Genomic DNA, 54,540 nt, shown 5'->3' with positions numbered 1-54,540 from the left:
CAATGCGGATGGCAGCACTTCAGTGTTTTCCCAAAATAGTGGGTTTGTGCCTTACACCGTCTACCTCCGCGCCGACCTGCGCCACGTGACCAGTAGCGTGCCCCTGCCAGCCCGCATCGTGGTTTTTCCAGGCAAGAAGCCCCAACTGTTGACCACGTTCACGCCCGAGCCCGACCAACCCTTCTACTTCCGCTATTACGCTCCCAACCAGCTTGGTATCTACACCGGACAGCTGCCCGATACGGCCTACGTGTACAGGCTCCCGTACCAGTCCGCTGTCCCGGCTGAACCGCCGCACATCATTACCCGCAAAGGAAATGGGCCCGAGCCCTGGTACCCATATTTCTTTCCGCTCCCGGGCGGCACCGCCCTCTGCGCCGCCCGGGAAGGTATCGTGGCTACCCTGCGACAAGACGCGCGGCGCAACCGAGGCTCCGATGGCAACTTCGTTATTATCATCCACGAGGACGGCAGCTACGCGTGGTACCAGAATCTGCGGCAGCAGAGTGCCACGGTTCGTATCGGGCAGCGCGTTGCCCAGGGCGACGTTATTGGCTACTCCTGCGCCAACGATGACAATCCGGTCCTTTATTTCACCGTCAACTACCCCGGGGCCACCGCCGAGAAGATAGAAACGGCCCCGGTTGTCTTCGGAAACGGCACGCAGCTGCTGCGGCCGCGCTAGTCGGACATTACGCAAACAGCCCCCGGAGCGCAGCCGTTGATGCTGCACTCCGGGGGCTGTTTGGGTTGATTCGCGGTTACTTCACCATAAAATCGGCCTGGGAATTTTCCCACATCAGGCTCACCTTGCCGGCTTTATCCGCCGTGATGGTGAACTGCTCGACGGGGGCGGCGGTCTTTTTGGCCTTCACTTTTACCCGCAGCGCGTCCTGCTTGGGGTCGTACTTAAAGGCGCCCCACTGATTAGCGGTCTTGTTGAAGATGATGGTCCACTCCGTGGCCGTCGGGATGGTGAACAGGGCGTATTTGCCGGCGGGCAGGGTCTGGCCCTCGATTTTGACGGGCTTGTCGACGGTAAAAGTGGTGGCCTCGTTGGCCCCAGTGCGCCACACGGCGTTGTAGGGCACCAGCTCGCCAAACACCTTGCGGCCCTTCATGGCCGGGCGGCTGTAGTCGATAGTGACCGTGGCCGCGCCCACGGTGGTCGTCACGGTGGCCGGCGGGCTGGGGCGCTTCGACTTGTCCTCGGGCATCTTGTTGTCCTGGGCGTAGGCATGGCCGCTGAGCAGCAGGGCGGCGGCGAACAGGAATCGGGGGGCAGTGCTTCGCATGGTCATGGAAAATGGGGCGTGAGAGTGAATGAGAGAACTGAAAATACGCAGATGCGGCTTTTGTTTCAACTCCGCAGCCTATCTGACGCCAGCCGGCCGGCTGCGTTGCACGCGCCGCGGCCCTAGCTTGGCTCGTCGTCGAGGCGGGAGGTTTGCTTCGTGTCGGACATACGCAGGTAGACGAGCAACGACAGGGCGGCGCACCCGGTCACGTACCAGTAGTACCAGCTTTCCACGCCCATATCCTTGGCCTGCAGGGCTACGTACTCGGCCGAGCCGCCGAAGATGGCCACCGTCAGGGCGTAGGGCAGCCCCACGCCCAGGGCCCGGATTTCGGTCGGAAACAGCTCGGCTTTCACAATGGCATTGATGGCCGTGTAGCCGCTGACAATAACCAGCCCGATGAGCAGCAGGCCGAAGGCCGTCCAGGCGTCGTGGGTGCGGCTCAGCAGCGTGAGCAGCGGCACGGTGAAGAGCGTGGCGCCCACCCCGAAAAACAGCAGCACCGGCCGCCGCCCCACCCTATCCGACAGCGCCCCCATCAGCGGCTGCAGCCCGATGGTGACGGCCAGGGCCCCGAATGAAATCAGCGTGGCCTCGTCCTTGCTGAAGCCCGAGGTGTTGACCAAGAACTTCTGGGCGTAGTTGGTGAACGTGTAAAAGGCAATGGTCCCGCCCAGCGTCATGCCCACCACCGTGAGCACTGGGCCGGGGTAGCGCAGCAGCACGGCCAGCTTGCTTTCCCGCTTAACCGCCGGGGCGGGAGCCGTTTCCTGCTGGGCAAAGGCCTCAGTTTCGGCCATGCTGCGGCGCAGGTACAGGGCCGTGACGGCCGCGGCGGCGCCCACCACAAACGGCACCCGCCAGCCCCAGGCGTACATCTGGGGCTCGGTCAGCACTTGGCGCAGCCCCAGCTGCACGAGCAGGGCCAGCAGCTGCCCGGCAATGAGGGTCACGTACTGAAAGCTCGAGTAGAAGCCCCGGTGGCGCCGGTCGGCCATTTCGCTGAGGTAAGTGGCCGAGGTGCCGTATTCGCCGCCCACGCTCAGCCCCTGGGCCAGCCGGGCCACCACCAGCAGTACCGGGGCCGCCACGCCGATGGTGGCGTAGCCCGGGGTGAGGGCAATGAGCAGGGAGCCGGCGCACATCAGCAGCACCGACAGCAGCAGGGCGGCCTTGCGGCCGCGGCGGTCGGCGTATTCGCCCATCAGCCAGCCCCCGAGCGGGCGCATCAGAAAGCCCACGGCGAAAATAGCGGCCGTGTTGAGCAGCTGGGCCGTAAGGTTGCCCTTGGGGAAAAGGCCGGGGCGAAGTACAGGGAAAACGCCGAGTACACGTACCAGTCGTACCACTCCACCAGGTTGCCCACCGACCCGCTGAAGATGGAGCGCAGGCGGGCCGCGGCGGATACGGAGGCGGAAGGGGCAGCGGATGGCAGCATAAGAAAACGGCTCGAAAAGGCGGACAGGGCGCGCGAGGCAGACAAGTAGGTGGGCAAGGCTAAACGGATTCCAGCCCCGGTGGCGAACAGACAATGAGCGAGTCTCGTATAATCCGACTCCTGCACTGGGCCCGTACATGGGGCAAATTAGATAGAATATTGCCCGGGTTTGTGAACTTTTTAATCCGCTGGGCAGGTTCAGGCCACCGACACCGTAACCTTCTCTTTCGACAATGGATCAGAAGTCCACCTCTTCAATCAACGCCCGTTTGGAACAATCATTCAAAGAAGCCGACCAGGCTCGTGAAGACCTGGCCGACTCTATCACCAACTCCGTGGCGACCAACTGCGACCTGCTCCACCACGGCCTGGTAAGTGCCAAAGGGCTGGAGGTTACCACCGAAATGTACCGGGCCATGCTGGGCACGCTGCTCCGCCACTCCTCGGGCGAAGTGCGGGCGCAGGTGCTCAACTGCTTCAACCAATCGATGGAGGAGTTCTGGCCCCGCAAGAATGGCTCGAGCACTGCCAAAGGCACGGACGGCCGCGAGGTGCGCCGGCCGGAGGTGGCCGAATAAATCCGCGCCTTAAGTCAAGCGGGCTCCTTCCCCACCGCGGGAAGGAGCTTTTTTTGTTTGGGCCCACCCTGGTAAAACCGCTACCTTCGCCGCCGTTATTCTTGGTTTGATTTCCATCAGACGACGAGAGGTGGGCGGGTAATACCGCCCCTAACAGGGAACCGGGTGCAAATCCCGGACAGACGCGCTACTGTAAGTAACCACGCCGTTTTCCCCCGCAAGCAGCCCATTGGGCCGGCCCCGGCCGGCCTGAGAAGGGCGGGGAAAATGTTACAAGTCAGGAGACCTGCCTTTCGTCTTAGTGATAAGGTTGCCTTCGCGCCACAAGGCCTTTATCGGGAGCTGATGCCCTTACTGGCCCCGCCGCGCCCTTGCCCGGCGGCCGGCCCGGGCTGGTGGCACCTTCCCGATTGAGTGCTCTGCGACGAGTGGGCGGCCCGGAAACCGGCCAAGGAATTTTTCCGCCCTTCTCCCCTGTACCCTAGCGCCATGAGCCTCGCCGAGAAAATTGCCCGCGCCGAAACCCGCATCTTCAAGGCGGTATTTCCCAACACCACCAACCACTACGACACGCTCTTCGGCGGCGCCACGCTGCATATGATGGACGAGGTGGCCTTTATCTGCGCCACCCGCTTCAGCCGCCTCAAGATGGTCACCGTTTCCTCCGACAAGGTCGACTTCACCCACCCCAGTCCCGGCGGCACGCTCGTCGAGCTGATCGGCAACGTGGTGCGCGTGGGCAACACCAGCCTGCAGGTGCGCGTGGATTTATTCGTGGAGCAGATGTACTCCGAGGAGCGCACCAAGGCCGTGTCGGGCCTATTTACCTTCGTGGCCATCGACGCCGACAAGCGCCCGGTTTCGATCCTGGCCGGGGCCCGGGCCGAGCAGCACTAGCTGAGGGCAGCCCCGGGTCGGATGCGGAGGATGGGGCTTCGTACGGGGCTCCGCCGTATCTTTGCCGGGTCACGTCCCCTTTCGGTTTAAAGGCTCGACACCTTTCGCCCTATGTCCAAGAGAGAAATTGAAGTGCTGCTTCCGCCCGAAGTGGCTTACGACGAATTTGCCCGCTACCGGGCCCTGCTCGCCGCGGCCGGCCTGGTGCCCGGTCAGGCCGACTTCGTGCACCTGCGCAAGCGCAGCATCGACGCCCGCGGCCGGCAGCCCCTGGTGCGCCTGCGGGCCGATATCTGGCTGACCCCGCCCCCGGCCGACACCTTCGGGCCCTGGTTTCAGTACCCCGACGTGAGCCGGGCCCACCGCTCGGTGCTTATCGTGGGCGCCGGGCCGGCGGGGCTCTTTGCCGCCCTGCGCTGCATCGAGCTCGGCCTGAAACCCATCGTGCTGGAGCGCGGCAAGGACGTGCGCACCCGCCGCCGCGACCTGGCCGCCCTCAACAAGGAGCACGTGGTGAACCCCGACTCCAACTACTGCTTCGGCGAGGGCGGCGCAGGCACCTACTCCGACGGCAAGCTCTACACCCGGGCCACCAAGCGAGGCGACATTCAGCGCATCCTGCGCCTGCTCGTGCAGCACGGGGCCACTCCCGACATTCTCGTTGATGCCCACCCCCACATCGGCACCAATAAGCTACCTTATGTGGTAGCGGCCCTGCGGGACAGCGTGCGGGCCGCCGGCGGCGAGGTGCGCTTCGACACCCGGGTCGACGACCTGATTCTGGAGCAAAACCACCTACGCGGCGTGGTTACGGCCACCGGCGAAACCCTGGAAGCCGACGCCGTGATTCTGGCCACCGGCCACTCGGCCCGCGACATCTACGAGCTGCTGCACCGCCGCGGGGTCCGCATCGAAGCCAAGCCTTTCGCCTTAGGCGTGCGCGTGGAGCACCCCCAGCAGCTTATCGACCAGGCCCAGTACCGACTCCGGGACCGGGGGCCGCTGCCGGCGGCTTCCTACGCCCTGGTGCACCAAACCCAGTGGCAGGGCAAGCAGCGGGGCGTGTTTTCGTTCTGCATGTGCCCCGGCGGCTTTATCGTGCCCGCGGCCACGGCCTCCGGGGAAGTGGTGGTAAACGGCATGAGCCCCAGCCGCCGCGACTCCCGCTTCGCCAACTCGGGCATCGTGACGGCCATTGAGCTTGAAGACATGGACCTGGCCCAGCACGGCGAGCTGGCGGGCCTGCGCCTGCAGCAGGAAATCGAGCAGCGGGCCTGCGCCCTGGCCGGCCACACCCAGCGGGCTCCGGCCCAGCGCCTGGGCGACTTCCTCCAGGGCAAGGTGTCGACGGAGCTGCTCGAAACCTCCTACCAGCCCGGCCTCGTGTCGGTGGATATGGAGCAGGTGCTGGGCCCGGCCCTCGCCGACCGCCTCCGCCAGGGTTTCCGCGACTTTGGCCGCAAGATTCCCGGCTACGCCACCAATGCGGCCCAGATTGTGGGCGTGGAAAGCCGCACGTCGGCCCCCGTGCGCATTCCCCGCGACCGGGACACGCTCCAGCACCCCGAAATTACGGGGCTGTTTCCCTGCGGCGAAGGCGCGGGCTACGCCGGCGGCATCGTGTCGGCGGCCATGGACGGGGAGCGGTGCGCCGAAGCCGCCGCGCTGATGGCCCGGTAAGGCTGGTTATTGCGCGCAACTGGGCCGGCTTGCGCTGCTTCGGGCGCTGAGTGGCTGCTTTCTGGGTCCGGCGTAATCTTGGCCCCGGAGCCGGGGAGTCAGGGCCGCCTGGTCCGACCGGGCGCCGCCAGGTTTCGTACAAGGACCTAAAGCGCATCCTCTTTTTATCCGTAGTAATGACACAGAAGAAAACCCTCGTACTCGGCGCCAGCGACAATCCGGCCCGTTACTCGTTTCGCGCCGTGCACCAACTCAAGCAGCACGGTCACGAAGTAGTGCCCGTGGGCATCCGCAAAGGCCAGGTGGCCGGCCTCGACATTCACACCGACCGGCCCGCGGAATCGGGCATCGACACGGTCACGCTCTACGTGGGCCCGCAAAACCAGCCCGCCTGGTACGACTACATTCTCGACCTGAACCCGAAGCGCATCATCTTCAACCCCGGCACCGAAAACGCGGAGCTGGAAAAGCTGGCCCAGCAGCGCGGCATCCGCACTGAGGAAGCCTGCACGCTGGTGATGCTCAGCATCGGCAACTATTAGCCGCCCCGCTACTGCGGCCGGGCAAACGGCCTGCTACACTTCGCCGGTCCCGATTCGAACAGCTGCTTTTATACCCCCAGGCCCCAGCGTATTTCTGCGTCGGGGCCTGGTGCTTTTACAGGACCTAGTTCGCTGCCAGGCCGGTTTGACGCCCTGGCGCCAGCCCCAAGGATCCAGACCACGGCGGTTGTTTATAAATTTTTAGATTCTTCGGGCAACCTACCCGTGGACTTTGGCATCTAGCCTTCCAAACCGCTTTTTACCGTTTGCTACTACCCTTACTTCCGTGACCGAAGCCGAACTTATCGCCGCGTGCCGCCAAGGCAGTGTCCGGGCCCAAAAGCAGCTCTACGAGCAGTTTGCGGGCATGATGTTCGGCGTGTGCCTGCGCTATCTGCGCCACCGCGAAGATGCCGAGGAAGTGATGCTGGGCGGTTTTGCCAAAGTGTTCCGGGCCCTGGACTCCTACCGGCACGAGGGCAGCTTTGAGGGCTGGATTCGCCGCATCATGGTGAACGAGGCCCTGGGCCAGCTGCGCCGCAAAGAGCCCATGCACCTGGCCATCGACGACTCCCACGTGGAGCTGGCCGTGACGCCGGCCGAGGCCGAAAGCCAGCTCAACGCGGCCGATATGCTGGCCGTACTGGCTCAGCTGCCGGCCGGCTACCGCACCGTGTTTAACCTCTACGCCCTGGAGGGCTTTTCCCACGCCGAAATTGCCGAGATGCTGGGCATTTCGGAAGGCACTTCCAAATCCCAGCTCAGTAAAGCCCGCGCCATGCTGCAGCGCCGCCTAGCGGTAGCCAACCTGAGCGCCTCCTCCACCTCCGAACCGAAAGAATACTATGCAACCGGAAGATATTGATAAGCTGTTTCGCGACCAACTGCGCGACCATGCCCCGGCCCCGCCGGCCTACCTCTGGAACCAGCTCGAAGCGGAGCTCAAGCCGGCTAAAAAGCGCCCCGCCATGTGGCTCTACGCCGCGGCCGCCGTAGTGGCGCTGCTGCTCGTGGCCGGGGGCGGCTGGCTCTGGCAGACGCCCGGCGCCGGCACGCTGGCAGGCTCAGCAGTTAAGAGCACCGCTCCTGCTCCCGCCGCTCCGGTCGCCGCCGAAAAAACTTCGGTAGCCCAGGCAACCCCACCCCGGCAGACTCCATCTACCCTCCCAGAAGCCAATCGGGCCGAAACCCTGACCGCAGCAACTCCGGCCCCGGCCGCGCCCCAGGCAGCCATTGCGCAGCGGTCAAAAATCCCGGTCCGCTTTGCGGCCACGCTTACCAAACCAGCCAAGGCCGCCCGCGCGGGTCGCAGCCTGCCGCCGGCTCAGGAAGCTCCCGCCGCCTTTGCCACCGCTACCACGGCGCGTCCGGAACGCCCGGTAGAGGAAGAAAAAGCTTTGTCGGGGCTGGCTAAGGCCGAAACGGTGGCCCCTGATGCGCCGGCTCCCGCGGCCGGGACCATTGAAGTGGAAGTACGCCGGGGTCGTCCCGAGCAAGCCCTCGCCCTGGCGGACGCGCCACAGGAGCGCCGGCTGGTGGGCCGTCTGCTGCGCAAAGCCGGCTCGGTGGCCCTGCGGGAAGTCCGCGAAAAAGTAGACGTGCCCGTGGTGACGCTCAACGTGCTCAACCACTCGCTTTCTACCAAAGACATTCAACTCTAAGCTCTTACAACCCCTTTCGTCATGAAACGTCTCTCCTCGCTGCTGGCAGCCGTGCTGCTGACAGTTCTGGCCGCGCCTTGCCGTACCCAGGCCGCCAACCGCCCCCTCAACGACGACACCATCATGGTCAAGCTGCCTAATCAGGCGACCATGACGCTCATCACCAAAAACAAAGCCCAGCTTAAGGAGCTGCGCACTTATCACCTCGACTCGCTGATGATTCTGCTCGACAGCTACATCAGCCAGGCCGATGCGGCCAGCAAGAACGCCGGCAACAAGGCCGTCACGATGGAGTTTTACCCCGCCAAGGACAAGCCCGGCACCAATGCCCCCGAGGAAGTGCGCATCACGGTGCGGGCCGAAGACACCAAGTCGACCAAAACCACGACCAAGGTGGGCCGCTTCATCAGCGTGACCGTGGACGACGACGATGACAACAAGGGCAAGGACGGCAAGAAGGACGAGGTGAACATCACCTTCGGCAAGGGCGGCAGCGACTCGCTGCGCACGGCCGAGAACAAGCGCAAGAAAGAGGAGCGCGCCAACCGGGCCGTGAAAAATGATTTTAGCGTGGACCTGGGCCTGAATGCGCTGACCAACGTGTCGACGCCCGCCGGCCAGCTCTCCCCCGAGCTGAAGCCCATCGGCTCGCGCTACATCAGCCTGAACTGGCACTACGACATCCGCCTGGGCGCCAAAGGCTCGCCGCTGTATCTGCGCACCGGCCCCGAATTGGCCTTCAACAACTACATGCTCGACAACAACACCCGCTTCGACAACAGCACCGGCACGACGCGCATCGTGTCGTCCACCGACCGGAGCCTGGAGAAAAGCAAGCTGGCCGTAACCACGATTAACCTGCCGCTGATGGCCATGCTCAACTTCCAGAACAAGAAAGGCCACGACGCCTTCCGCCTGGGAGCCGGCGGCTACGTGGGCTACCGCGTGGGCTCGCACACCAAAATCAAGTACAACGAAGGCGGCCGCGACCACAAAGACAAGGACAAGGGCGGCTACAACCTGGAGGACTTCCAGTACGGCCTGCAGGGCACCATCGGCGTGCGCGGCATCGACCTGTTCGTCAAGTACGGGATGAGCGACCTGTTCAAGAACAACCGCGGCCCCCAGGCCCAGACCCTGAGCTTCGGCTTCTCGATTTAGCTCAAGCAATAATTAGGCTTGCATAACGCACCAAAAGGCCCGGCGGAAACACTTCTGCCGGGCCTTTTTCTGTTGACCGTCCTTACGCCTGCTATTCTTACAGCGCCCGGTGGAAGTTGTCGAGCAGAATAGCGGCCGACACGGCCACGTTCAGGCTTTCGGCCCCGCCGGCGCCGGGACTGTAGAGCCGCTGGGTGAGGCGGGCCAGCACCTCGGGCCGGGGCCCGTGCGATTCGCTGCCCATGATGAGCACGCCGCCGGGCTGCAGCGTGAGCCGGTGCACGTTGTCGCCCTCGAGGTGGGCGCCGTAGCGGGGCAGCGCGGCGGGCAGCGAGTCGAGCCACTCGGGCAGTTCGCGCTGCCAGATGGCCACGCGGGTGAAGGAGCCCATGGTGGCGGCAATGGTTTTGGGTGCCCACGGGTCGGCGCAGGTGTCGGAGCACACCACGCCCTGCAGGCCGTACCAGTCGGCCAGCCGGATCAGGGTGCCCAGGTTGCCGGGGTCGCGCACCTGGTCGAGGGCCAGCAGCAGCTGGTTCGGGGCCGGATGGAGCGGGGTTTCCGCGGGCAGGTGGGCAATGGCCAGGGCCGTGGTGTTGTTGGCCAGCGTGCCCAGGTGGGTTAAATCGGCTTCCGTTACGATTTCAACGGGTACCTTCGCGGGCAGCGGCGGGATTTTTGCCGCAAACTCGGCCGTCAGGAACACCCGTTCCGTTAGAAGTCCGGAACTTAGCAGCTCCTGAACGCTTTTGCCGCCTTCCACCAGGAATGCGCCGTGCCGAAGCCGGTATTTCTTCAGGTGCAGCGCGTGCACATATTTCGCTACTGCTTTTGAAACCATATTCGCTGTTGCCTGCTACCCTGCATCGGGCTATGTCTACTGTAAGAATGTCTGCGGCCCTGGCCGGGGTGCTGGTGCTGGCGGGGGTGGTGAGCTGCTCGCCGCTGCGGCTGCTCGAGCCCAAGCAGAAACTGCTCAGCCGCGTGCGGCTCGAGGGCGTCAAGCAAGCCGATGCCGAGCGGATTGCGGCCCTCTACCAGCAAAAGCCAAATACGAGCTTTCCGCTGCCAAAGCTAGCAATCTACCAGCTGGGACGCACGATTTACAACCAGGAGCGCCTCAAAGCCAAGCTGACCCGCATTCAGCAGGAGTTTGATGAGCGCCTGCAGGCCGCCCGCCCCGACTCTGTGAAGGTGGGCCGGCTGCTGGCCCGGCGCGAGAAGCGCACCAGCCGCCTGCAGCGCACCATCGACAAGGGCAACGCCATCATGCGCATCGGCGAGCCGCCGGTGGTCTACGACTCGGCCCTGACCCGCAAGACCGTGGAGCAGATTGGCATCTTCCTCAAGTCGAAGGGCTTTTCCGCAGCCGGGTGACGGCCACCGACACCGTGGCCGACCGGCGCTTTTCGCTGGGCCGCCTGCTGGGCGGGCCCGACACGGTGCATAACCGCCGGGTGACGGTCACGTACCGCGTGACCGAAAACCAACCGTTTAAGTACACCCAGCTCGATTACGACATTGCTGACTCGGCCATTGCCCGCCGGGTTATTGCCAGCCAGCCGGCCTCGCTGCTGCACGTGGGCGACCAGTACGACGAGGAAGCCATCGGCAACGAGCGGAACCGGCTGGAAACCCTGCTCAAAAACCAGGGCTACTACGATTTTCGCCAGCAGTACGTGACCCTGGAGGCCGATACCAGCTTTGCGCCCGGCACCGTGCGCCTGCGCACGATTATCTCCGACCCCGGCCCCGGGCGCCGCCACTACCAGTACACCATCCGCCGGGTGCGCGTCATCACCGACGCCGGCGTGACCCGCTTCGGCCAGGCCCGTGACACGCTCGTGCAGGACTCCATCTACTACCTGGCCTACAAGCACCAGATCAGTCCCAAGACGCTGGACCGCAAGCTCACCGTGCGCCCCGGCGACACCTACAGCCTGACCAGCACCCAGCTCACCCAGCGCCAGCTCAGCAACCTGGACGTGTTCCGCTTCAACACCGTGAACTACTTCCGGGTGCGCAACGCCCCGGCTGGCGGCGACACCACCCGCCGCCAGCTCGACGCGGTGGTGAATGCCTCGCCGGCCAAGAAATTCCAGGAAACCACCGAGGCCGGCGCGACTTACGTAGCGTATCTGGTCGGGCCCTTCGCCAACGAGAAAGTGAAAATCCGGAACGTGTTCGGCGGGGCGGAAGTGCTCGAAATCGGGGTGCGGGCGGGCTTCGAAGGCCAGTACACCAGCACCGGCCAGGTCGATAACAAGTCCCGAACGAGCGTGTACACGACCCAGCTCGGGGCCAACGCCAACCTGGTGCTGCCGCAGTTCTTGGTGCCCTGGCGCACCAACCACTTCCTGACCCAGTACAACCCGCGCACCCGCATCAACGCGGCCTACACCTACGTGCTGCGGCCCGAGTACACGCGCACCAACCTGGAGGCCACCTACGACTACATCTGGCAGCGGTCCACGTTTCACCAGTACGTGTTTACGCCTATCTCCCTGAGCTTGGTGAATACGCCCAACCTGTCGCCCAACTTCCGGGCCAAGCTCCAGCAGCTCGAAGCTGAGCAGGGCTCCCCGCTGCTGCGCAGCTTCGGCAACCTGTTTGTGCCCAGCATCAACTTCACCTCCCTCTACAACTCCAACGACTTCAACCAGACCCGCAACGCCCACTACCTGCGCCTGTTTGCCGAAGTCGGCGGCCTCACCCGTGATTTATACCAGGACGCCATCGGGCTGACGGTCTACAACTTTGCCCGCTTCAGCGCCGACTACCGCCGCTACGCCAAGATCGGGACCAGCTCCTACTTCGTGTATCGTCTCAACGGCGGCATTGCCCACGCCCTGACCACCACCGACGGGCTGTCGGTGATTCCCTACGACAAGTATTTCTTCGCCGGCGGCAGCTCCAGCCTGCGGGCCTGGAAGCCGCGGCGCCTGGGTCCGGGCTCCTACACCTCGCTCAAGCTGGCCGACTCGAATGACCCCAACAGCGAAAAAGTGCGCGACTATGACCTGGAGCAGCCCGGCGAAGTGCTGCTGGAAGGCAACGTGGAGTACCGCTTCCCGGTCTACGACTTCATCAACGGAGCCGTGTTCACCGACTTCGGCAACGTGTGGTCCTTGCAGTCGGACGCGAAAACCAACCGGCCCGGCGCCCAGTTTCGGGCCGACCGGTTCTACCGGCAGTTTGCCGTGGGCTCGGGCATCGGCGTCCGCTTCGACTTCACCTTCCTGATTCTGCGCCTCGACATTGCCACCAAGGTGTACGACCCGGCCGCCCTGGGCCGCAAGTTTGTGCTGCCCAACTTCCGCCTGACCAACTCCCGGGACCAGACCGCCTTCAACATCGGCATCGGATACCCATTCTAAGGGTGAAATGGTGAGTTGTCGTTTGGGCGGCGTGGCTGGCACCGACGGCGCACAAAAAATGGGGAGTTGACGTTCGCGCGGATGGAACGTCAACTCCCCATTTCACAACCTCACAAGTTCACCACCTAGTACCCCAGCAGCTCAGCTAACGCGGTGGCTACTTTGTCGGCGCTGGGCAGCATCTGCTTTTCCAGCTCCACGTTCAGGGCAATGGCGGGCAGGTTGGCGGCGCCCAGGGTGAAGACTGGGGCGTCGAGCTGGCGGAAGCAGGTACGCTGGATGCGCCCGGCCAGGCTCTCGGCGAAGGAATTCAGCAGGGGCTCCTCGGTCAGGACCAACGCCTTGCCGTGGCGGCGCACGGCGGCCTGCACGGCCTCGAAGTCCAGGGGATTCAGGGTGCGCAAATCCAGGATTTCCACTTGGCCGGCAAACTGCTTGCTGGCCGTTTTGGCCCAGTGCACGCCCATGCCGTAGGTGATAACGACGCAGGTTTCACCCTGGCGCAGCTTTTCCGGGTCGGCCTGCTGGGCAATGGCCGCCTGGCCGAGCGGAATAACGTAGCCGGCAGCCGGCTCGGTGGTTTTGGCATCCTCGGTGCCGGGCACCTTGCTCCAGTACAGGCCTTTGTGCTCGAGCATAATAACCGGGTTGGGGTCAAGGAAAGCCGCGCGCATGAGGCCCTTCATGTCGGCCGCGTTGCTCGGATACACCACCTTGATGCCGCGGATGGTGAGCAGGGTGCTTTCGATGGAGCCCGAGTGGTAGGGTCCGCCGCCGCCGTAGGCCCCGATGGGCACCCGGATCAGGGCCTGCACCGGAAACTTGCCCATGCTCAGGTAGCAGGATTTCGACAGCTCTTCCACCAGCTGGTTCAGGGCCGGCCAGATATAGTCGGCAAACTGAATTTCGACGATGGGCTTGGCCCCCACGGCGCTCATCCCGGCGGTGCTGCCCACGATGTAGGCCTCCTGAATCGGGGTGTTGAACACGCGGGTATCGCCGTACTTTTTGGCCAGCAGAGCCGCCTCGCGAAACACGCCGCCCAGCTCCCCGCCCACGTCCTGCCCATAGAACAAGGCCTCGGGAAACTCGGCCAGAATATCGTCCACGGCGTGCAGGGCGGCGTCCACCATCAGGGCCTTGTCGGCGCCGGCGGGAGTCCGTTCCCCGGCTTCCTCAGTCACGGCCGGCGGGGCAAACTCGTGGTCGGCAAAGGTGGCCGGATCGGGGTTGGCAGCGGCCAGGGCGCGCTGGTAATCAGCTTCGACTAGGGCGCAGGCCTGGGCGCCGAGCTGCTGGAGCTCGGCTTCGGCCACGCCCAGGTCCAGCAGCTGCCCGTGCAGGCGGGGCAGCGGGTCGTTGGTGGTGTGCTCGGCCAGGTTGTCGCCGCGGTACCACTCCCGGCGCACCCCGCTGGTGTGGTGGCCCAGCAGCGGGCACTTGGCGTGCACCAGAATCGGGCCCCGGGTGCGGCGCACGTAGTCGAAGGCCGCGGCCAGGCCGGCGTAGGAGTCGCCAAAATCGGCTCCGTTGACGCGCAGGCGCTGCAAGCCCTTGAAGCCGGCAGCAAACTCGTAGGCATCCATGGCGCGCATCTCCCGGCCGGTGGCCGAAATACCCCAGTCATTGTCCTGGACCAGGTAAATAATGGGCAGCTGGTGCAGCACGGCCATTTGCAGGGCCTCGGCCACTTCGCCCTCGGTCATGGCCCCGTCGCCGATGGAACACACCACCACGGGCGTCTCCGCGGCGTCTTGCAGCAAACCCTGACTTTCGAGGTAGTGCAGACCGTGGGCCAGGCCGGTGGCCGGAATGGCCTGCATGCCCGTGGCCGAGCTTTGGTGGGGAATCACGGGGAAGCCCTCCCGGCGCAGCGAAGGGTGGCAGTAGTAGGTGCGGCCGCCGGAAAACGGGTCGTCGCGCTTGGCCATGAGCTGCAGCATCAGCTCGTAGGGCGTCAGGCCCAGGCCCAGCAGCATGGCGTCGTCGCGGTAGTAGGGCGCAGCGTAATCGGTGGCGCGCAGGTGAAAGGCGGTGGCCAGCTGAATGGCCTCGTGGCCCCGGGCCGTCGCGTGCACGTATTTGGCCGTCACGGCCTTGTTTTCTTCGTAGAGGCGGGCCAGCTCGTCGGCCGTGCGCATGAGCTCGTAGGCCCGCAGCTGGGTGCCCAGGTCGGGCTCAACGGCCGCGTGCGAATCAATAAAGGAAGGTTCCAGGGCGGGGGTGGTTTGCGTGGGCATGAAGGAGCGGGAGTTGAGACGGCGAAATTACGGTTTCGCAACGATAGCAACATGCTTCGCCGTTCGCGCCGGCGCCATTCTTTGCCAACCGCGCCCCGGCCCCTACCTTCGCGCCATGATGCACACCTTTACCCCGGCCACGGCCGCCGACGCGCCCGCCCTGGCCGAGCTGGTCAACAGCGCCTACCGGGGCGCCGAGTCGGAGAAGGGCTGGACCACGGAAGCCCACCTGCTGGGCGGGCAGCGCACCGACGCGGCGGCCCTGCGCGAGATGCTGGCCGCCGACAATGCCGTGATCCTGCTCGGCCGCGACGAAAACGGCGTTTTGCTGGGTTCCGTGTATTTGCAGCAGCAGCCCGACGCGTTGTATCTGGGCATGCTCACGGTGCGGCCTACCCGGCAGGGACAAGGGCTCGGCAAGCAGCTGCTGGCGGCGGCCGAAGACTACGCCCGCCGGCGGCAATTGCCCCGGATGCGCATCACCGTTATTTCGGTGCGGCACGAACTGCTGGCCTGGTACGAACGGCACGGCTACCACCGCACCGGCGCCACCGAGGACTTTCCCACCGACCCGCGTTTCGGCCTGCCCCGGCAGCCGCTGGTGCTGCTGGTACTGGAAAAGCCGCTGGCGGCGGAAGTCTAGACGACGCAGAGCCACTCTTTTTCTCCTCCCCGGCCAGCCGCCGGGCCAGCCCCGGCCGGACGACGCCTCCCGTTTATGCGCCGGCAAAACACGTATCTTTGTCATCCGGCTCTCGGAACCCACTCCCGCGTCAACCTGTTTTGAGTGGTTGAGATACTGCGGTATTCCCGACTGCATTTTCCGGCAATTGCCTGCTTTATGCCTACCTCCACTCCGCTTTCCCCGTCTGGTCCCGTCGTTTCCCCACCCTTCCGGGCGCAGGTGGAAGCCTGGATGCGCGACTTTCAGGACCGCCTGTGCCAGCAGCTCGAAGCCGCCGACGGCCGGGGCCGCTTTCACGAAGATGCCTGGCAGCACCACGGCACCGGTGGGGGCCGCAGCCGGGTTTTGACGGAGGGCAACGTGCTGGAAAAAGGCGGCGTCAACTTTTCGGCCGTGGCGGGCACCATGAGTGAGCAGGCCGCCAAGGTGCTGCTCATGCCCAACCCGCACTACTTCGCCACCGGCGTGAGCGTGGTGCAGCACCCGCGCAGCCCCCGCGTGCCCATTGCCCATATGAACGTGCGCTACTTCGAGGCCGGCAACGGCGAGGCCTGGTTTGGCGGGGGCATCGACCTGACCCCGATTTACGTCGACGAAGCCCAGGCCCGCTGGTTTCACGCCACGCTCAAGGCCGTCTGCGACCAGCACAACCCGGCTTACTACGCCCGCTTCCACGCCTGGGCCGACGATTATTTCTTTATTACCCACCGCCAGGAAACCCGGGGCGTGGGCGGCATTTTCTTCGACCGCCTCACCGTGGGCAAAGACGGCTCGGCCGAGGCCCTGTTTGCCTTCGTGCGGGCCGTCGGCGACGCTTTCGGGCCCATCTACACCACCCTGATGCAGCAAAACCGCGACCTGCCCTACGGGGAGGCCGAGGAAAAATGGCAGCTCGTGCGCCGGGGCCGCTACGCCGAGTTCAACCTGGCCATCGACCGGGGCACCCGCTTCGGCCTCGAAACCGGCGGCCGCACCGAAAGCATCCTGATGAGCTTGCCGCCCCGCTGCGAGTGGCACTACAACCTGGTTCCCGCCCCCGGCTCCCCCGAGGCCGTCACCCAGCAGTGGCTGCGCAAAGGGGTCAACTGGCTTGAAACGCCCGCTACCACTTGATTGAGGCGCTGCAGACCCTGGACCGCTGGCTGCTGCTGGCGGCCAACAATCATCACTCGCCGGTGCGCGACAAGTGGATGATCTTTTTCTCGGAGCGCTTCGTGTGGTTTCCGGCTTACCTGGTGCTGCTGCTGGCGCTGGTCTACCTGTTTGAGCAGCGGGCCAAGCTGCTCATTCCGCTGCTGCTGCTGAGCGTGGCCCTGGCCGACAGCGTGTCGAGCCGCTTCTTCAAGCCGTACTTTGCCCGCCTGCGCCCCTGCCACGACCCGGACCTGTCGGCCGTGCTGAACCTGGCCCACGGCTGCGGGGGGCAGTTTGGGTTTATGTCGTCGCACGCGGCCAACAGCTTCGCCATGACTGTGTTTCTGTGGCAGGTGCTACCCCGGCGGTTCTGGCTGGCCAAGTGGCTGACGCTGATCTGGGCCTGCCTGCTAAGCTACAGCCGCATTTACCTCGGCGCTCACTACCCCACCGACGTACTGGCCGGCGCCCTGCTGGGCAGCTTGATGGCCTGGGGTTGCGCCAAACTGTACCGGCGCGGGGTGGCGCGCTGGTGGCCGGAAGCGGCACCCACCTACGCGGAAGACGCCGCGCCCCGTGTGAAAAACCTGGTGCCCTAGCTTTCCGCATCGCCCCCGTTTCGGCACCCTCTCAGGAAAAAGCGTTCTTTGCGGCCGACCGGGCGTTATTCTCTCCGGCCCATGCCCATGCGAAACGGCTTACTGGCCCTGTTCTTCTGTCTCGCCGGCGGCGCTACGCCCGGCACGGCGCAATCATCCCGGCCCCGCGCCGCCCAGGATTCGCTGACGGCGGAGCTCACCGCCCTGCTGGGACGAGGACATTTCAACGGGTTTGGGGTGGCCATTGTCAGCGCCCGCGGGGTGCTCTACCAGCATGGTTTCGGCGTGGCCGACGCCCAAACCCGGCGGGCCTACGACGTGCATACCGCGCAAAGCATTGCGTCGGTATCCAAAACGGTGGTAGGCTTAGCCCTGCTCAAAGCCCAGGAACTGGGTAAGCTCCAGCTCGACGACCCAATCAGCAAGTACCTGCCGTTTCCGGTGGTGAACCCGGCATTTCCCGACGTGCCGATTACGCTCCGGCAGCTGGCTACCCACACGTCCAGCATCCGCGACAACGACTTCTACCTTACTAAAAACTACTACCTCAAGCCCGGCCAGGACCTGCGCGGCCTGCCCCTGGCCTTCGAAGACGTGCAAGTTTTTGTTCCGGCCGATTCGGCCGTAGCCCTGCCCGAGTTTCTGCAGAACGTGCTGACTCCGCGGGGAAAATGGTACCAGCCCAAGGGGTTTCTGGCAAGCCGCCCGGGCGCCCTCTACGAGTATTCCAACGTGGGCACGGCCCTGGCCGCCTACGTGGTGGAGCGGGCCTGCGGGATGCCGTTCCGGGAGTTTACGGCCCGCCACCTTACCCGGCCCCTGCGCCTGCGGGACTCGGGCTGGAGCTTTGCCGAGGTCAACTTCGCGCGCTGCTCCCGGCTCTACCAGTCCCCGGCGGTGGCGCTGCCCTACTACAGCCTGACCACCTATCCCGACGGCAACTTTATTTCGTCCGTCGCCGACCTGGGCCGGTACCTGCGGGAGCTGATCCGGGGCTACCAGGGCCAGGGCACCCTGCTGCGCCCGGACAGCTACCGGGAGCTGTTTCGCCCCCAGTTGGCGGCGGCCAACTTCACCGACCGCAACGAGCGGAATCCCTACAGTGAATCCTACAACGTGGGCATTTTCATGGGCTTCGGCTACACCGGTTTTATTGGCCACACCGGCGGTGACCCCGGCGTGGTGTCGCTGCTGTTTTTCGACCCTAAGTCCGGCATCGGCCGGGTTCTGCTGCTCAATACCAACCTGGCGGACCGGGCCGGGGAGGCTACGATGTATAAAATCTGGGACACCCTGCAGAAATATCAGCTCCGGGTGGGCCGCTAAGCATAGACCTTTGGTGCTAAAGCACTGCAGCAGTACAGGTCTTCCACTAGTGAATGTAAAAAAGCCCCGTTGCGCGAGCACAGCGGGGCTTTTTTAAAAGATTCCAGGTCTTACTGGCCGGGCTTGCGGTTGCCGGTGTGGCCGTCGCCTTTGTCGCCCTGGCCGGGCGTGGTGGTTTTCTTGGAATTATGCTGGTCGTCCTGCGACAGGGACCGGTTCAGGTCCACGGACTGCTCAATCTGACCATCTTCGTTGCGGCGCACGTAGCGTTTGTCGTCCTCGTGGGGCTCCATCAATTCGCGTTTGGACATAGCTCTGAGTGGGTTAGGGTATGAACCTTTTACGCAGGCCGGACGCGAAAGTCTAATTACTGAGCCGGCCGCGTCACGCCCACCAGCACGCCGAAGTCGCCGTCGGTCTGGCGCCAGTGCCGGGCGGGCAGGTAGGTGCGCGACACGTAGCCGTCAAGGTACAGGGCTTGGCGGCAGCCGTGGCCGCGGAAGTAGGCGGCAAAGGCGTACAGGCTCACCTCCCCCTTCGACATGGCAAACAGCACCCGCCCGTCGGGCAGCAGGCCAACCCCGTTGCGCACGTTCAGATTGCGCGAATCCGGCCGGAAGGCGGGGTGAATCTGCCCGTCCAGCACCAGCATGGGCCCCGACTGGGTGGCGTAGCGAATCCGGCGCGAATACCGGAAGCGAGTCGAGCGGCAAATGCCCGCGCGCTGGTCGGTGGTGGTGTAGAACACGCCGTTGGGCTGCAGGTAGAAGTTGCCGCGGCCCCAGCCGGTATCCAGTGGGGCCACGAGGCGGCCAGCCTCGACAAACAAGCCCACGGGCGCGTGGTCCGGGTGAAACATACCCGCATTCGTGGCAAACACCAGCTCCTGCCCCTGGCCGCCGACCCAGTCGCGCAGGCGGTGCAGGCTCCGCAGCCGCCGGCCCCGGTCGTCTTTCCAGTACAGCTTCAGCTTCTGCCGCCGCAGGTCGACCCAGTAGCTGACCACGTCCTGGTCGGCCAGCTCGGCCGGGGCCGGCCGGCAGCCTGCGGCGGCTAGCCCAAGCAGCCCGCCCAGCATGAATCCGCGCCCAAGCCGGCAAGCGGCCCCGCTCAGGGCGCTGCCGCGCCCCAACCACCGCTGGCCAACGCTCGGGGAAGCCGACACCGGTTTACTTGCCCAGCAGCTTCGCCACGTACTTGCCCACGATGTCGAACTCCAGATTGACCAGGTCGCCGGGGCGCAGGTGCTGGAAGGTGGTGTGCTCGTAGGTGTAGGGAATAATGGCCACCGAGAAGCCCGTGTCGGTGCTCTCGAAGCAGGTCAGGCTGGTGCCGTTGATGCAGATGGAGCCTTTTTCCACCGTCACGCGGCCGGGGCCCGGCTCGTGACGGAAGCGGTAGAGCCAGGAGCCGTTCTGGTCCGTCACCGCCTCGCAGACGGCCGTCAGATCGACGTGGCCCTGCACGATGTGGCCGTCGAAGCGGCCGTTGGCGGCCAGGCAGCGCTCCAGATTCACCTGCCGGCCCGGGGCCCAGGTGCCCAGGTTGGTTTTCTGCAGGGTCTCGTCGATGGCCGTCACGACGTGGGTGCCGGCGGCCGCGTCCACGGCCACCACCGTCAGGCAGACGCCGTCGTGGGCCACGCTCTGGTCAATCTGCAGCTCGGCCGCGAAGGGCGTCAAAACGGTGAAATGACGGTTGGTACCTTCCGTCTGCACGTCCGTGACGGTGCCGAGGGCTTCTACAATGCCTGTGAACATCTTTGGGAATGTTGAATTCTGAATGCTGAAAGGTGGATTTGGCCGTCTCACTGCGCGCCGCGCAACGAACCGGTTCATTCAGTCTTCAACATCCATCCGTTAAAATTTCTTATTTCCCCCGGCCCTCGACGATGATTTTGAGCGTGTAGAGCATCACCCGAAAGTCCATGGCCAGGCTCATGTTTTCGATGTAGAGAATGTCGAACTTAAGCCGCTCCACCATCTGGGCCACGGTTTCGGCGTAGCCGTACTTCACCTGGCCCAGGCTGGTGATGCCCGGCCGCACCCGGTGCAGGTGGCGGTAGTGGGGCGCCACTTTCACAATCTGGTCGATGTAGAACTGCCGCTCGGGCCGGGGGCCCACCAGGCTCATGTCGCCCTTGACCACGTTCCAGAACTGGGGCAGCTCGTCGAGGCGGACCTTGCGCATAAAGCGGCCCCAGGGCGTGATGCGCGGGTCGTGGTCGGACGACAGCGAAGGGCCCATCTTCTCGGCATCCACGTACATCGAGCGGAACTTGTAGATGCGGAACGGGTGTCCGAGCCGGCCCACGCGCTCTTGGGAGTAGAAAATCGGGCCCGGCGAGGACGTGCGCACCATGATGGCGGTGAAGGCGTACACGGGCCAGGCCAGCAGCAAAAACAGCAAGGAACCCGCAATGTCGAGGCCGCGCTTGGTGACTTCCTGCCAGAGCGGCAGCAAATCGTGCTTGATTTCAATCAGGGGCGTGCCAAACAGATGGTTGACCTTCACCGACCCCAGCAGCATCTGGTAGAGGTCGGGCAGGATGCTCACGCGGGTGTTGGTGCCTTCGAGCAAAGTCAGGATTTCCTGGATCATGCGGTGCTCACTGGGCTCGATGGCAATGACGATCTGCTCGAGCTTGAGGGCCCGGATCAAAGCCGGCAGGCGCTTGTAGGAGCCGCGGGTGGGCAGCTCCGCGGCCAGGGCCTCGTCCACGGTGTCGCCCACCGGCGCGAAGCCGACCAGCTTCAAACCCAGGTGGCGGCTGGTGCGGGCCAGCTCGTGGTAGGTTTCGTAGGCCAGGGCGTTAGAGCCCACCAGCAGGGTGTTAAACGAAATCGTGCCGTTGTGCACGAGCCGCTGCACGCTCGTCACGGCCCAGGTGCGCAGGATGGCCGTGATAAAGAAGTGCAGCAGGAAATAGGCCGTAATGGTCTTGTAGTAGAGCCGGTAGTTGCTCACGCCCTGGTCGTCGAGCAGAAAGGCGAAGAAGATAATCAGCGCCCCCAGGATGGACACCCGGGCCAGGCGGATGATTTCGGCCAGGCGCGACTTGCGGAAAATGTCGCGGTACTCCCCGATCAGGGCGTAGAGCAGCATCCAGAAGGCGGCAATCATGACCGCGCCGCCGGTGAGCGTGAACAGGGCTCCCTCGCTGAAGCGGTAGCCGGGCGTCATTTCGCTGAGCAGGTATTTGCGCAGCAGAAAGAAGCAGACCCAGGCCAACAGGGCCGCCAGAAAGTCGGCGGCTATCAGCTTCAGTTTTTGAGCGGTGCGAATCAAGGGGGTTCAGGGCAGACCAGCGGGTGCCGGCTCGGGGTTGGATTGTGGGTTTGAAGCCGTAGTTTTGCGGCTGATGTTGCTCTAATGGGCCGCTGGTGCCGTTTTGGAGCCCCGCAAAGGTAGGGCATTAATGCGGAACCGCAGACTACCACTTCCCCTGATTATGGCCCGCTCCCATTTCTTCGCCCATGCACGCTGACAGCTACCGACACCGGGGGCAGCGCCGCACGCTGGTCGAGGAGCTGCGCCGCAAGGGCATCCGCGACGAGCGGGTGCTGCTGGCCCTGGGCACCGTGCCGCGCCATCTGTTCTTTGAGCCTGCCTTTCAGGAACATGCCTACCAGGACAAGGCTTTTCCCATCGGCGAGGGCCAGACCATTTCCCAGCCCTACACGGTGGCCTACCAGACCGAGCTGCTCCAGGTGCGGCCCCAGGACCGGGTGCTGGAAATCGGGACCGGCTCGGGCTACCAGTGCGCCGTGCTGCTCCAGCTCACGCCCCACGTGTGCAGCATCGAGTTCAACGCCGTGCTCTTTGAGCGCACCCGCCGCCGCTTGGCCAGCCTGCACCAGGCGGCCCACCTGTTTTGCGGCGACGGCTCGGTGGGCCTGCCCGCCTACGCGCCCTTCGACAAGATTCTGGTCACGGCCGGCTCCCCCACCATTCCGCGGGCCCTGCTCCAGCAGCTGCGCGTGGGCGGCGCGCTGGTGATTCCGGTGGGCAACGAGCACACCCAGCGCATGCTGCGCGTGACGCGGGAAAGCGAAGCCGGCTTCGTGCGCGAGGAGTTTGAGGAGTTTCGCTTCGTGCCCCTGCTGGGCCGGGCCGGCTGGGATAAATAACGGGGGACGGCTGCATGCGGAACGTCTACGCAACCGCCGGCATCCAACATTTACCAATTCCCCACGGCGGGCCACCCTATCTTTGCGGCCGCTTTCCCTTACTGCCTAACTTCTCCCGCATGCTGCGCAAACAAAAGCCCGTCAAAGACTCGTTCGTAACCATGACCGAGCTGGTGCTGCCCAATGACACCAACACGCTCCACAACCTGATGGGGGGCCGCATGATGCACCTGATGGACATTGCCGCCGCCGTGTCGGCCCAGCGCCACTCCAACCGCATCGTCGTGACGGCCTCCGTCGATAACGTCTCGTTCCGGGAGCCCATTCGTTTGGGCAACGTGGTGACGCTCCAGGCCCAGGTGACCCGCTCGTTCAGCTCCAGCATGGAAGTGCACATCGACGTGTGGGCCGAGGACATTCCCAGCGGCACCAAGATCAAAAGCAACGAGGCTTTCTACACCTTCGTGGCCGTGGACCAGTCGGGCCGCCCGATTGACGTGCCCGAGGCTCTGGCCGAAACGCCCGAAGACATTCAGCTCTACGAAGGCGCCCTGCGTCGGCGGCAGCTGCGCCTCGTGCTGGCCGGCCGCCTCAAGCCCCAGGACGCCACGGAGCTTAAATCCCTCTTCGAGATTGAGTAACTTCCGCCCGGTGCTCACCAGTAAGTAGTTGAATCCATGGAACAGGAACAGGCGTCGCTGGCTTTCTTTCAGAACTTCTACACCAACGTGTCGCTCTACGTGGTGCCGGAAGCGGAGGCTATTCCCGGCCAGGCGGAAATAGTGCCGGCGCCCGCAGCGGCTCCGGCCGCCCCCTTGCCGGTTCCGCCTACGGCGCCGGTCATGCCCCCCGCGGCAGTGGCGGCCCCCAGTCCGCCGCCCGCCGCGCGGCCCCCGGAGCCAGCCCCAATGTCCACGCCGGTTCCTGCGCCAGCCGCGGCCCCGATTCCCATTCCGACCAAGCTGCCTTCCCTGGCCACGCTGGCGGCCAAGCCCGCGCCAGCCCCACCGCCTGCGGCTGCCACGCCGCCAGCCCCGGCCCCGCTGCCAGCGCCAGAACCTGCTCCGCCCCAGCGCACGGCCCCGCCACTTACCCAGACGTCGTATTCCACGCTCGGCAGCAACCCCAACGGCCTGGTGATTCTGGTGCGCATGGACGCTGTGCGGTTCCAGCGCCTGCCCAAAAACGTGTTCCTCAACAACCTGCTCAAGGCCATCCGCCTGATTGTGGAAGACGTGGTGCTCATCAACGTGGAGTCGCACCTGCCGGTGGCCCTAAGCACGCTCCGGCAGCAGCTGGCGGCCAAGCAGATCATCGGCTTCGGCAAAAACCTGCTCGACGTGGCCGTTTACAAAACCCAGCTCTACGAGCCGGTCCTGCTCGTCAATGACGTGGCCTACCTGCCCGCGGCCGAAATCGAGCTGCTCGAAGAAGACAACAGCCGCAAAAAGCTGCTCTGGCAGGCCATGCAGCGCATGTTTCTGGCGTAAGCCGCGGTAGTGGTTAGCTGTTAGCATCGTTGCGGTGTTGGCATAACAAAGAAGGATCGTCAGTTGACGAGCCTTCTTTGTTGATACTCAGTTAGTGCTTAGCCTAGCACAACAAAACCAGAAACCAACAACGATTACCTACAAACCTACTTCAGCACCGAGGCCAGCTTGGCTTCGAGGGCTTCGCCGCGCAGGTTTTTGTCGATGATGCGGCCCTGGGGGTCGAGCAGAATGGACAGTGGAATCGACTTCACGCCGTAGGTCTGGCCGGCGGCGCTTTCCCAGCCCTTCAGGTCCGAAACGTGGGTCCAGATCAGCCCGTCGGACTGGATGGCCTTGAGCCACTTGCCACGGTCCTGGTCAAACGAGACGCTGTAGATTTCGAAGCCCTTGTCCTTGAAGCGCTTGTAGGCCTTGACCACGTTCGGGTTTTCCTGGCGGCAGGGTCCGCACCAGGAGGCCCAGAAATCAATCAGCACGTATTTGCCGCGCAGGCTGCTCAGCGCCACCGGCTTGCCGTCCGGGGCCGCCAGGCTGATTTCCGGGGCCACCTGCCCCCGGGCCGTGGCCCGCAGCGGGTCGAGGCGGGCCACCAGGGCCTTGGTGAAGCGCGACTCGGGCATGGTTTTCTTAAACTCCGTGGCCATCGAGTCGGCGAAGGCAAACTGGTCGTCGGGGTTGAGCAGGTTGCCCACCACGAAAGCTGATACCACCGACTTCGGGTTCTGGCGCACCAGCTGCTTGATTTCAGCCGTGTTGGCGGCCTGTACGGCGAAATACTTGTTTTTGAGCAGCTCGGTCGAGTCGGTGCGGCCGGCGGCGGCCTGCACCCCGTAGCGCTGCTCCACGCCAGCCATCTGCTGCTTGGCGCGCAACATGCTGCGGTTGAGCTGCTGCCACACCTCGGAGTCTTTCGAGCCCTTCACGGTGTAGTTCTCGGTGAGCTTGGTGGCGTCGCCGGAGAGCTGGACCCTGCTTTTGCTTTCCAGGGCCAGCAGCACCTGGTTGGCATCATTGACCTTGACTTGGTAGAGACCGGGCTCGGCGGCGGTGCCCTGGAGCGTGAACTTGCCCTGGGCGTCTACCGTGGCCGTGTCGCGGGGCGCAAACTGGGTTTCGGTCAGCTCGGCCAGGTATACCTTGGTGCCGGCCGGGGCGTTGGTCAGCTGGCCGCTGACCTGAAAGCCGCCCTCGGTGGTGCTGGCGCTGGGGTTGGCGCCCCGGTTGCAGCCGTTGGCCATGGCCAATACGCTACCAATCAGCAGTATGCTTTTCATATTTCGTGGTTTCATCTCGGGGTACGGGCAAGCTACGGGCTTACAAACCGTTAAGAAAAACGGGGTTCAGCCTGCAAATTGCCGATTTGCCCCGGATTGCGAAAATTAAGGAAGCCTCCGGCCGGATTTTGCAGTGCCCGCGCCACCCGGCAGCAGCAGTCAGCCCGCGTCAGGGCAGCAGCTCGGCCAGCTTTTTTTCCAGCGCGGCTCCACGCAGGTCCAGGGCCAGAATACGGCCCCGCGGGTCGAGTAGCACCGAGTGCGGAATTGTGACCACGGCGTAGTTCAGCGCCGCCGGGCTCTGCCAGCCCCGCGGGTCCGACACCTGGGGCCAGGGCAGCTGGTCGGCGGCCACGGCCCGGGTCCACTTCGCCGCCGACTCGTCGAGAGAAACGCCGTAGATTTCCCAGCCTTTGGAATGATAACGCCCGTAGAGCCGGCGCAGCGCGGGGTGTTGCTCCCGGCAGGGCCCGCACCAGGAAGCCCAGAAGTCCAGCAGCACGTACTGCCCCCGCAGGCTGCTCAGCGCCACGGGCCGGCCATCCGGCCCGGGCAGGCGCAGGTCGGGGGCCACCTGCCCGACCGTGGTGGCCAGCCACACGGCCCGGTGCCGCAGCAGCTCCCGCACGTAGCGTGACCCGGGCTGGGCTTCGGCCAGGCGCGTGGTCAGGGAGTCGATGGCGGCGTGCAGTTCGGGGTTGGCCTTGAGGTAGGCGGTCAGGTAGGCGGCCACGTAGGAATCGGGCCGGGGCCGGGCCAGGGCCAACGTATGACGGGTAAAGTCGCGCCAGATGCGGTTCCAGGGCTCGGGGCCAGCCTCGGGCGCCCCGGCGGGCTGCTGCTGCAAGGCCGCGGCGGCCGCCTCGTAGCGGGCCCGCAGCCCCAGAAACCGCTGCAGCAGAGCCGCCGCCGCCGAGCCCCGCAGCCGTTCGGTGGCCGTGGGCCGGGCCAGGTCGGCGCTTAAGTCGAGCGGAACGCCGTTTTCCAGCGGCACAAGCAGCAGATCCTGTTTTTTGTCGGTGGTCAGGCCCAGCACCGCCGGCTCCGGCACCCGCCCGCGCAGCGTAAAGCGCCCTGTCGAATCCAGCCGCACCGAATCGGGGTAGCGCACCTGCGCGCCGCGGGTGTCGCGCAGGTACAGCCAGGCGCCGGCCGGGGCGTGCGTGAGCGTGCCGCGGACCTCGTAGCCGGCTTCGGCCGCCCGCTCCGGGTTGCCCGGCTGGCAGGCGGCCAACCCGAGCGGGGCCAGCAGCGCCGCAAACGTCTTTACAGGGAAACGTGGCATCACAACCAACGAAAAGCCACCGCCGGCCCAAGGGTCAGCGGTGGCGAGGAAAGTTTCGAGCTGGGGCTAGGCGTCGAGCTTGTGGCGCAGCAGCTGGTTGGCCAGCTTGGGGTCGGCCTTGCCGCCGGTGAGCTTCATGAGCTCGCCCATAAACATGCCGGTCAAGCTCTTTTTGCCGGCCCGGTACTCCTCCACCTTGGCCGGGTTGGCGTCGAGCACCTGCTGCACCATGGCTTCCAGGGCGCCGGCATCCGACTGCTGGAGCAGGCCCTGGGTCTCGGCGGCCGCGGCGGCCGACTGGGTCGGGTGGTCAAGCAGGTAGGGAAACAGCTGCTTGGCCGCTACCGAGTGGCTGACCTTGTTTTCGTCGATGAGCCCGATGATGTCGGCCAGGTGCTGGGGCGTGAGCGGGAAGTCGGCCAGCGTGAGGGCGCGCTCGTTCAGGAACGACTTCACCGGCCCCTGCACCCAGTTGGCCGCGGCCTTGGCGTTGGGCGTGAGCCGCGAAATCTGGTCGAAGTACAGGGCAATATCCTTCTGGTCGGTGAGCACCGAGGCGTCGTAGTCGGACAAGCCCAGCTCGCCGGTGAAGCGGGTGTAGAGCTGCTGGGGCAAAGCCGGCAGGGCCGCCTGCATTTCGTGCAGCCAGGCGTCGTCGATGATGAGCGGGGGCAAATCCGGCTCGGGGAAGTAGCGGTAGTCGTTGAGCGTTTCCTTGCTGCGCTGGGCGTTGGTGGTGCCCGTCGCGGCGTCGAAGCCCCGGGTTTCGCTGTCAAGGGTGCCGCCGGCTTCGAGAATCGCAATCTGCCGCTCAATTTCGTGCTCGATGGCGCGCTGCACGTTGCGGAAGGAGTTCATGTTCTTGACCTCCACCTTGACGCCGAACTTGTCGGCGCCCTTGAGCATCACCGACACGTTGGCGTCGCAGCGCAGGGAGCCTTCCTCCATGTTGCCGTCGCAGATGCCCAAATACACCACCAGCTTCTTGATTTCGGACAGGTAGGCGTAGGCTTCGTCGGCGTCGCGGATGTCGGGCTCACTCACGATTTCAATCAGCGGCACCCCGGCCCGGTTCAGGTCCACGAGGGTTTCCACGTCCCCGGCCAGGTGCATCGATTTGCCCGCGTCCTCTTCCATGTGGATGCGGGTGATGCCGATTTCCTTCACCGAGCCGTCCTGGAGCCGAATCGGGACGTGGCCCTGGGTACAGATCGGGGTTTTGTCCTGGGTTATCTGGTAGCCCTTGGGCAGGTCGGGGTAGAAGTAGTTTTTGCGCGCAAACAGGTTGTCGCGGGTGATGTGGCAGTTGGTGGCCAGGCCCATTTTCATGGCAAACTCCACGGCCGTGCGGTTCACGCGCGGAAGCGTGCCGGGGTGGCCCAGCGTAATCACGCTCAGGTTATTGTTGGGCAGCGCGCCGTATTCGTTTTCGTCGGCGGAGTACATCTTGCTGCGGGTGAGCAGCTGGGCGTGTACTTCGAGGCCGATAACGGGCTGGTATTTGGCTTTTATCTCTTCGTCCATATCAATCAGAATGAGCTGTCGGGGCGGGTTGGGACCCCAAAGCGGCTGCAAGATAAAAACTATCCGCCGCCCCGGCCGGACAAAAAAACCGGGCCGGAAAGTCTATCCGGCCCAGTTTGGGTAGTAGGCTAGGCTCCCGCCCGGTAGAGAAAGATCGAAGCGTAGCCCGCCCCGCCGCAACCTACGGCGCGGCAAGGCTTGGATTCTTCTCGTCAACACGATTTTTCTAGCGGCGCAACAAGCTCGCAGAGACTTATAAACCAAGCGAATAGCTACCACACCCGCGTAGGCTGGGCCGGCACTTCCCCACCCCGGATCAGCGGCATCTCGTTGCCCTGGACCCGGGACGGCATATCCCTGTTCTCCGGGCGGGCCGCCGTTGCCGCCGGAAGCGCCGGGTAGCTCTGCGGAGGCGAAACCTTCCGGCGCACGGCTGCTACCGCCTCGGGAATGTCCGCCAGGAAGCCTCCCCCGGGCGCCGGCTCACCGTAGGCAGTGGCTTTGCCCCCGCGCTTGAAACTGGCGCCGCTCAGGCGTACGCCGTGCTCAAAAACCATCTTGCGTTCCAGCTTGCCGCTCGGGTAAAAAGCCTGACCGCTGCCGTGGCGCTGCCCTGCCTCATAGGCCTGCTCCGAGAGCAGCTGCCCGCTTTGGTACCAGACCTGCACTAGGCCCTGCCGGGTCCGGCGGTCTGCCTGCACGTAGGGAATGCTCATCAGCGGCCGGCCAGACGGATAATAGTAGAGGCGCTCGGTTCCGCTGCCGTCGCCGTGCAGGGTCGTCTGGCGATAGAAGGCCGCGTACGTGAGGTCTTTTACGGGCCACCCCGTGATGTCAAAGTATTCTACGGGCGTGCGAACCTCGCCGGGGGCCATGCCCTGGGTCGTGGCGGGCAAGGCTACCTTACCCGGTTGGCTTTGCGCCTGAGCGCCAACGGCCAGCAGCGTCAGCAGGCCGGCCCCCAAAATCCACTTCTTATCCATAGGTGCTTACTAAACTGATTGAGTTATTGAACCGGAACTATCACAACTACCCGGCGGCCTCCTAGCCGCCACTAGTATGTTGGAAAGCTACTATTATTCATCGTATTGCATTGGGCAGCCATTGGCGGCGGCGCCCGGCCACGGCCGCGGTGCAGCTGCCCCTTAAAAAATAAGTCCGCCCCTCGCCGCCGGGAAGGGCGGGCAAGGGGCGGACTTACATTTCCTGGGCTTGCGGCGGCTCTAGGCCAGTTGCTGGCTAACTAAGGCTTCGGCCTTGCTGATAGCGGCGCCCAGCCCGGCGGCGTTCTTGCCGCCGGCCGTGGCGAAGAATGGCTGACCGCCGCCCCCACCCTGAATTTCCTTGGCCAGCTCCCGCACCAGCGTGGAGGCGTTGAGCTTGCCGGCTTTGGCAATTTCGTCGTCGAGCATCACGGCCAGCTGGGGCTTGCCGTCGAGGTCAGCGCCGAGCACCAGCACGAGGTTGTCGACGGTTTGGCGCAGCTGGTAGGCCAGGGTTTTCAGGCCGTCGGCCGAGCTTACCTGCACCTGGGCGGCCAGGAAGTTGACGCCATTCAGCGGCTTGACCCGGGCGGCTAGCTGGTCTTTCTGCTGGCTCAGGCTCTGGAGCTCAAACTGCTCAATCTGTTTGCGCAGGGCCGCAATTTCCTCGGTCTGCTTCTGAATGCCAGGCAGCAGATGCTGGGGGTTGCCGAGGGCCTCGCGCACTTGGGCCAGCAAGTCGAGCTGCTGGTCCACGTAGGCCTCGGCAGTTTCGCCGGTTACGGCCTCGATGCGGCGCACGCCGGCGCCCACGGCGCTTTCGGAAGTGATTTTAAAGAAGCCGATTTCGCCGGTGCCCCGCACGTGGGTGCCCCCGCAGAGCTCCACGGAGTAGTCTTTGTCGAAGGTGATGACGCGCACAAACTCCCCATACTTTTCGCCGAACAAGGCCATGGCGCCCAAGTTTTTGGCCTCGGCAATGGGCACGTTGCGGCGCTCATCGAGCGGAATCTGCTGACGGATACGCTGGTTGACGAGCCGCTCAATTTCGCGCAGCTGCTCGTCGGTGACCTTGGTGAAGTGGGAAAAGTCGAAGCGCAGGAGCTTCTCGTTCACCAGCGAGCCTTTCTGCTGCACGTGCGAGCCGATAACCTCGCGCAGGGCGGCCTGCAGCAAATGCGTGGCCGAGTGGTTTTTGCGGATCAGCTCCCGGCGGGCGTGGTCAATTTTGGCGGAGAAGTCGGCGTCCAGGTCCTGGGGCAAGTCGAGGACGGTGTGCACGATAAGGTCGTTTTCCTTTTTCGTGTCCAGCACCCGCACCTTGCTCAGGGGCGAAACCAGGTAGCCCGTGTCGCCAATCTGCCCACCCGACTCGGCGTAGAACGGAGTCTGGTCGAGCACGACCTGGTACTCGGTTTTGCCCTTGGCGGTGGTTTTGCGGTAGCGCAGAATCTTGGCCGGGGCCTCGTCGAGGTCGTAGCCCACGAAGGCCGGCTGCTCGTCGGATTCGGTCACTACGGTCCAGTCGCTCTGCTCGGTTTCCTGGGCGTTGCGGCTGCGGCTCTTTTGCTGGTCGAGCTCCTTTTTAAATCCTTCCTCGTCCACGCTCAGGCCCTTTTCGCGGGCAATGAGGGCTGTTAAGTCCAGTGGGAAGCCGAAGGTATCGGAGAGCTCAAAGGCGGTTTTGCCGTCGATGCGGTTGCCGTTCTGGCGGGCGGTTTCTTCCAGGGCGTCGAGGCGGCGCAGGCCGTTTTCGAGGGTTTTGAGGAAGGCAATTTCCTCTTCTTCCACCACGCGCTGCACAAACTGGGTTTGCTGCTTGAGCTCGGGGAAGATGCCGGCCATCTGCTCGGCCAGCACCGGCACGAGCTTGTACAGGAAGGGCTGCTTAAAGCCCAGGCTCGAAAAGGCGTAGCGCACGGCCCGGCGCAGAATCCGCCGAATCACGTAGCCGGCCTTGACATTCGAGGGCAGCTGGCCGTCGGCAATGGCGAAGGAAATGGTCCGGATGTGGTCGGCAATAACCCGGATGGCAATGTCGGTTTTCTCGTTCTCGGTGGCCGGCTGGTCGTTCACGGTGGCCGGGGCCGTGCCGTGGTACTGGATACCGGCCTCCTGAGCAATGAACTGAATCAGGGGCTGAAACACGTCGGTGTCGTAGTTCGACTTCACCCCCGACACGGCCATCATCAGCCGCTCGAAGCCCATGCCGGTGTCCACGCTCTGCTCGGGCAGCTTGATCAGGGACTTATCGGCCAGGCGCTGGAACTCCATGAACACGTTGTTCCAGATTTCCACTACCTGCGGGTGGTCGGCATTGACCAGCTCCCGGCCGGGCTTCTGCTGCCGCTCCTGCTCAGAGCGCAGGTCGATGTGAATTTCGGTGCAGGGGCCGCACGGACCGGTATCCCCCATTTCCCAGAAGTTGTCTTTCTTGTTGCCGGGCAAAATCCGGTCGTCGGTGGTGTATTGGCGCCACAGATTCTGGGTTTCGGTGTCGGCGGCAGTGCCGTCCTTCTGGTCGCCTTCGAAGTAGGTCACGTAGAGGCGGTCCTTTTCAAGCTTAAACACCTCCGTCAGCAGCTCCCAGGCCCAGGCAATAGCTTCCTTTTTGAAGTAGTCGCCGAAGCTCCAGTTCCCGAGCATCTCGAACATGGTGTGGTGGTAGGTGTCATAGCCGACTTCCTCCAAATCGTTGTGCTTGCCGCTCACGCGCAGGCACTTCTGGGTGTCGGCAATGCGCTTGTAGGGCGCGGGCTTGTTGCCCAGGAAGTAATCCTTGAACGGGGCCATGCCCGAGTTGATGAACAGCAGCGTGGGGTCGTCCTTCACCACGATGGGCGCCGAGGGCACGATGTGGTGGCCCTTGGAGGCGAAGAAATCCAGGAATTGCTGGCGGACGTGGCTGGCGGTGGGCAGTGACATGGCGGATATAGATGACGACGGGCGCAGAAATTGGCGGCGGCCGGGATTTTGGCTACTTTTCGCCTTTCCGATGGAATGGCGCTGCCGGCAAAGTTAGCCGACTTTACAGAAGTGAGAAATCAGAGCGTAGAGCTTAGACCGGTTCTGACAAGCTTTTTTGACCTTCTCTGGCTCTTTTGGGGCGTCTCTAAGTTCTACCTTCTCAGATCTGAGTTCTATTATCATGCCTTACAAAGACCGCGAAATCGAGAAGCAGTACTTCACCATCGGCGAGGTGGCGGCCCAGTTCAACGTGGCCCCGTCGCTGATCCGGTTCTGGGAAACCGAGTTTGAGGAGCTGCGCCCGCGCAAAAGCAAGAAGGGCAACCGCCTCTACACGCCCCAGGACATCGACGTTTTCCGCACCATCTACCACCTGGTCAAGGAGCGCGGCTATACCATTCCCGGCGCCCGCGACATGCTCAAGCAGAAAGGGCCCCAGCTCAAGGAGAAAATCGACGTGATTCAGAGCCTGGAAAAGGTGCGCGGCTTTCTGGTGACCATGAAAAAGGAGATTGAGGCCCTGCACAAGGCCCAGGGGTAGCCCCCCGCGAATTATGGCCGCCCAGGGCGGAAGCAGCACGTTTTATAGTTATACTTACCGGCTCTATCCTAATTCGTTACCTATCCTTGCATGTCTGTTTCTACCGACGAGTTACTCTTCCACGAAGTCGCCCTGACCCTTTTTCCCGGCGTGGGACCCCAACTCACGCGGCAGCTGATGAGCTACGGGGGCTCGGCCAAGAACGTGCTGATGCTGCCCCCGGGCAAGCTGCGCAAGATTCCGGGCGTGGGCCCCGCTACCGTGCTGGCCCTGACCGGCGCGGCGCGCACGGCCGCCCTGCACCAGGCCGAGGCCACGCTGAAAAAAGCCGCCGCCGAGGGCATAGAGCTGCTGTTTTACACCAGCAAGCGGTTTCCCAGCCGCCTCAAGCAGCTGGCCGACGCGCCCGTGCTGCTCTACTATCAGGGCACGGCCAACCTCAACCAGCCCAAAACCATCGGCATCGTCGGCACGCGCCAGGCCACCGACTATGGCCGGGAGCAAACCACCCGCCTCGTGCAGGGCCTAGTGCCCCACCAGCCCCTGGTCGTCAGCGGCCTGGCGTACGGCATCGACATTGCCGCCCACCGTGCGGCCTTGCAGGAAGGACTCGAAACGGTGGGCGTCATGGCCACCGGCCTCGACGTTATCTACCCCCACGCCCACCGCAAGACGGCCGAAAAAATGCTCACCCAGGGCGGCCTGCTCACCGAGTTTGCCTTCGGCACGCCCCCGGACCGCTTCAATTTCCCGGCCCGGAACCGCATCATTGCCGGGCTGGCGGATGGAACGGTGGTGGTGGAGGCGGCCCAGAAAGGCGGGGCCCTGATTACGGCCGAGCTGGCCCTGAGCTACGACCGGGACGTGCTGGCCGTGCCCGGCAACCTGGGCTCGGCCGCGTCGGAAGGCTGCAACAACCTGATTAAAACCAACAAAGCCGCCCTCTACGCCGAGCCCGCCGACCTGGAGCAACTCCTAAACTGGGACGCGGCCCTGCACCAGAGCGGCAAGTTCAAGCCCGCCCCGAGCTACGCCGCCGCCGACTTTTCCGCGCCCGAATTTCAACTCGTAGAAGTGCTGACCCGCGGGGAGGAGTTACTGGATGACCTGAGCTGGAAAACCCAGCTGCCCGTGCACCAAGTGGCTTCTTTGCTGCTGGGCCTGGAGTTCCGGGGGGTGGTCAAGGCGCTGCCGGGGAAGAAGTTTGTGCTCGTGTAGCTGACTGCCGCCCGGTCGGAATAAGACGACAAGTCAGGTTACAAAGCCGGGCGCCTTCGAAAAACCGGGCCGGCGCGGCGCCGTATCTTGCGGCCCATGCTCCTGCTCAACGACCAACTCCTGCCCACGGCCACCCTGCCCCTGCCTAACCGCGGCCTAGCCTTTGGCGACGGTTTTTTTGAAACCATGATCTGCTCGGCCGGCCGGCTGCGCTACGCCCCCGACCACTTCAACCGCATGCAGCTGGCCGCGGCCGCCCTGCACCTGGAGCTGCCCGCCCCGTTAGCTACTGCCGAGGCCCTGACGGCCAGCATGCTTCGCTTAACTCAGGCCAGCGCCCTGCCCGCCGCCCGGCTGCGCCTGCAGATCTGGCGCAGCGGCGCCGGCCGCTACACCCCGCCCACCGCGGCGGCCGAGTGGCTAGCCACGGCGGAGCCCTTTCTCCCGGATCCGGCGGAGGTTGGCACCGCGGAATTTGCCCAAGAAAACTACGCTTTGTTCTCGCCGCTGAGCTTTTGTAAGGGTCCGCAGGCCTGGCTGTACGTGCGCGCGGCCCACGAGCGGCAGCAGCGCGGCCTCGACGAGATTCTGCTCTGCGACGCGGCCGGACACGTGGCCGAAGCCGGGGCCGCCGCCCTCTTCTGGACTCGCCAAGGCGAACTGTTTACCCCGGCCCTGCGCTCGGGCTGCGTGGCCGGCGTGCGCCGGGCGCACTTGCTGCGAGTTGCCCGGGCCCACGGCGTACCTTGCCATGAAGGCTTATTTAAGCCCGCGGCGCTGCTGGCGGCTGACGCCGTATTTACGGCCAATGTGGCCGCTCTGAAACTGGTGAAGCAAATCGGGGCGCACCAGCTGCCGACGGCCCCGCCGGCGCTGTGGGCGCGCCTGCAGGAGTGGGATGCGCAGGCCGCGGCAGACTAAACCATCGAGGGGTTGCGGCAGCGCAGGCGCAGCCATTCTTCCTCATGCTCGGCCAAATCGGCTTCCGACACGTTGTTGAGGCGCAGGATTTCCTCGCGCGAAAGATGCCCCGCATCGAGGGTGTAGAGCGCCACCAGGGCGCGGTGCTTCCGCGACAGGTGCGTGTCGGCGGCAGCGGGTGAAGAAGGTTGCAAGGCAGGCGTGCGAGTAGGCATAACAGCAGATACGAAGTCTACCGTTAGATTGGATTTTCAGAGCAAGGTTGAATTTTACCGCGGCTTTTTTTTAGGTCAGCCGCTAGCCTGCCCGTCGGCAGAGCCCGGTAATACGCCCCAAGTTAGCACTTTAGCCGGTATGACTGCGCTCAGTTTGCCCCAGAGTTGTGATCAGGCCGGATTATAGCACAATTCTGTTGAGCTCAACCGTACTACTGCTTCTGCTTCCGCCGCGGTCCTACACGGCTACCGGCGCCTTGATGGCGGGCCAGGGGTCGTAGTTTTCCAGCTGAAAGTCGTCGTACTGAAAGCTGAACAGGTCGGTTACGGCCGGATTCAGGCGCATCTGTGGCAGCGGGCGCGGCGTGCGAGTGAGCTGGAGGCGGGCCTGCTCGAGGTGGTTGGAATACAGGTGGGTGTCGCCGCCGGTCCAGATAAATTCGCCGGGCTGCAGGCCCGTGACCTGGGCCACCATAAGCGTAAGCAGGGCATAGCTGGCAATGTTGAAGGGCACGCCCAGAAATACGTCGGCGGAGCGCTGGTAGAGCTGGCAGCTGAGCTTGCCGTCGGCCACGTAGAACTGAAACAGGGCGTGACAAGGCATCAGGTGCATCTGGTCGAGCTCGGCCACGTTCCAGGCCGAAACGAGGATGCGGCGGGAGTCGGGCGAAGTTTTGAGCTGGCGAATCACCTCGGCCATCTGGTCCATATGGGTGCCGTCGGGGCGGGGCCAGCTGCGCCACTGCTTGCCGTAGACCGGTCCCAGCTCACCCTGCTCGTCAGCCCACTCATCCCAGATTTTCACGCCATTCTGCTGCAGGTAGCGCACGTTCGTGTCGCCCCGCAAAAACCAGAGCAGCTCGTGGATGATGCTTTTCAGGTGCACTTTCTTGGTCGTGACCAGCGGAAAGCCTTCCTGCAGATTGAAGCGCATCTGGTGCCCGAAGATGCTGAGCGTGCCCGTGCCGGTGCGGTCGGTTTTCTGGGTGCCGTGGTCGAGAATATGACGAACGAGGTCGAGGTACTGGCGCATGAGGCGGGGACAAGGGTGGTCGACTTCAAAGGTAGCAAGCCGGCGCATTTTCCGGGCTCCCAACTTTGGCGCCGGCCGTCTTGTTGCGCCCCGGGCGGCGTGGTATCGTTGCTCTAGCCGCTATTTTTGTCCCATGAACCGCTTCCCCTCCTACTGTACCCGCCTGTTGTTTGCCCTGGCCCTGGCTGCCTGTTCCCGCGAAGATCCAGCCCCGACGACACCTGCCCAGGACGGACACCTGGCGCTGGGCAACCCCAGCGGTGCCGTAACCGACGCGGCCTCCCCGACCAACTACCTGCTGCTCAAGCCCCAGTACGCGCTGTCTTACCACCGCGACAAGGGCATCCCGAACTGGGTGAGCTGGCACCTGAGCAGCGCCTGGCTGGGCGCGTCAGCCCGCCAAGACGACTTCCGCGCCGACCCCGACCTGCCCGCCGGCTGGTACCAGGTATCGGCCAGCAGCTACTCGGGCTCGGGCTTCGATAGGGGTCACAACTGCCCCAGCGCCGACCGCACGGCCTCGGTGGCCGACAACTCGGCCACATTTCTGATGACCAACATGATTCCGCAGGCCCCGCGCAACAACCAGCAGACCTGGGGCGACCTGGAGGAATACTGCCGCACCCTGGCCCGGGCCGGCAATGAGCTCTACATCATTCAGGGCCAATACGGCACCGGCGGCGTGGGCAGTAGCGGGGCCAGAACGACCATCGATAACGGCCGCGTGACCGTGCCCAAGCGGGTTTGGAAGGTGGTCGTGGTGCTGCCCGTGGGCACGGCCGACGCCACCCGCGTGACGGCCAGCACCCGGGTTATTGCCGTCGATACGCCCAACGACAACGGCCTGGACCCGGCCTGGGGCGGCTACCGTACCAGCGTCGACGCCATCGAGGCGGCCACCGGCTACGACCTGCTGTCGGCCGTGGCCCCGGCCGTGCAGCAGGCGGTGGAAGCCCGCGTCGACAACGGCCCGACCCAGTAAGCGCTGAAGCAGAGCCCGCTCCCAAAATAATTCTGCCCCGCCCGGCGCGTCGGGCGCGGCCGGCAGTTGTATCTTTGCCCTATGAACCCTCCTTTGTTTCACCCCGGCCAGCAAATCGTCTGCACCAACGACGACTTCACCCTGCTGCTGGCCCAGAACCCGGCCATCCAGACGCCCAAGCGCGGCCCCATCTATACCGTGCGCAACCTGTTTGACACCCACCGCGGCTACGGCCTGACGCTGGTTGAAATCAACAACGCCGGCGTGGCCCCGGGCTTTCCCGAAGCTAACTTCCACGAAAGCCGCTTCGCCGCCCTGCCCGACGTGGAGGAGCTGAGCCTGGCGGAATTGCTCGAGGAAACGGTGCCGGAGTACGTGTAATGATTAAGATTACGTCTCAAAGAAAGACCCCACTCTACTGTAGAGTGGGGTCTTTCTTTAAGCTTCAACCGGCTTATTCTCATGTCGTTGCACTGCCGCCCGGATACGAGAAGCTAGGCCGTACAAGTCATCCAATGAGTTGATATCAACCCTTTCTCCCCCTTCAACATCAAACAGGGTCACAAACTTCTTACTGCCATTGAAGTGTAAACGACAGATTGGCTTGCGGTTATTATCGTCCAGCAAAATCCCGCAATAGGACTGTACATCCCGCATTACAACTCTGTTTACCACCACTGTCTTGCGCAGAATGGCCCTCACAATCATAAAGCCCTCTGTTTCTTCGACTGTAGTTTCAATATCCTTGTCTTTACCCTCCGCATCAGAAGAGACTGATGGCTCAGGAACTGGGGCAGCAGGAAGCTCCGTAGTGAGAATTCCTTGTCCACTGGTATCGACCAATGCCGTCCGTAAACGCATGGCAATTTTATCGTTCAGGAACTGTTGGAACGAACGATGAACTAGGATGCTAAACTGCTCTTTAAGCTTCGTCGTGAGCACTCCATCATAGATCTGCTTGGAGACAAAATGAATAAAGTCTGCTGAAGGCTGCGTGTACTGCTCGTCGAAGTACTTTTTAAAAGCCCGCATGTACTTCAGATTGTAGGCAGCAAAAAGCATGTCCTCAATGTTGAAGGTAGCTTTGCTCAGCTTCTTGATTTCGGCGACGTCATTTTCATGAAAGTTGAACAAGTCAAATTCCATGAAGGGCCGCTCATCCATCTTATTTGGCTGCTCTAAATCGGTAAACAGCTTGTAAGTAATTCCATTTGTCAATACAGCAATACGAGCTTCCGTAACGTGGAAATAACGAAAAAGCTGGCTTGCGTGGTTGATGCTAAGTTCACCGCCAACGTGCTTGCATTCTATAAGAATGATTGGCTTCCCATCGCGCACAATGGCGTAGTCGATCTTCTCACCTTTTTTCGTGCCTATATCACAAATGAACTCTGGTACGACTTCCGTAGGGTCAAAAACGTTATAGCCAAGCGCGTTGATAAACGGCATAACTAAAGCGTTTTTTGTCGCCTCCTCAGTTTGAATGTGAGAAATTTGCTTCTGCGCCCTTGACGCTAGGTTCGTTAATTGGTCAATCAGGTCCATATTTCTCTTTAGATTGTTATACCGGCTTTAAATGTATCATTCTATTTCTTACTACCAATACTCCTAAAAAAAAGCATGCCTCGCCACAAAGGCGAGGCATGCTTATGAAGCTGAACTTTTCGTCTGTTTTCTACAGCGACTTGGTAGCCGGGGCGGAGGGCAGGGTTTCGGCGGGCTTCACCGAGGCCGTTTTGCCTTTCTTGGCGCAGCAGCTGGCGCCGCCTTTCTCGGCCATTGAGCACGACTTAGTGCTTTTTTTATCCTTCTTGCCGTCTTTGCCTTCGTGGGCAGCAGCAGATCCGACAAAAGCAAACAGGGCCAGGGCCAGCAGGGCGTTTTTCATGGGGAAAATGAGGGAGGTGGAGGAAACAAAAGCCAGCGGGGCATGGTTGGCTTTCCGAAGTCTGCCCCGCGCCAGCCGCTGCCCCTAAAGTACGAAAGGCGGACGATAACTCCGCGCCGGGCCGGCCTGATTTTCCGCTTTCCGCCGGCTGTGGCGGACCCATTCTGCCGATGCCGCTTCGCAAAGTAAGTTACCTCACCCTGCTCACCCTGGCCCTGATTTCGGTCGTGAGCGTGTATTTCGTGGCCCAGCTGCGCTTCAACTACAACTTCAACGACTTCTACCCCGCCGGCGACCCGGACCTGGACTACTACCAAAAGTATTCGGCCCGCTTCGGCAACGACAACGACTACGTGCTGCTGGGCCTGGAGGCGCCGGCGGGCCACACCGTGTTTGAGGCGCAGTTTCTGACCCGGGTCGACTCGCTCACGCGCTTTATTCAGCAGCGGGCCCACGTGGCCCACGTCACCTCCCCGACCAACGCCACCAACCCCGTCGTGGAGGGCTTCGGCGTGTTCAACGTGCCCTACCTGCACCCCCAGGAGCCAGCCCGCCGCGCCCCGGATTCGACGCTGGTCTACCGCACGCCGGGGCTGGTGGGCAACCTGCTCAGCCGCGACGCCCGGGCCGTGACCATCCTGTTTCAGACCTCCCCCAACCTGAGCAAGCCCCCCGGCGACTCCCTGCTGGCGGCCGTGCGCACCGAGCTGGACCGCCAGGGCTTCGCGCCCGACGCTTATCACCTGGCCGGCAAGCTCGTGGCCCAGTCCGTGTTCGTGGACCGGCTGCAGCGGGAACTGGTGGTCTTTATGAGCTTGTCGGTGCTGCTCGTGACGGGGCTCTTGTGGTTTACATTTCGTACCTGGTGGGGCGTGGTGCTGCCGCTGGTGGTGGTGCTGGGTGCCATTCTCTGGGGGCTGGGACTAATGTCGGCCTGCGGGGTGAGCATCGATTTGATGACGGCCCTGCTCCCAATTATGCTCTTCGTGGTCGGCATGTCCGACACGATCCACATCATCACCCGCTACAGCACTGAGCTGGGCTACGGCACGGCTAAAAAGGAGGCCCTGCTCATCACGCTCAAGGAATCCGGGTTCGGCTCGGGGCTGTCGGCGCTGACGACCAGCATCGGCTTTTTCACCCTGATGACCAGCACCATCCGGCCCATCTACAACTTCGGGCTCTTCACCGGCATTGCCGTGCTGCTGACCTTTGCGCTGTCGTTTACGCTGCTGCCAGCCATGCTTATGCTGCTGCGCAAGCCCCAGCTGCGCATTCCCCGGGCCGAGGGCCACAGCTGGGACGGGGTGCTGGGCCGACTATTCCGCACGGTGCTGGCCCACCGGCGGCTGGTGGTGGGCCTCTCGGCGCTGATTCTGATTGGCTCGGTGGCCTCGGCCTCGCGCATCCGCATCAACTCGGCCCTGCTCGACGACCTGTCCAAAAACGACCCGGTGAAGCTGGACTTCGCCTTTTTCGAGAAGAACTTCGCCGGCGTGCGGCCCTTCGAACTGGCCCTCAAGCCCGCGCCCGGCCGCAGCATCTACGATTTGGCGGTGCTGCGCCAGACCGAGCAGATTGAAAAATACCTGCAAACGACCTACGGACTGAACTTCGTGGCCTCGCCTGTGACGCTCATCAAATCGGTGCGCAAGGCCCTCAACGGCGGTTTGCTGGAAGAATATACGCTGCCCGCCACCGAGGCCGAGCTGGCCGGGCTGGTGCGCAAGGTCAAGCTGTTTCGCAAGAAGCCCGAGTTTCGGGCCCTGGTGCTGCCCGACGCCTCCGAGGGCCGCCTCACCGGCCGCATGCCCGACGTGGGCAGCATCCGGGCCGACGCGCTGAACGTGGATTTGCGCCGCTTCCTGCGCCAGCGCGTCGACTCCACCCTGGTGCAGACCCGCCTGACGGGCTCGGCTAACTTGATTGACAAGAACAACGAGAACCTGACGCTCAACATGATTACGGGCATGAGCATCGACATTGTGATGGTCACGCTCATCGTCTTGTTCCTGTTCCGCAGCCTGCGCATGACCGTCGTGGTACTTATCCCGAACCTGGTTCCGATTCTGATTGTGGCCGGCGTGATGGGGCTGGCCGGGGTGAGCATGAAGGTGAGCACCAGCATCATCTTCACCATTGCCTTCGGCATTGCCGTCGACGACACCATCCACTTTATCAGCAAGCTCAAGCTGACGCTGGTGCACGAGCGGAGTTTGTTTAAGGCGGTGCGCAAAACCTACCTGATGGCCGGCAAGGCCGTCATCGTGACGTCCCTGATTCTGGTGGGCGGGTTCAGCACCTTGATTTTCTCCTCTTTCGACGGCACGTTCTACGTGGGCCTGCTCATCGGCCTGACCTTGCTCTTCGGCGTAGTGGCCGAGCTGACGCTGCTGCCCATTCTGATCTTGTACTTCTACAAGCACAAGCCCAAAGAAATCCGCCAGCCCGTGCCCCTACTGACGGCGGACTAGCGCCGCGGCCGGGCTAGGGCTGAGCCAAGGTCAGGCCCACCGGCGCGTGCAGAGGCCCTTCGTCGTAGAAGTTCAGGTACAGCAGCACGGGCTTGTCGTTGCCGGCCCAGGTGATTTCGTAGGCGTCCAGCATTCCCATTCCCTCAATCAACCCGTTGGGCGTTTTAAACGGACAGCAGCTGCCCCGGCGGCGGTAGCTGATTTCCTCGCCCTGGGGGCCCCGCAGCGCGTTGAGGTAGCGCTGCTGATTGCGGACGCCATCGGTAGTGGCCCCACCCACGCACACCGGGTTTTTCTGCGTTACGCCGTAGGTAGCATCGGTACTGACGTCGGCCACGCGAAACGGCTCCACGGTCCGGCGGGCATTGTCATAGTAGCTCTGGGGAATATTGTTGGAGCCGGTAATGCGGGGCGCCGCATCCGTAGTGGTGCGGCTGCCGCGGCCGGCCGTTTTGGAGGTGGCGCAGGCAGTCATGGCCAGGCCCGCGGATAGATACAGTAGGTATAGATAGTGCTTCATGCCTTCGAGATACTAAAAAAAGCCAACTGCTGGGGCAGCTCCGCCCCGGAACTTTGCGCTGGAATGTATCCTAAGGCCGGGGTTCGTCGTTCCTTTGCCACTATGACGCACCGCTTTTTCCCCGTTCTGCTGCTCTTTTTAGCCCTTACTGCCCGCGCCCAGACGCCTGCCGCGGCCCCCGCCCAGCCCGACCCGCTGGCCCCGCTGATTCAGGAGCGCGGCCGCATGGTGGCGGCCTACGAGGCGGCCAACGCCCAGCGCAACAGCTTGTTTGGCAACAAGCCCAGCAAGAAAGACCTGCAGGAAGTCGTGGACGTGCTCAAGGCCATCATTCGCAAGGACACCGAGATTGTCCAGGCCCTGAAGGAAACATCTATCCGCCGCACGGCCAGCATCGTGGCCGAGAAAACCCAGGCCGAGCGCCAGGTGACGGTGGCCAAGGGCGACCAGTCGATGACCCGGGAGCGGTTTTACGACCTGCAAAACCAGATTCAGAACCTGCAGGAGCGCGACCGGCAGCGCGAGGCCAAGCTGCGCGAGTACCAAGCCACGGCCGAGGAAGCCAGCCAGGCCCGCACCACCCGCGAGCTGCTGGCCGTGGGGCTGGCCGTGCTGAGCGCCGCGCTGCTGTGGTATATTTACAAGCTGCGCGGCAAGCTGCGGCCCGCCCGCGGCCGGCGCTAGGCCCGCCGCCGGGTCGTGCGGCCCGGCGTTTCCACCGTTTTTTTGCCCGCCATGCTCGTTGCCGCCGCCCAGTACCTGACCTACGCGGAGGCCGTGCGCCTGTACAATGAGCTGCTGGACGCCGACATCAGCTCCTTGGTCAAAACCTGCGGGCCGCCCTCCTTTCCCTTCGGCGACGGAATCTGGTACCAGCTGCTCATCGAGGAAGCCCAGGTGCCCGCCGCCCGGCCCCTGGTCGAGGACTTTGAGGAACGTCGGGCCACCTTGGAAGTGGTGCGCTGCCCCCGCTGCGGCAGTACGGCCACGACGCCACTGGCGCGGCCGGCCTGGTGGCAGCGCCTGTACTACGCCGGCACCACGCTGCAGCGGTGCGCGTGCTGCGGCAAAAAGTTTGCAACCTGAGGCGCTGCCGGAGCGCCCAGGCGGCGCCGATATTTTTCCGCTTCCAGTGCCGTTCTTTGCCCCATGACTGCCCCCGACATCATCCATCACCTACGCCTGCTGCCCCACCCCGAGGGCGGCTACTACCGGGAAACCTACCGCTCCGCCGCCGGCCTCCGCACGGCCGAGGGCCAGCCCCGCAGCGTGAGTACGGCCATTTATTACCTGCTCGAAAACGAGGATAAGTCCCATTTTCACCGCATCAAGTCCGACGAGCTGTGGTTTTTTCACCAGGGCCAGACCCTGGAAATTGTGGTGCTCGACGGCCCGGAGCCCACCACCATTCTGCTGGGCAGCGACTTTAGCCGCGGGGAAGTTCCGCAGGCCGTGATTCCGGCCCACGCCTGGTTTGCCGCCCGCCTCCGCCACCCGGCGGGCTTTGCCTTGGTCAGCTGCACGGTGGCCCCGGGCTTCGATTTCGCCGATTTTGAGCTGGCCCAACGCGCAACGCTGACGGCGGAGTTTCCCCATCTGGCCGCGCTTATCGAGCAGTTCACCTAAACCCGGCGGGTTCTGGTAACCCGGACTTCAACCTCCGATTTCTTCCTCTCCTTTTTCCGGCCATGGAGCAGCAGCGCATCCTTTCCCTCCGGCCCTTCGTGGGCGCCAAAGATTTCGCCCTGTCGCGCCGTTTCTACCACGATTTTGGCTTTACCGAAAGCGTGCTGGCGCCCCGGCTGTCGTACTTCAGCACCCAGGGGTTCGGCTTTTACCTGCAGGATGCCTACGTACCCGACTGGGTCGACAACACCATGCTCTTTCTGGAAGTCGGCGACGTGGAGGCCTACTGGACGGCCCTGCAGGCCCGGGACCTGCCCGGCCGCTACCCCGGCGTGAAAGTCAGCGCCATCCGGGAGGAAGCCTGGGGCAAAGAAGGCTTCGTGCACGATCCGGCGGGAATCCTGTGGCACATCGGGGAGTTCCGCACCCCGTAGCCGGGTCCGGGCAGTACCGGCGGCGTACCTTTACCGTTTGCCCCGCCCCACCCATGGAAAACACCTTTCCCTTTCAGATTGTCGCCCTACCCGAGCACCTGCGGGTCGACGATGCGCAGTTCGGCATTACGGCCAACGTGGAAGCCGACCCGGCGCTGGAGGGCTACTTCTACCTGTTTGAGAAATACGGGTTCGGGGGCGGCGGACTCTCGTGGCAGGAGCACATCAGCACCATTCTGGAGGAGGACGCCCCGGCCCTGCTCGACCACCTGCAGGGCTTTTCCACCCCCGCCCATCTCATCTACTACGCCGACTCGGCCGACACCGTGCGCGAGTTTCTGCGCCGGGTGCAGCCTATCTTCGCCGACCTGGGCCGCTTGAACCAGTATTTCTGCCAGGCCGACCCGAGCGACTTTTTCGAGTAGGAACCCCGGGGCAGCCTCCGGCGCGTTTTTTTGTGGCTGTTCTGCGTCGGCTCTGCAACCTTGAGCAGCGCCCGAGCCTCCTTCTCCGGTTGGCCCTTCGCCGGACCAGCGCCCCGTGCTTTTCCGTTCCTGCTCTACTGCCTACCTATGCAACTTGTGTTCACCTCCTCGGGGCGGGCGGCCGGCCCGGCCCTGCTCACGAGCCTGCTCCTGCTGGCCGGCTGCGTCGACAAGGCGCCCGTTGAGCCCACCGAAACGGCTTGCGGCACGCCGGCCACCGTGCGCCTGTGCGCGGGCCTGACGGCGCAGTGCCCCACCCAGCATACCACTCTGGAGCTGGCCGATGGCACCCGCCTGCAACCCCGGGGCGCCGCCTGGGACGCCTACCAGCCCCGGCAGCAAAGCGGGCAGGTAGTGTACATCGGCTACGGTTCGACGGGGCCGGTGACCAACGGCGCCCCCGCCGACTTTTCCGCCACACTTTCCTGCCTGGCCGTGCAGCCCCGCTAGCCCGCCACTTCCGGCGCGCCCAGGTTTTGCTCGATCCGGCCGAGTTCCTCCTCGCTGAACGGCAGGTTGTCGAGGCAGAACAGGGAGTCGGTGAGTTGGTTGGGCTTGCTGGCCCCGATGAGCACGGACAGCTGCGGATGGCTACCAGCCAGGGCCGCGGAAAGAAGCAGGCCGCCCGGCCGGGGTCCGGGGCGCACCAAGGCTGCCATCAGAGCGGTGCGTCCTGTTACTGGGGCAGCGTGACCGTCATGTTGCTTTCGGCACTCTGGCTGCCCTGGTCATACCTGGGCGGATTTGTATTATCCCGGGTTACCGGCCCGGCAATGACCACGCCCGCCCGGACCAGTTCCGCAACGACGGAGCCCGGGCCTTTCACCGGCAAGTCATTGGTAAAGATGCCAAAGCGCACCTCCTGGCCGGCCCCAAAGGCCGACTTGGCGCTGCCTACCTCCACCAGCGCAGGGTTCTGCCCGGCGGGCAGATTCAGCCCGATAAACCCAGTGGAGGCGCCCGGCTGCCGCAAGTAGGCCCGCAGGTTAGGCTGAACCCAGTCGGCCTTTACCCGCAGGTACACAGCCTTGTCAGCGGCCGACGCCGCTGCTGGCGATTGTGCAAGGCCGACTCCGTCGGCCTCCCGGCTTGGTCCGCTGGTGGGCCAGTCGTTACTTGCAGTCCGTTACCCCGTGCGTATGCGTGCTTCTCTGCTTTGCCCGCTTGGGCTGGTTCTACTCTTGTTGCTGGGTATTCCCGGCCCGGCCTCTTTTCTGCCCGCAGCCCAGGGGCAGACCGCCGCGCACCGCCACGCGCCGGAGCCGGTGTATACCCCCACGACCGTGGAGCAAGTCCCCCGGCTGGTCGGCGGTGGCGACATTATTACGGCGCTGGAAGCGGCCGTGCAGCATCGCCTGACCCTGCCCAAAGACATTGGCGTGACGGAGCAAAGCCGCGTGTTCGTGCAGTTTGTGGTGGGCAAAACCGGCAAAATCGAGAACCTGGTTATGGTTCACGGCATCCTGGATTATATTGATGCCCCGCTGCTGGCGGCTATCCGGGCACTGCCGGCCTTCGTGCCCGGCCGCCACCACGGCCAGCCCGTGCGGGTAGCATATCACGACGTGCCTCTGCGCCTGCTCGGGCCGGCCTCGCCCACCCGGCTGGTGCCGCCCGCCCCGCGTCCCGCCATACCCGATTCTACCGCCCGCCGCCTCGAAGCCCGGACCCTGCGCGCCGGAATTGCCCGTCGCCAACCCCTGGAGGCCGCCGACGAGTTTCTGGCCCGCGTCCTCCCGCTTTCGTACCCGGCTTCGGGCGACCTGCTCGTCTACGGCTGGATTCCGGGCCCGTTCGGGCAGCAGCTGTTCTTCTCGGTGCCGGGCCGCGAAGGGAATGAGTACGGCAGCGACCTGTTCGTGCTCGACCCCATCAAGGCCGACACCTACAACGTGCAGGTGCTGTCCCTGGGCTCCCTCGGCGATGTAACCACCCTGGCTGCCCTGTTCTTCACCGACGTAAATCAGGACGGGCAAAAGGAGCTGCTCACGCTGAGTGAGTGCAGCCTGCGCGAGGAGTTTACCGCCGACGACGGCACCCGCCTAACCGGCCGCGCCGCGCACTACGCCACCACCATCTTCCAGTACCGTTTCACGGACGCTTCCATCGTCCCCCGCTACGAGCAAGACCCCACGCCCCGCCCCTACCTCGACGAGTTGGCCACCGCCACCGAGGTTCGGGAAGCCTTGCGGCAGCACCGGGGGAAGATAAAGGCGGGGAAGTAGACTTGGTATTTGGTATTTGGCGTGTCATGCTGAGCGAAGCAACGCGAAGCCGAAGCATCTCTACCGCTTCGTTGCGTAGTAATTACCATTGCAGTAGAGATGCTTCGCGGGGCTCAGCATGACGTTCTTTTTTGCATATACACTGACCTTTTTCCAAATCAAGAGATATGGACAGCTTTCCTTTTGAGGTCAGGTTCATAAATGGTGCGCAGCATGGTTCGCCCGAGCAGATGTATCAAGTCTTTGCTGACTTCTCACCCCCCGAGCTAGCGACGTACAAAGCCCTGTTCCAAAAGTATTCTTCAGCTGGAGACGACTTCTCTCTGGTTGAGGTGACATTTCTGCTGATTGATTTCAATACCGATGATTTAGTTGACCACATGGATTTCGACGAAGAAGGGTTTCTCCTAGATATGCATCTAGACAGTGAATCAGCTTTGCAGGAGTTTATAGACGTTGCTTGCCCTATTTTCCGTGACATGGCTGAATTGGAATCCTACCTGAGCCGCTCCACCGGCATGAACCGGCTTTAAACTGCTCCTTCCGATTTTCTGCCCGACCTTCGGCCACCATTTTGCCGTTTCCGTTGTTATCACGGACTCATAAACAGCCTTCCCTTTTGTCTGAACAACCTACCTATACCGACCCGTACGCCCTGGAAAAAGAGCTGCGCAAGGTCCAGGCCCTCCTGAAGCTCGAGCAGCAGGAGGACCTCGAACAGTTTAAAATCAAGAGTGCCCAGGCTACCATCGGCGAGCGGCAGAAGCGCGGCCTGACCTGGTACCCGGTCAAAATCACCAAGGAGGAAATTGGCTTCGGCGGCAAGCTGGTGCTCGAAATTGAGCGGCCCGCCGCCCAAACCGGCCTGCACCTGTTTCAGGTGGGCAAAAACGCCGCCCTCTTCGGCAACATTCCCGGCCGCGCCGCCACCGACCGGCCCACGCTCAGCGGAGTCATTACCAGCGTCAAGCGCAACAAGATTCTGCTGGCCACCACCAAGGAAGATTTGCCCGACTGGATTGACGACGGCAAGCTGGGCGTGGACCTGACCTTCGACGAGGTCAGCTACCGGGAGATGGAGTTTGCCCTGGGCAAGGTGATGGGCGCCTACGAAACCCGCCTGGCCGAGCTGCGCGACGTGCTGCTGGGCGCCAAGCCCGCCCGCTACCGCGACGAGTCGGAATCCACCCTCTACTACCCTTCGCCCCTGAATGAAAGCCAGCTGGCGGCCGTGCGCCACGTGCTGGCGGCCAAGGACGTGGCCATCATCCACGGCCCGCCCGGCACCGGCAAAACCACGACGCTAGTCCAGGCCATCCTGGAAACCATCCGGCGTGAACGGCGGGTGCTGGTGTGCGCGCCCTCGAATACGGCCGTAGACCTGCTCACCGAAAAGCTGGCCGAGCGGGGCGTGAACGTGATTCGCATGGGCAACCCCTCCCGCGTGTCGGATTTGCTACTCCACCACACCCTCGACGCCCAGATCATGGAGCACAAGAGCTACGGGGAGTTGCGCGCCATGCGCCAGACCGCCGAGCAGTACCGGGAGCAGGCCGGCAAGTTCAAGCGCCACTACGGCTGGGAGGAACGCGAGCAGCGCCGCCTGCTCAAGGAGCAAGCCCATTTGCTGCTCCAGGATTCCGACAATCTGGAGCGCTACATCACCGAGGATTTGCTCGACAAGGTGCAGGTGATAACCTGCACGCTGGTGGGCGCCTCCAACCGGGCCATCCGCCACCTGACCTACGAAACCGTGTTTATCGACGAGGCGGCCCAAGCCCTGGAGCCGGGCTGCTGGATTCCGATTACCAAGGCGGGCCGGGTGGTGCTGGCCGGCGACCATCAGCAGCTGCCGCCCACGGTGAAAAGCGAAAAGGCTGCCCGCGACGGACTGCGCGAAACCCTGTTTGAGAAGTGCATTCACCGCCAGCCCGACGCGGCCCGGATGCTGGAGGTGCAGTACCGCATGCACGAGCAGATCATGGAATTTAGCTCCGAGCAATTCTACGACGGCCGCCTCAAAGCCGCGCCCACCGTAGCCCACGCCGATTTGCCCGCCTACGACCTGCGCTTTGCCCCCGACCTGCCGGTGGAGTTTCTCGACACGGCCGGCTTCGGCTTTCAGGAACTGGGCATCGAGGAAAGCCGCTCGATTGCCAACCCCGAGGAAGCCGACCTGCTGCTCAAGCGCCTCTCGCAGCTGCTGGAAGTGTATGACCCCGCCGACCACGAGGAAGACTTGCTCACCATCGGCGTCATTGCCCCCTACCGGGCCCAGATCAACTACCTCAAGGATGCGGTGGAAGACAACGACGAGCTCATGGGCCTCCTGGAGCACCGCATGCTCAGCATCGGCACCGTCGACTCGTTTCAGGGGCAGGAGCGCGACATCATTGCCATCAGCCTGACCCGCTCCAATGCCCAGGCTGAAATCGGGTTCCTCTCCGACATCCGCCGCATGAACGTGGGCATGACCCGGGCCCGCAAAAAGCTGCTCATCGTCGGCGACTCCAGCACCCTGGGCTCCCACCCCTTCTATAAGGCCTTTCTGGACTACGTGGAAAGCATTGGGGCCTACCGCACGGCCTGGGAGCTGCAGTAGACACAAACACTAAGTTTCTACAAAAAAGCCCTGGCAGCCCCGGCCGCTGGGGCTTTCAGTTTCTGGCCAAAACTTCACTCCCTAGCGCCGGCCGAAAGACAGGGCCAGCCTTCGACGGCGCGTGGTGGAGCCGGCTCACAACCTTGGTCCGCGGCTTCCGGTATGTACTTACCACGTAGCTGGAACCAAACGGGTTTGCTGACCTTTTTGCGTAACTAGCCGCCCTAAACTGTTTTTTCACCCAACCCGGATACCTAATCCACCCCGATTATGGCCCAGATCAGCCCCAATAAAGTCGTCACCATCACCTACGATTTGAGCGTGACCGACGAAAACCAGGAAAATGTCCTCGTCGAGTCGGCCGAGGCCGACGCGCCGATGGTGTTCCTGTTTGGCCAGAGCGGCCTTCCCGAAGAATTTGAGCGTCAGCTCGATGGCAAAGCCGCCGGCGACGCCTTCGCCTTTTCCCTCACCCCCGAGCAAGCCTACGGCGAATACGACCAGCAGGCTGTCGTTGAGATTCCGAAGGATGTATTCAAGGTCGACGGCCAGCTTGACGAGGAAATGCTCCAGGAAGGCAACTTCCTGCCCATGGCCGACAACCAGGGCAACCACATGCAGGGTAAAGTAGTTGAAATTGGCACCGACAGCGTCAAGATGGACTTCAACCACCCCCTGGCCGGCATGGTTATGCACTTCGACGGCAAAGTAGCCGACGTGCGCGAAGCCACCAAGGAAGAGCTGGACCACGGCCACGTGCACGGCGAAGGCGGCCATCACCACTAAGGCTTAGCCATTTACGGCAGCTAATAAAAACGGGGCCCTACGGCCCCGTTTTTTGTTGTCGGGAAGTCTGCCGCCTTGGCTATACTTGCACGGTGAGCACTACCCCTCCTTCCACCCCGGCCGCTGCTTCTCTGGGCCAGCAGTTTCCCTACCGGCTGCAAAAAGCCAATCCCCTCCTCTGCGAGTGGCTGACCAATACGGCGGATACCTTCACCGAGCCCTTTTTCGACCAGACGCTGACCCGGCTGCGGGCGGCCCCGGTCAATCAGCAGCCGTTTAAAGGGGCGGCCCACGTCGACCTGCTGCCGGAGTGGGCGGCCCGCGGCGGTCCCGGCCGCGCGCCCACGGCCATTATTTTCCACGTTTCCCGCTGCGGCTCCACGCTGTTTTCCCAGCTGCTGGCCTTACAGCCCCAGCACCTGGTGCTGTCGGAAGTGCCATTTTTTGACGAGCTGCTGCGTCTGCCGTTGAGCTGCCCGGCGGTAACCCCGGCGGCTGCGGGCCGCCTGTTTCACGCCGCCTTGCAGCTTTACGCGGGCAGTGCCCCGCACATCCCGGAGCACGTGTTCGTGAAGGCCGACAGCTGGCACCTGCATTTCTACGAGCAGCTGCGGCAGCTTTACCCAACGGTGCCTTTCGTGCTGCTGTACCGCAACCCCTGGGAGGTGCTTCAGTCGCAGCAGCGGCGCCGGAGCGTGCAGGCAGTGCCCGGGATGCTGGAGCCGGCCCTGTTTGGGTTTGGCCCCGAGCAGGCCGCCGAGTACGACCTCGACCGGCACATGGCCAACGTGCTGCACAGCTACCTGAAGAAGATGCTCACCGTGGTCGGCTCCGACCCACACAGCATCCTGCTCAACTACAGCGAGGGCGCGGAGGCCGGGTTGCGAAAAATCGTGGCGGCCACCGGCATTCCCTTCCCTGACCACTACGCCCGCCAGGTGGCGGAGCGGGCCGGATTTCACGCCAAATACCCCGGCCAGGCGTTTCAGGAGGCCGACAACCAGGAAGAGTCCCCCGCTTTTCTGGCTCCCACCATGGCTTTATACAACCAGCTGGAGGCGCTCAGGCAGCGGGCAGCCCTCGCAGAGTAGCTACCACAAACTCATACAGACGCTCCGCCGCCGTTTCCACCGGCGTCGTGGCCGTGTCCACGGTAAAGTCGGGGTGCGGGGGCACGTCGTAGCGGTCATTCACGCCGGTTAGGTTGTGGAGCTTCTCCGGGTGGGTGTCGGGCAGCAGGGCGCGCCGGTACAGGCCTTTCGTGTCGCGGGCCACCAGCACGGGCAGTGGGCAGGCCACGTAAACCGTCAAGGCCCCCAAGGTTGCGGCCAGCTGGCGGCGCTGGTCGTCGAAGGGGTTGATGGCGGCCACCAGCACGAGGAAGCCCGCCCGCTTTTTCTCGGCGGCCACCGCCATCAGCCGACGGATGTTTTCCCGCCGGTCGGTCTCCGAGAAGCCCAGGTCCCGGCTGAGGGTGAGGCGAAACTGGTCGCCGTCGACCAGGGCCACCCGGTGCCCGGCCTGCTCCAGCCTGCCTTGCAGGGCCCGGGCCAGCGTTGATTTTCCGGCTCCCGATAGGCCGGTCAGCATAAGAATAGACATGGGGGTACGGTTGGCTTAGATGGCCGGCGGCAAGGCGGCCTGCATTTCGTCGGCCAGCTTATCTGCCGTGGCGGTGCCCAGCTGCCGCAGCTGGTCAATCATCCGGAGCTGGTCGGCGGGGCTGAACCGGGCATTGGGCGACGGATCGGGCATGGTTACGGTGTGGTGCCGCGGGTCGTGGATGTACTGCCGCAGCCAGTCGTTGACCAAGCCGTCGATAACCAGGTGGACCCGGTCGGTGGGGCCGTCGTTTCGCACGCTGTGCTGCCGGGCCAGGTTGAGATACCAGCAAGAGCCCTCCTGCATCACCAGCCGCTCCTGCTCGAGGTAGAATTTCAGCTGCGGGTTCGTCGTCACCGGCACGTGCAGGCGCACCTCGCCCTGCTCGAAGTTCAGGTCGTGGTCGTGGTGGGGCTTGATGACGGCGCCGGCCTCCAGCTTCATCAGCCGCACGGAGGTTTTCTCTATCCGAAAGAAGTCCAGCACCTCCCGGATGTAGGGGCACTGGGCCAGCAGGGGCGTATCCTGGTAGGTCAGGCTGGGGGCGGAAGTCCCAGCAAAGGCCGCGACGTTGTTGTCGGGCCGGCCGTGGGGGGCGCGCAGCTGCAGGGTGCTCCAGCTGCCTTCGTAGCCCTGGCGGTTGTAGTGGTCGTACCACTGGGCGGCCTCCAGCTGGGTCAGCTCCTGCTGCAGCCGGGCGGCGTCAAACTGCTGGTCGAACCGGATGTACTTTATCACTGCTGCTGCCTGGAAGTTGCTGCCTGACGACTGGAAGAACAGCCCCGGCGCGGTGGCCCAACCGGTCGGGCGCCGCCGCGCTGGGGCTCAGGGCACGAACATAGCTAATTCCGCCGCCACTCCCGCCCGCAGCGCCGGCCAAAATTCCCGGAAATCCGCGTCGAAGTCCTCGGCGGCGGCCAGAAACGCCCCGGCCCCAGTGGCCAGCACCGCGCCCGTGGGCACGCGGCGACTCAGGCCCAGCAGGGCGCGCTCCAGCCCTTCCGGCCGGGCGTAGCCACTGAGCCAGTCGTCGCGGCGCATGTAGCTGAACATGTGCTGCAGGCGCTCGGGCAGCTCTTGGCGGCGGGCCTGCAGCAGCTCGTACTGGCGCTGGGCGAAGGCGGGCAACGGCTCGGCGGGGTGAAACTCGGCGAAGCTGCGGGCCAGCAGGTGGTCGTAGCCCACGTCGGCCACCACGCCGGCCCACTTGCCCAGACCGGCTTCGCGCAGGCGGGCCGTGCTGCGGCGCACCACGGGGTGGGCATCGGTAAACGAATCGATGAAGCGGTGCAGGCGGATACCGCGCTGCACGGCGGCCGGGTAAGCCTCCAGGGCAGCCCGGCCCCGCACGGCTTCGGCGGCAAAGTTGCCGACCACGATATCCTCGTAGGCGGGCGTGGACAGCGGAGAGCCGGAGAGCAGCAGGTGGGCGAGAAAGTTCATGGGTAGCAGCAAGTACGGGTAAACCGGCGCGGCCGCCTAATAGTTAAGCTTAACCCGACGGGGCGCGGAGCCGTATTGCTAACCGGCCCCTTTGGTGGCCTCTGTTCTTTCTTCGTTCCTTCCAAACACCCCCATCATGTCCGATAAATCCCCCGTCACCAACGACCTGTCCAAGCTGCTCGATAAAATCAAGGACGTGCGCATTGCCATGCTCACCACCCAGGACGAGGACGGCAGCCTGCGCAGCCGCCCCATGTACACCCAGAAGCCCGACGGCAGCAGCGCCCTGGTTTTCCTCACTGATAAAGACTCGGCCAAGGTGTACGAAGTCAAGAAGGACAGCCACGTGAACCTGAGCTACGGCAAGCCCGAAGACAACGTGTACGTGTCGGTGTCGGGCCGCGCCAACGCCTACCGCGACCAGGCCGAAATTGACAAGCTCTGGAGTGAGCCCATGCGCGCCTGGTTTGCCAAGGGCAAGGACGACCCGAACATCTACATCCTGAAGGTGGAAATCGACAAGGGTGAGTACTGGGACACGCCCAGCAGCATGCTGACCCAGGCCGCGGCCTACGTGAAAGCCCTGGCCACCGGTGAGCGGGCCACTTCCGACGACGTGAACGAGCACGCCAAAGTCAACGTGAAGTAGGCGCCGTACGTTTGCAAGCCCAAGGGCCGGAAGCAATTCCGGCCCTTTTTTGTTGTTTTGCCGGGCCGCCCCCCGCCGGCGCGGTTCCTTGCTTTCGTTGCCCTCCTTGCTCACGACCCTCACCCTGTTTACCCTGCTGCCCGGCACCACCCGCTGGGGCCTGGCCCGCATGGGCACCGCGCCGCGGCAGCTGGCGCGCGTGCCCGGCCTGCGCTTTTTCAAGATGCTGGGTAGCGGCTACGATTTCGGCCTGCGGCCCAACTTCCAACGCTACGCCCTGCTGGCCGTGTGGGAAACGCCGGCCGCCGCCGAAGCCTTCTTTGCCGCCCACCCGCTCTGGCACGCCTACCAGGCGCACTGCCGCGAAACCTGGACCCTGCACCTGGCTCCGCTCAAAGCTCATGGCCGCTGGGACGGGCAGAACCCGTTCGACTACCTGACCGAGCCCGCCCCCGCCGACGGCCCAGTGGCCGTCCTGACCCGGGCCTCCATCAAGCTCTGGAAAGCCCCGCAGTTCTGGCGGGCCGTGCCGGCCACCAGCACCGCCTTTGCCCAAGCGGAGGGCGTGCGGGCTGCCATCGGGCTGGGCGAAATTCCGATTGTGCGCCAAGCGACGTTCAGCGT

The 54,540-nt window shown here is 63.8% G+C and carries 59 protein-coding genes and 1 riboswitch (1 of these 60 only partly in view); of the genes, 36 read left to right on the top strand and 23 right to left on the bottom strand.

Translation table 11 applies throughout. The features are described 5' to 3' along the window. The first annotated feature begins 46 nt into the window (after nt 1-46). Nucleotides 47-685, top strand: a complete 639-nt coding sequence (locus EWM57_RS03165; protein WP_165370393.1) for a M23 family metallopeptidase — start codon at nt 47-49, stop codon at nt 683-685. A gap of 76 nt (nt 686-761) precedes the next feature. Here the strand turns inward: EWM57_RS03165 and EWM57_RS03160 are convergent, their stop codons facing one another. Together EWM57_RS03160 and EWM57_RS03155 are read right to left on the bottom strand one after the other, a co-directional pair. After that, nucleotides 762-1,295, bottom strand: a complete 534-nt coding sequence (locus EWM57_RS03160; RefSeq protein WP_129919680.1) for a DUF2911 domain-containing protein — start codon at nt 1,293-1,295, stop codon at nt 762-764. Between the two features lie 122 nt (nt 1,296-1,417). After that, nucleotides 1,418-2,647 carry an MFS transporter gene (locus EWM57_RS03155; protein ID WP_242509964.1) on the bottom strand — a complete coding sequence of 410 codons (1,230 nt, stop codon included), beginning with the start codon at nt 2,645-2,647 and terminating at the stop codon, nt 1,418-1,420. Nucleotides 2,648-3,005: 358 nt separating this feature from the next. Here EWM57_RS03155 and EWM57_RS03150 point away from each other — a divergent pair, with 358 nt between their 5' ends. From EWM57_RS03150 to EWM57_RS03120, 7 genes are all read left to right on the top strand, one after another. Then, nucleotides 3,006-3,314: a hypothetical protein gene (locus EWM57_RS03150; protein ID WP_129919679.1), complete on the top strand. Its 309-nt coding sequence runs from the start codon at nt 3,006-3,008 to the stop codon at nt 3,312-3,314. A gap of 111 nt (nt 3,315-3,425) precedes the next feature. Then, nucleotides 3,426-3,622, top strand: a riboswitch (cobalamin riboswitch). Between the two features lie 181 nt (nt 3,623-3,803). Next, entirely contained in the window at nt 3,804-4,211 is a 408-nt protein-coding gene (locus EWM57_RS03145) for an acyl-CoA thioesterase (protein ID WP_129919678.1), read from the top strand. Between the two features lie 111 nt (nt 4,212-4,322). Then, on the top strand, nt 4,323-5,891 hold the full coding sequence (locus tag EWM57_RS03140) for an NAD(P)/FAD-dependent oxidoreductase (RefSeq protein ID WP_129919677.1): 1,569 nt from the start codon (nt 4,323-4,325) through the stop codon (nt 5,889-5,891). Between the two features lie 176 nt (nt 5,892-6,067). Continuing rightward, nucleotides 6,068-6,433 carry a CoA-binding protein gene (locus tag EWM57_RS03135; RefSeq protein WP_129919676.1) on the top strand — a complete coding sequence of 122 codons (366 nt, stop codon included), beginning with the start codon at nt 6,068-6,070 and terminating at the stop codon, nt 6,431-6,433. A 286-nt stretch (nt 6,434-6,719) separates the two neighbouring features. Beyond that, nucleotides 6,720-7,298, top strand: a complete 579-nt coding sequence (locus EWM57_RS03130) for an RNA polymerase sigma factor (protein ID WP_129919675.1) — start codon at nt 6,720-6,722, stop codon at nt 7,296-7,298. After that, a complete protein-coding gene (locus EWM57_RS03125; RefSeq protein WP_129919674.1) occupies nt 7,279-8,094 on the top strand; it encodes a hypothetical protein in 816 nt (271 codons plus the stop codon). Before EWM57_RS03130 ends, EWM57_RS03125 begins: the two co-directional genes overlap by 20 nt. A 21-nt stretch (nt 8,095-8,115) precedes the next feature. Continuing rightward, nucleotides 8,116-9,255, top strand: a complete 1,140-nt coding sequence (locus EWM57_RS03120) for an outer membrane beta-barrel protein (RefSeq protein WP_129919673.1) — start codon at nt 8,116-8,118, stop codon at nt 9,253-9,255. 97 nt (nt 9,256-9,352) lie between these two features. Here the strand turns inward: EWM57_RS03120 and EWM57_RS03115 are convergent, their stop codons facing one another. Then, on the bottom strand, nt 9,353-10,096 hold the full coding sequence (locus EWM57_RS03115) for a TrmH family RNA methyltransferase (RefSeq protein WP_129919672.1): 744 nt from the start codon (nt 10,094-10,096) through the stop codon (nt 9,353-9,355). A 32-nt stretch (nt 10,097-10,128) separates the two neighbouring features. Here EWM57_RS03115 and EWM57_RS03110 point away from each other — a divergent pair, with 32 nt between their 5' ends. Both EWM57_RS03110 and tamL read left to right on the top strand, forming a co-directional pair. Then, a complete protein-coding gene (locus EWM57_RS03110) occupies nt 10,129-10,632 on the top strand; it encodes a hypothetical protein (protein WP_129919671.1) in 504 nt (167 codons plus the stop codon). Next, the gene (tamL, locus tag EWM57_RS03105) at nt 10,629-12,632 is read left to right on the top strand and encodes a translocation and assembly module lipoprotein TamL (protein WP_129919670.1); all 2,004 of its coding nucleotides are present in this window, start codon (nt 10,629-10,631) and stop codon (nt 12,630-12,632) included. The genes EWM57_RS03110 and tamL overlap by 4 nt, the downstream gene beginning before the upstream one ends. Before the next feature lie 125 nt (nt 12,633-12,757). On the opposite strand, the gene EWM57_RS03100 is transcribed toward tamL, so the two are convergent. Continuing rightward, the gene (locus EWM57_RS03100) at nt 12,758-14,872 is read right to left on the bottom strand and encodes an alpha-ketoacid dehydrogenase subunit alpha/beta (protein WP_129919669.1); all 2,115 of its coding nucleotides are present in this window, start codon (nt 14,870-14,872) and stop codon (nt 12,758-12,760) included. A gap of 115 nt (nt 14,873-14,987) precedes the next feature. Here EWM57_RS03100 and EWM57_RS03095 point away from each other — a divergent pair, with 115 nt between their 5' ends. The 4 genes from EWM57_RS03095 to EWM57_RS03080 all read left to right on the top strand — a co-directional run bounded on the left by EWM57_RS03095 (nt 14,988) and on the right by EWM57_RS03080 (nt 18,616). Beyond that, nucleotides 14,988-15,515: a GNAT family N-acetyltransferase gene (locus tag EWM57_RS03095; RefSeq protein ID WP_317128155.1), complete on the top strand. Its 528-nt coding sequence runs from the start codon at nt 14,988-14,990 to the stop codon at nt 15,513-15,515. A 198-nt stretch (nt 15,516-15,713) separates the two neighbouring features. Further along, nucleotides 15,714-16,670, top strand: coding sequence for an oxygen-dependent coproporphyrinogen oxidase (gene hemF / locus EWM57_RS03090; RefSeq protein ID WP_129919668.1), 957 nt, complete (start codon nt 15,714-15,716; stop codon nt 16,668-16,670). Next, nucleotides 16,667-17,290, top strand: coding sequence for a phosphatase PAP2 family protein (locus tag EWM57_RS03085; protein WP_129919667.1), 624 nt, complete (start codon nt 16,667-16,669; stop codon nt 17,288-17,290). Before hemF ends, EWM57_RS03085 begins: the two co-directional genes overlap by 4 nt. An 81-nt stretch (nt 17,291-17,371) precedes the next feature. Next, a complete protein-coding gene (locus EWM57_RS03080) occupies nt 17,372-18,616 on the top strand; it encodes a serine hydrolase domain-containing protein (protein WP_129919666.1) in 1,245 nt (414 codons plus the stop codon). A 110-nt stretch (nt 18,617-18,726) separates the two neighbouring features. On the opposite strand, the gene EWM57_RS03075 is transcribed toward EWM57_RS03080, so the two are convergent. The 4 genes from EWM57_RS03075 to EWM57_RS03060 all read right to left on the bottom strand — a co-directional run bounded on the left by EWM57_RS03075 (nt 18,727) and on the right by EWM57_RS03060 (nt 21,904). Next, entirely contained in the window at nt 18,727-18,927 is a 201-nt protein-coding gene (locus tag EWM57_RS03075; protein ID WP_129919665.1) for a hypothetical protein, read from the bottom strand. Nucleotides 18,928-18,983: 56 nt separating this feature from the next. Beyond that, the gene (locus EWM57_RS03070) at nt 18,984-19,694 is read right to left on the bottom strand and encodes a phosphodiester glycosidase family protein (protein ID WP_129919664.1); all 711 of its coding nucleotides are present in this window, start codon (nt 19,692-19,694) and stop codon (nt 18,984-18,986) included. Between the two features lie 91 nt (nt 19,695-19,785). Continuing rightward, nucleotides 19,786-20,376, bottom strand: a complete 591-nt coding sequence (locus EWM57_RS03065; protein ID WP_129919663.1) for a riboflavin synthase — start codon at nt 20,374-20,376, stop codon at nt 19,786-19,788. Nucleotides 20,377-20,485: 109 nt separating this feature from the next. Then, nucleotides 20,486-21,904, bottom strand: coding sequence for a sugar transferase (locus EWM57_RS03060; protein WP_242509963.1), 1,419 nt, complete (start codon nt 21,902-21,904; stop codon nt 20,486-20,488). A gap of 188 nt (nt 21,905-22,092) precedes the next feature. Between EWM57_RS03060 and EWM57_RS03055 the strand changes: the two genes are divergently transcribed. The 3 genes from EWM57_RS03055 to EWM57_RS03045 all read left to right on the top strand — a co-directional run bounded on the left by EWM57_RS03055 (nt 22,093) and on the right by EWM57_RS03045 (nt 24,236). Then, entirely contained in the window at nt 22,093-22,746 is a 654-nt protein-coding gene (locus EWM57_RS03055) for a protein-L-isoaspartate(D-aspartate) O-methyltransferase (RefSeq protein WP_129919662.1), read from the top strand. Nucleotides 22,747-22,865: 119 nt separating this feature from the next. After that, nucleotides 22,866-23,387 (top strand): acyl-CoA thioesterase, encoded by a 522-nt coding sequence (locus EWM57_RS03050; protein ID WP_129919661.1) that lies wholly within the window; start codon nt 22,866-22,868, stop codon nt 23,385-23,387. A gap of 36 nt (nt 23,388-23,423) precedes the next feature. Next, the gene (locus EWM57_RS03045; RefSeq protein ID WP_129919660.1) at nt 23,424-24,236 is read left to right on the top strand and encodes a hypothetical protein; all 813 of its coding nucleotides are present in this window, start codon (nt 23,424-23,426) and stop codon (nt 24,234-24,236) included. Nucleotides 24,237-24,382: 146 nt separating this feature from the next. Here the strand turns inward: EWM57_RS03045 and EWM57_RS03040 are convergent, their stop codons facing one another. From EWM57_RS03040 to alaS, 5 genes are all read right to left on the bottom strand, one after another. Continuing rightward, nucleotides 24,383-25,513 (bottom strand): TlpA disulfide reductase family protein, encoded by a 1,131-nt coding sequence (locus tag EWM57_RS03040; RefSeq protein WP_165370392.1) that lies wholly within the window; start codon nt 25,511-25,513, stop codon nt 24,383-24,385. Nucleotides 25,514-25,682: 169 nt separating this feature from the next. After that, on the bottom strand, nt 25,683-26,798 hold the full coding sequence (locus tag EWM57_RS03035; protein WP_129919658.1) for a TlpA disulfide reductase family protein: 1,116 nt from the start codon (nt 26,796-26,798) through the stop codon (nt 25,683-25,685). A 66-nt stretch (nt 26,799-26,864) separates the two neighbouring features. After that, entirely contained in the window at nt 26,865-28,322 is a 1,458-nt protein-coding gene (gene gatB / locus EWM57_RS03030) for an Asp-tRNA(Asn)/Glu-tRNA(Gln) amidotransferase subunit GatB (protein WP_129919657.1), read from the bottom strand. A 272-nt stretch (nt 28,323-28,594) separates the two neighbouring features. Further along, the gene (locus EWM57_RS03025; protein WP_129919656.1) at nt 28,595-29,305 is read right to left on the bottom strand and encodes a toxin-antitoxin system YwqK family antitoxin; all 711 of its coding nucleotides are present in this window, start codon (nt 29,303-29,305) and stop codon (nt 28,595-28,597) included. A gap of 240 nt (nt 29,306-29,545) precedes the next feature. Beyond that, nucleotides 29,546-32,230 (bottom strand): alanine--tRNA ligase, encoded by a 2,685-nt coding sequence (gene alaS / locus EWM57_RS03020; RefSeq protein WP_129919655.1) that lies wholly within the window; start codon nt 32,228-32,230, stop codon nt 29,546-29,548. Between the two features lie 223 nt (nt 32,231-32,453). On the opposite strand from alaS, the gene EWM57_RS03015 reads away from it, so the two are divergent. The 3 genes from EWM57_RS03015 to EWM57_RS03005 all read left to right on the top strand — a co-directional run bounded on the left by EWM57_RS03015 (nt 32,454) and on the right by EWM57_RS03005 (nt 34,952). Then, nucleotides 32,454-32,813 (top strand): MerR family transcriptional regulator, encoded by a 360-nt coding sequence (locus EWM57_RS03015; RefSeq protein WP_129919654.1) that lies wholly within the window; start codon nt 32,454-32,456, stop codon nt 32,811-32,813. Nucleotides 32,814-32,903: 90 nt separating this feature from the next. Then, the gene (gene dprA / locus EWM57_RS03010; protein WP_129919653.1) at nt 32,904-34,031 is read left to right on the top strand and encodes a DNA-processing protein DprA; all 1,128 of its coding nucleotides are present in this window, start codon (nt 32,904-32,906) and stop codon (nt 34,029-34,031) included. A 96-nt stretch (nt 34,032-34,127) separates the two neighbouring features. Then, nucleotides 34,128-34,952 carry an aminotransferase class IV gene (locus tag EWM57_RS03005; RefSeq protein WP_129919652.1) on the top strand — a complete coding sequence of 275 codons (825 nt, stop codon included), beginning with the start codon at nt 34,128-34,130 and terminating at the stop codon, nt 34,950-34,952. Here the strand turns inward: EWM57_RS03005 and EWM57_RS03000 are convergent. Continuing rightward, nucleotides 34,949-35,146, bottom strand: coding sequence for a hypothetical protein (locus tag EWM57_RS03000; RefSeq protein ID WP_165370391.1), 198 nt, complete (start codon nt 35,144-35,146; stop codon nt 34,949-34,951). The genes EWM57_RS03005 and EWM57_RS03000 overlap by 4 nt on opposite strands. A 259-nt stretch (nt 35,147-35,405) precedes the next feature. Beyond that, nucleotides 35,406-36,200 carry a thymidylate synthase gene (locus EWM57_RS02995; protein ID WP_129919650.1) on the bottom strand — a complete coding sequence of 265 codons (795 nt, stop codon included), beginning with the start codon at nt 36,198-36,200 and terminating at the stop codon, nt 35,406-35,408. 133 nt (nt 36,201-36,333) lie between these two features. On the opposite strand from EWM57_RS02995, the gene EWM57_RS02990 reads away from it, so the two are divergent. Both EWM57_RS02990 and EWM57_RS02985 read left to right on the top strand, forming a co-directional pair. After that, nucleotides 36,334-37,182 (top strand): DNA/RNA non-specific endonuclease, encoded by an 849-nt coding sequence (locus EWM57_RS02990; RefSeq protein WP_129919649.1) that lies wholly within the window; start codon nt 36,334-36,336, stop codon nt 37,180-37,182. An 81-nt stretch (nt 37,183-37,263) separates the two neighbouring features. Then, on the top strand, nt 37,264-37,563 hold the full coding sequence (locus EWM57_RS02985) for a hypothetical protein (protein WP_129919648.1): 300 nt from the start codon (nt 37,264-37,266) through the stop codon (nt 37,561-37,563). 57 nt (nt 37,564-37,620) lie between these two features. Here the strand turns inward: EWM57_RS02985 and EWM57_RS02980 are convergent, their stop codons facing one another. Together EWM57_RS02980 and EWM57_RS02975 are read right to left on the bottom strand one after the other, a co-directional pair. Then, on the bottom strand, nt 37,621-38,727 hold the full coding sequence (locus EWM57_RS02980) for a type I restriction endonuclease (protein WP_129919647.1): 1,107 nt from the start codon (nt 38,725-38,727) through the stop codon (nt 37,621-37,623). Between the two features lie 130 nt (nt 38,728-38,857). After that, entirely contained in the window at nt 38,858-39,070 is a 213-nt protein-coding gene (locus EWM57_RS02975) for a hypothetical protein (protein WP_129919646.1), read from the bottom strand. Between the two features lie 170 nt (nt 39,071-39,240). Between EWM57_RS02975 and EWM57_RS02970 the strand changes: the two genes are divergently transcribed. Further along, nucleotides 39,241-41,544 (top strand): efflux RND transporter permease subunit, encoded by a 2,304-nt coding sequence (locus EWM57_RS02970; protein ID WP_129919645.1) that lies wholly within the window; start codon nt 39,241-39,243, stop codon nt 41,542-41,544. A 13-nt stretch (nt 41,545-41,557) separates the two neighbouring features. Here the strand turns inward: EWM57_RS02970 and EWM57_RS02965 are convergent, their stop codons facing one another. Beyond that, nucleotides 41,558-42,064, bottom strand: a complete 507-nt coding sequence (locus tag EWM57_RS02965) for a hypothetical protein (RefSeq protein ID WP_129919644.1) — start codon at nt 42,062-42,064, stop codon at nt 41,558-41,560. A 102-nt stretch (nt 42,065-42,166) separates the two neighbouring features. On the opposite strand from EWM57_RS02965, the gene EWM57_RS02960 reads away from it, so the two are divergent. The 6 genes from EWM57_RS02960 (at nt 42,167) to EWM57_RS02935 (ending at nt 45,059) form a co-directional block, all read left to right on the top strand. Further along, complete coding sequence (locus EWM57_RS02960; RefSeq protein ID WP_129919643.1) at nt 42,167-42,748, top strand: hypothetical protein; 582 nt, start codon at nt 42,167-42,169, stop codon at nt 42,746-42,748. Nucleotides 42,749-42,799: 51 nt separating this feature from the next. Beyond that, nucleotides 42,800-43,150, top strand: coding sequence for a hypothetical protein (locus tag EWM57_RS02955; RefSeq protein WP_129919642.1), 351 nt, complete (start codon nt 42,800-42,802; stop codon nt 43,148-43,150). A 63-nt stretch (nt 43,151-43,213) separates the two neighbouring features. Further along, nucleotides 43,214-43,690 (top strand): cupin domain-containing protein, encoded by a 477-nt coding sequence (locus tag EWM57_RS02950; RefSeq protein WP_129919641.1) that lies wholly within the window; start codon nt 43,214-43,216, stop codon nt 43,688-43,690. 62 nt (nt 43,691-43,752) lie between these two features. Next, nucleotides 43,753-44,124, top strand: coding sequence for a VOC family protein (locus tag EWM57_RS02945; RefSeq protein WP_129919640.1), 372 nt, complete (start codon nt 43,753-43,755; stop codon nt 44,122-44,124). Nucleotides 44,125-44,177: 53 nt separating this feature from the next. Continuing rightward, the gene (locus EWM57_RS02940) at nt 44,178-44,549 is read left to right on the top strand and encodes a hypothetical protein (RefSeq protein ID WP_129919639.1); all 372 of its coding nucleotides are present in this window, start codon (nt 44,178-44,180) and stop codon (nt 44,547-44,549) included. 147 nt (nt 44,550-44,696) lie between these two features. Then, a complete protein-coding gene (locus EWM57_RS02935; protein ID WP_129919638.1) occupies nt 44,697-45,059 on the top strand; it encodes a hypothetical protein in 363 nt (120 codons plus the stop codon). Here EWM57_RS02935 and EWM57_RS02930 read toward each other — a convergent pair. Both EWM57_RS02930 and EWM57_RS02925 read right to left on the bottom strand, forming a co-directional pair. Continuing rightward, nucleotides 45,056-45,268, bottom strand: coding sequence for a hypothetical protein (locus EWM57_RS02930; protein ID WP_129919637.1), 213 nt, complete (start codon nt 45,266-45,268; stop codon nt 45,056-45,058). The two genes, EWM57_RS02935 and EWM57_RS02930, sit on opposite strands and share 4 nt — an antisense overlap. A gap of 17 nt (nt 45,269-45,285) precedes the next feature. Then, on the bottom strand, nt 45,286-45,633 hold the full coding sequence (locus EWM57_RS02925) for a hypothetical protein (protein ID WP_129919636.1): 348 nt from the start codon (nt 45,631-45,633) through the stop codon (nt 45,286-45,288). A gap of 115 nt (nt 45,634-45,748) precedes the next feature. On the opposite strand from EWM57_RS02925, the gene EWM57_RS02920 reads away from it, so the two are divergent. The 5 genes from EWM57_RS02920 to EWM57_RS02900 all read left to right on the top strand — a co-directional run bounded on the left by EWM57_RS02920 (nt 45,749) and on the right by EWM57_RS02900 (nt 51,313). After that, entirely contained in the window at nt 45,749-46,834 is a 1,086-nt protein-coding gene (locus EWM57_RS02920) for an energy transducer TonB (RefSeq protein WP_129919635.1), read from the top strand. A gap of 167 nt (nt 46,835-47,001) precedes the next feature. Further along, nucleotides 47,002-47,367: a hypothetical protein gene (locus EWM57_RS02915; RefSeq protein WP_129919634.1), complete on the top strand. Its 366-nt coding sequence runs from the start codon at nt 47,002-47,004 to the stop codon at nt 47,365-47,367. 86 nt (nt 47,368-47,453) lie between these two features. Then, the gene (locus EWM57_RS02910) at nt 47,454-49,436 is read left to right on the top strand and encodes an AAA domain-containing protein (protein ID WP_129919633.1); all 1,983 of its coding nucleotides are present in this window, start codon (nt 47,454-47,456) and stop codon (nt 49,434-49,436) included. A gap of 270 nt (nt 49,437-49,706) precedes the next feature. Beyond that, entirely contained in the window at nt 49,707-50,222 is a 516-nt protein-coding gene (locus EWM57_RS02905) for an FKBP-type peptidyl-prolyl cis-trans isomerase (protein ID WP_129919632.1), read from the top strand. Nucleotides 50,223-50,314: 92 nt separating this feature from the next. Beyond that, a complete protein-coding gene (locus tag EWM57_RS02900; RefSeq protein WP_129919631.1) occupies nt 50,315-51,313 on the top strand; it encodes a sulfotransferase family protein in 999 nt (332 codons plus the stop codon). Here EWM57_RS02900 and cysC read toward each other — a convergent pair. The 3 genes from cysC to EWM57_RS02885 form a co-directional block, all read right to left on the bottom strand. Then, nucleotides 51,285-51,824 carry an adenylyl-sulfate kinase gene (cysC, locus tag EWM57_RS02895; RefSeq protein ID WP_129919630.1) on the bottom strand — a complete coding sequence of 180 codons (540 nt, stop codon included), beginning with the start codon at nt 51,822-51,824 and terminating at the stop codon, nt 51,285-51,287. The genes EWM57_RS02900 and cysC overlap by 29 nt on opposite strands. A gap of 15 nt (nt 51,825-51,839) precedes the next feature. Next, entirely contained in the window at nt 51,840-52,562 is a 723-nt protein-coding gene (locus tag EWM57_RS02890; protein ID WP_129919629.1) for an aspartyl/asparaginyl beta-hydroxylase domain-containing protein, read from the bottom strand. Between the two features lie 87 nt (nt 52,563-52,649). After that, nucleotides 52,650-53,267, bottom strand: a complete 618-nt coding sequence (locus tag EWM57_RS02885) for an acyl carrier protein phosphodiesterase (protein WP_129919628.1) — start codon at nt 53,265-53,267, stop codon at nt 52,650-52,652. A 136-nt stretch (nt 53,268-53,403) separates the two neighbouring features. Here EWM57_RS02885 and EWM57_RS02880 point away from each other — a divergent pair, with 136 nt between their 5' ends. Next, the gene (locus tag EWM57_RS02880) at nt 53,404-53,916 is read left to right on the top strand and encodes a pyridoxamine 5'-phosphate oxidase family protein (protein ID WP_129919627.1); all 513 of its coding nucleotides are present in this window, start codon (nt 53,404-53,406) and stop codon (nt 53,914-53,916) included. A gap of 106 nt (nt 53,917-54,022) precedes the next feature. Continuing rightward, nucleotides 54,023-54,540 carry the 5' portion of a spheroidene monooxygenase gene (locus EWM57_RS02875; RefSeq protein WP_242509962.1) on the top strand. Its footprint extends 175 nt past the window's final position, so 518 of the gene's 693 nt are visible here — the first part of the coding sequence; it begins with the start codon at nt 54,023-54,025; the stop codon falls past the right edge of the window.

The sequence above is a fragment of the Hymenobacter persicinus genome (genome assembly GCF_004167665.1).
Taxonomy (GTDB): Bacteria; Bacteroidota; Bacteroidia; order Cytophagales; family Hymenobacteraceae; genus Hymenobacter; species Hymenobacter persicinus.
This window is presented reverse-complemented; position numbering and strand designations above follow the sequence as displayed.

Excerpts from the sequence above, each read along its gene's own strand:
- EWM57_RS03025 (WP_129919656.1), bottom strand. The coding sequence starts at position 29,305 with ATGGATAAGAAGTGGATTTTGGGGGCCGGCCTGCTGACGCTGCTGGCC.
- EWM57_RS03050 (WP_129919661.1), top strand. The coding sequence starts at position 22,866 with ATGCTGCGCAAACAAAAGCCCGTCAAAGACTCGTTCGTAACCATGACC.
- alaS (WP_129919655.1), bottom strand. The coding sequence starts at position 32,230 with ATGTCACTGCCCACCGCCAGCCACGTCCGCCAGCAATTCCTGGATTTC.
- EWM57_RS02880 (WP_129919627.1), top strand. The coding sequence starts at position 53,404 with ATGTCCGATAAATCCCCCGTCACCAACGACCTGTCCAAGCTGCTCGAT.
- EWM57_RS03115 (WP_129919672.1), bottom strand. The coding sequence starts at position 10,096 with ATGGTTTCAAAAGCAGTAGCGAAATATGTGCACGCGCTGCACCTGAAG.
- EWM57_RS02945 (WP_129919640.1), top strand. The coding sequence starts at position 43,753 with ATGGAGCAGCAGCGCATCCTTTCCCTCCGGCCCTTCGTGGGCGCCAAA.
- EWM57_RS02935 (WP_129919638.1), top strand. The coding sequence starts at position 44,697 with ATGCAACTTGTGTTCACCTCCTCGGGGCGGGCGGCCGGCCCGGCCCTG.
- EWM57_RS03055 (WP_129919662.1), top strand. The coding sequence starts at position 22,093 with ATGCACGCTGACAGCTACCGACACCGGGGGCAGCGCCGCACGCTGGTC.
- EWM57_RS03145 (WP_129919678.1), top strand. The coding sequence starts at position 3,804 with ATGAGCCTCGCCGAGAAAATTGCCCGCGCCGAAACCCGCATCTTCAAG.
- EWM57_RS02960 (WP_129919643.1), top strand. The coding sequence starts at position 42,167 with ATGACGCACCGCTTTTTCCCCGTTCTGCTGCTCTTTTTAGCCCTTACT.
- EWM57_RS03140 (WP_129919677.1), top strand. The coding sequence starts at position 4,323 with ATGTCCAAGAGAGAAATTGAAGTGCTGCTTCCGCCCGAAGTGGCTTAC.
- EWM57_RS02950 (WP_129919641.1), top strand. The coding sequence starts at position 43,214 with ATGACTGCCCCCGACATCATCCATCACCTACGCCTGCTGCCCCACCCC.
- EWM57_RS02970 (WP_129919645.1), top strand. The coding sequence starts at position 39,241 with ATGCCGCTTCGCAAAGTAAGTTACCTCACCCTGCTCACCCTGGCCCTG.
- gatB (WP_129919657.1), bottom strand. The coding sequence starts at position 28,322 with ATGGACGAAGAGATAAAAGCCAAATACCAGCCCGTTATCGGCCTCGAA.
- EWM57_RS03045 (WP_129919660.1), top strand. The coding sequence starts at position 23,424 with ATGGAACAGGAACAGGCGTCGCTGGCTTTCTTTCAGAACTTCTACACC.
- EWM57_RS02915 (WP_129919634.1), top strand. The coding sequence starts at position 47,002 with ATGGACAGCTTTCCTTTTGAGGTCAGGTTCATAAATGGTGCGCAGCAT.
- EWM57_RS03065 (WP_129919663.1), bottom strand. The coding sequence starts at position 20,376 with ATGTTCACAGGCATTGTAGAAGCCCTCGGCACCGTCACGGACGTGCAG.
- EWM57_RS03110 (WP_129919671.1), top strand. The coding sequence starts at position 10,129 with ATGTCTACTGTAAGAATGTCTGCGGCCCTGGCCGGGGTGCTGGTGCTG.
- EWM57_RS03080 (WP_129919666.1), top strand. The coding sequence starts at position 17,372 with ATGCCCATGCGAAACGGCTTACTGGCCCTGTTCTTCTGTCTCGCCGGC.
- EWM57_RS02990 (WP_129919649.1), top strand. The coding sequence starts at position 36,334 with ATGAACCGCTTCCCCTCCTACTGTACCCGCCTGTTGTTTGCCCTGGCC.
- EWM57_RS03100 (WP_129919669.1), bottom strand. The coding sequence starts at position 14,872 with ATGCCCACGCAAACCACCCCCGCCCTGGAACCTTCCTTTATTGATTCG.
- EWM57_RS02955 (WP_129919642.1), top strand. The coding sequence starts at position 42,800 with ATGCTCGTTGCCGCCGCCCAGTACCTGACCTACGCGGAGGCCGTGCGC.
- EWM57_RS03005 (WP_129919652.1), top strand. The coding sequence starts at position 34,128 with ATGCTCCTGCTCAACGACCAACTCCTGCCCACGGCCACCCTGCCCCTG.
- cysC (WP_129919630.1), bottom strand. The coding sequence starts at position 51,824 with ATGTCTATTCTTATGCTGACCGGCCTATCGGGAGCCGGAAAATCAACG.
- EWM57_RS02940 (WP_129919639.1), top strand. The coding sequence starts at position 44,178 with ATGGAAAACACCTTTCCCTTTCAGATTGTCGCCCTACCCGAGCACCTG.
- EWM57_RS03035 (WP_129919658.1), bottom strand. The coding sequence starts at position 26,798 with ATGCCACGTTTCCCTGTAAAGACGTTTGCGGCGCTGCTGGCCCCGCTC.
- EWM57_RS02965 (WP_129919644.1), bottom strand. The coding sequence starts at position 42,064 with ATGAAGCACTATCTATACCTACTGTATCTATCCGCGGGCCTGGCCATG.
- EWM57_RS03125 (WP_129919674.1), top strand. The coding sequence starts at position 7,279 with ATGCAACCGGAAGATATTGATAAGCTGTTTCGCGACCAACTGCGCGAC.
- dprA (WP_129919653.1), top strand. The coding sequence starts at position 32,904 with ATGTCTGTTTCTACCGACGAGTTACTCTTCCACGAAGTCGCCCTGACC.
- EWM57_RS02980 (WP_129919647.1), bottom strand. The coding sequence starts at position 38,727 with ATGGACCTGATTGACCAATTAACGAACCTAGCGTCAAGGGCGCAGAAG.
- EWM57_RS02885 (WP_129919628.1), bottom strand. The coding sequence starts at position 53,267 with ATGAACTTTCTCGCCCACCTGCTGCTCTCCGGCTCTCCGCTGTCCACG.
- EWM57_RS03015 (WP_129919654.1), top strand. The coding sequence starts at position 32,454 with ATGCCTTACAAAGACCGCGAAATCGAGAAGCAGTACTTCACCATCGGC.
- EWM57_RS03135 (WP_129919676.1), top strand. The coding sequence starts at position 6,068 with ATGACACAGAAGAAAACCCTCGTACTCGGCGCCAGCGACAATCCGGCC.
- EWM57_RS03040 (WP_165370392.1), bottom strand. The coding sequence starts at position 25,513 with ATGAAAAGCATACTGCTGATTGGTAGCGTATTGGCCATGGCCAACGGC.
- EWM57_RS02930 (WP_129919637.1), bottom strand. The coding sequence starts at position 45,268 with ATGGCAGCCTTGGTGCGCCCCGGACCCCGGCCGGGCGGCCTGCTTCTT.
- EWM57_RS03075 (WP_129919665.1), bottom strand. The coding sequence starts at position 18,927 with ATGTCCAAACGCGAATTGATGGAGCCCCACGAGGACGACAAACGCTAC.
- hemF (WP_129919668.1), top strand. The coding sequence starts at position 15,714 with ATGCCTACCTCCACTCCGCTTTCCCCGTCTGGTCCCGTCGTTTCCCCA.
- EWM57_RS02905 (WP_129919632.1), top strand. The coding sequence starts at position 49,707 with ATGGCCCAGATCAGCCCCAATAAAGTCGTCACCATCACCTACGATTTG.
- EWM57_RS02995 (WP_129919650.1), bottom strand. The coding sequence starts at position 36,200 with ATGCGCCAGTACCTCGACCTCGTTCGTCATATTCTCGACCACGGCACC.
- EWM57_RS02920 (WP_129919635.1), top strand. The coding sequence starts at position 45,749 with ATGCGTGCTTCTCTGCTTTGCCCGCTTGGGCTGGTTCTACTCTTGTTG.
- EWM57_RS03160 (WP_129919680.1), bottom strand. The coding sequence starts at position 1,295 with ATGCGAAGCACTGCCCCCCGATTCCTGTTCGCCGCCGCCCTGCTGCTC.
- EWM57_RS03120 (WP_129919673.1), top strand. The coding sequence starts at position 8,116 with ATGAAACGTCTCTCCTCGCTGCTGGCAGCCGTGCTGCTGACAGTTCTG.
- EWM57_RS03095 (WP_317128155.1), top strand. The coding sequence starts at position 14,988 with ATGATGCACACCTTTACCCCGGCCACGGCCGCCGACGCGCCCGCCCTG.
- EWM57_RS03070 (WP_129919664.1), bottom strand. The coding sequence starts at position 19,694 with ATGCTGGGCGGGCTGCTTGGGCTAGCCGCCGCAGGCTGCCGGCCGGCC.
- EWM57_RS02975 (WP_129919646.1), bottom strand. The coding sequence starts at position 39,070 with ATGAAAAACGCCCTGCTGGCCCTGGCCCTGTTTGCTTTTGTCGGATCT.
- EWM57_RS02985 (WP_129919648.1), top strand. The coding sequence starts at position 37,264 with ATGAACCCTCCTTTGTTTCACCCCGGCCAGCAAATCGTCTGCACCAAC.